Origin of the sequence: Scandinavium sp. M-37, assembly GCF_043558715.1 — a bacterium.
GTDB lineage: Bacteria > Pseudomonadota > Gammaproteobacteria > Enterobacterales > Enterobacteriaceae > Scandinavium > Scandinavium vulneris_A.
On the sequence record NZ_JBIGIN010000016.1, the window covers coordinates 1 to 57,503 of the forward strand.

The 57,503-nt window shown below is 56.1% G+C and carries 49 protein-coding genes and 2 pseudogenes (1 of these 51 running past the window's edge); 29 read left to right on the top strand and 22 right to left on the bottom strand.

Translation table 11 applies throughout. The annotated features are described in order from the left end of the window. Positions 1-209 (bottom strand): annotated as a pseudogene (locus ACG0Z5_RS12955) (glycerol-3-phosphate dehydrogenase C-terminal domain-containing protein); the annotation flags it as partial. Here ACG0Z5_RS12955 and ACG0Z5_RS12960 point away from each other — a divergent pair. Then, a pseudogene (locus ACG0Z5_RS12960) lies at positions 208-285 on the top strand (hypothetical protein); the annotation flags it as partial. The pseudogenes ACG0Z5_RS12955 and ACG0Z5_RS12960 sit on opposite strands and share 2 nt — an antisense overlap. A 140-nt stretch (positions 286-425) precedes the next feature. On the opposite strand, the gene glpD reads toward ACG0Z5_RS12960, so the two are convergent. After that, entirely contained in the window at positions 426-1,934 is a 1,509-nt protein-coding gene (gene glpD / locus ACG0Z5_RS12965) for a glycerol-3-phosphate dehydrogenase (RefSeq protein ID WP_394447940.1), read from the bottom strand. A 191-nt stretch (positions 1,935-2,125) separates the two neighbouring features. On the opposite strand from glpD, the gene glpE reads away from it, so the two are divergent. The 3 genes from glpE to ACG0Z5_RS12980 are packed head-to-tail and all read left to right on the top strand — an operon-like array spanning position 2,126 to position 4,104. Beyond that, positions 2,126-2,452, top strand: a complete 327-nt coding sequence (gene glpE / locus ACG0Z5_RS12970) for a thiosulfate sulfurtransferase GlpE (protein ID WP_394447942.1) — start codon at positions 2,126-2,128, stop codon at positions 2,450-2,452. A 44-nt stretch (positions 2,453-2,496) separates the two neighbouring features. Further along, positions 2,497-3,327, top strand: coding sequence for a rhomboid family intramembrane serine protease GlpG (glpG, locus tag ACG0Z5_RS12975; RefSeq protein ID WP_394447944.1), 831 nt, complete (start codon positions 2,497-2,499; stop codon positions 3,325-3,327). An 18-nt stretch (positions 3,328-3,345) separates the two neighbouring features. Next, positions 3,346-4,104, top strand: a complete 759-nt coding sequence (locus ACG0Z5_RS12980) for a DeoR/GlpR family transcriptional regulator (protein WP_319627038.1) — start codon at positions 3,346-3,348, stop codon at positions 4,102-4,104. A gap of 48 nt (positions 4,105-4,152) precedes the next feature. Here ACG0Z5_RS12980 and malT read toward each other — a convergent pair whose 3' ends face one another. Continuing rightward, positions 4,153-6,858: an HTH-type transcriptional regulator MalT gene (gene malT / locus ACG0Z5_RS12985; protein ID WP_394447946.1), complete on the bottom strand. Its 2,706-nt coding sequence runs from the start codon at positions 6,856-6,858 to the stop codon at positions 4,153-4,155. A 567-nt stretch (positions 6,859-7,425) separates the two neighbouring features. Here malT and malP point away from each other — a divergent pair. After that, entirely contained in the window at positions 7,426-9,816 is a 2,391-nt protein-coding gene (gene malP / locus ACG0Z5_RS12990; RefSeq protein WP_394447948.1) for a maltodextrin phosphorylase, read from the top strand. Positions 9,817-9,825: 9 nt separating this feature from the next. Further along, positions 9,826-11,907 carry a 4-alpha-glucanotransferase gene (malQ, locus tag ACG0Z5_RS12995; protein WP_394447950.1) on the top strand — a complete coding sequence of 694 codons (2,082 nt, stop codon included), beginning with the start codon at positions 9,826-9,828 and terminating at the stop codon, positions 11,905-11,907. A gap of 116 nt (positions 11,908-12,023) precedes the next feature. On the opposite strand, the gene nfuA is transcribed toward malQ, so the two are convergent. After that, positions 12,024-12,599 (bottom strand): Fe-S biogenesis protein NfuA, encoded by a 576-nt coding sequence (gene nfuA / locus ACG0Z5_RS13000; RefSeq protein ID WP_319785563.1) that lies wholly within the window; start codon positions 12,597-12,599, stop codon positions 12,024-12,026. 58 nt (positions 12,600-12,657) lie between these two features. Next, positions 12,658-13,329 carry a DNA utilization protein GntX gene (gene gntX, locus ACG0Z5_RS13005; protein WP_394447953.1) on the bottom strand — a complete coding sequence of 224 codons (672 nt, stop codon included), beginning with the start codon at positions 13,327-13,329 and terminating at the stop codon, positions 12,658-12,660. A 38-nt stretch (positions 13,330-13,367) separates the two neighbouring features. Here gntX and bioH point away from each other — a divergent pair, with 38 nt between their 5' ends. Together bioH and ACG0Z5_RS13015 are read left to right on the top strand one after the other, a co-directional pair. Further along, positions 13,368-14,141 carry a pimeloyl-ACP methyl ester esterase BioH gene (gene bioH, locus ACG0Z5_RS13010; protein ID WP_394447955.1) on the top strand — a complete coding sequence of 258 codons (774 nt, stop codon included), beginning with the start codon at positions 13,368-13,370 and terminating at the stop codon, positions 14,139-14,141. 118 nt (positions 14,142-14,259) lie between these two features. Beyond that, positions 14,260-14,529 (top strand): YdgH/BhsA/McbA-like domain containing protein, encoded by a 270-nt coding sequence (locus ACG0Z5_RS13015; RefSeq protein WP_319627031.1) that lies wholly within the window; start codon positions 14,260-14,262, stop codon positions 14,527-14,529. A 53-nt stretch (positions 14,530-14,582) separates the two neighbouring features. On the opposite strand, the gene feoC is transcribed toward ACG0Z5_RS13015, so the two are convergent. The 5 genes from feoC to greB all read right to left on the bottom strand — a co-directional run bounded on the left by feoC (position 14,583) and on the right by greB (position 20,575). After that, entirely contained in the window at positions 14,583-14,819 is a 237-nt protein-coding gene (feoC, locus tag ACG0Z5_RS13020) for a [Fe-S]-dependent transcriptional repressor FeoC (RefSeq protein ID WP_319627030.1), read from the bottom strand. 10 nt (positions 14,820-14,829) lie between these two features. Then, the gene (feoB, locus tag ACG0Z5_RS13025) at positions 14,830-17,151 is read right to left on the bottom strand and encodes a Fe(2+) transporter permease subunit FeoB (RefSeq protein WP_319785566.1); all 2,322 of its coding nucleotides are present in this window, start codon (positions 17,149-17,151) and stop codon (positions 14,830-14,832) included. A gap of 29 nt (positions 17,152-17,180) precedes the next feature. Continuing rightward, positions 17,181-17,408: a ferrous iron transporter A gene (gene feoA, locus ACG0Z5_RS13030; protein WP_159464868.1), complete on the bottom strand. Its 228-nt coding sequence runs from the start codon at positions 17,406-17,408 to the stop codon at positions 17,181-17,183. A 262-nt stretch (positions 17,409-17,670) separates the two neighbouring features. Continuing rightward, complete coding sequence (locus ACG0Z5_RS13035; protein WP_394447958.1) at positions 17,671-19,998, bottom strand: Tex family protein; 2,328 nt, start codon at positions 19,996-19,998, stop codon at positions 17,671-17,673. 103 nt (positions 19,999-20,101) lie between these two features. Continuing rightward, positions 20,102-20,575 carry a transcription elongation factor GreB gene (gene greB / locus ACG0Z5_RS13040; protein WP_319627026.1) on the bottom strand — a complete coding sequence of 158 codons (474 nt, stop codon included), beginning with the start codon at positions 20,573-20,575 and terminating at the stop codon, positions 20,102-20,104. Positions 20,576-20,803: 228 nt separating this feature from the next. Between greB and ompR the strand changes: the two genes are divergently transcribed. Next, on the top strand, positions 20,804-21,523 hold the full coding sequence (gene ompR, locus ACG0Z5_RS13045) for a two-component system response regulator OmpR (protein WP_001157751.1): 720 nt from the start codon (positions 20,804-20,806) through the stop codon (positions 21,521-21,523). Next, the gene (gene envZ / locus ACG0Z5_RS13050; protein ID WP_394447960.1) at positions 21,520-22,869 is read left to right on the top strand and encodes a two-component system sensor histidine kinase EnvZ; all 1,350 of its coding nucleotides are present in this window, start codon (positions 21,520-21,522) and stop codon (positions 22,867-22,869) included. The genes ompR and envZ overlap by 4 nt, the downstream gene beginning before the upstream one ends. 64 nt (positions 22,870-22,933) lie before the next feature. Here the strand turns inward: envZ and pckA are convergent, their stop codons facing one another. Next, positions 22,934-24,553: a phosphoenolpyruvate carboxykinase (ATP) gene (pckA, locus tag ACG0Z5_RS13055; protein ID WP_394447962.1), complete on the bottom strand. Its 1,620-nt coding sequence runs from the start codon at positions 24,551-24,553 to the stop codon at positions 22,934-22,936. Between the two features lie 525 nt (positions 24,554-25,078). On the opposite strand from pckA, the gene ACG0Z5_RS13060 reads away from it, so the two are divergent. Further along, on the top strand, positions 25,079-26,689 hold the full coding sequence (locus tag ACG0Z5_RS13060) for a DUF4153 domain-containing protein (RefSeq protein WP_394447964.1): 1,611 nt from the start codon (positions 25,079-25,081) through the stop codon (positions 26,687-26,689). 47 nt (positions 26,690-26,736) lie between these two features. On the opposite strand, the gene hslO is transcribed toward ACG0Z5_RS13060, so the two are convergent. From hslO to ACG0Z5_RS13080, 4 genes are all read right to left on the bottom strand, one after another. Then, the gene (gene hslO, locus ACG0Z5_RS13065; protein ID WP_394448096.1) at positions 26,737-27,615 is read right to left on the bottom strand and encodes an Hsp33 family molecular chaperone HslO; all 879 of its coding nucleotides are present in this window, start codon (positions 27,613-27,615) and stop codon (positions 26,737-26,739) included. A gap of 23 nt (positions 27,616-27,638) precedes the next feature. Then, the gene (gene hslR, locus ACG0Z5_RS13070) at positions 27,639-28,040 is read right to left on the bottom strand and encodes a ribosome-associated heat shock protein Hsp15 (protein ID WP_394447965.1); all 402 of its coding nucleotides are present in this window, start codon (positions 28,038-28,040) and stop codon (positions 27,639-27,641) included. Between the two features lie 10 nt (positions 28,041-28,050). Further along, positions 28,051-28,719, bottom strand: a complete 669-nt coding sequence (yrfG, locus tag ACG0Z5_RS13075; RefSeq protein ID WP_394447967.1) for a GMP/IMP nucleotidase — start codon at positions 28,717-28,719, stop codon at positions 28,051-28,053. A 69-nt stretch (positions 28,720-28,788) separates the two neighbouring features. Further along, positions 28,789-30,936 (bottom strand): intracellular growth attenuator family protein, encoded by a 2,148-nt coding sequence (locus ACG0Z5_RS13080; RefSeq protein WP_394447969.1) that lies wholly within the window; start codon positions 30,934-30,936, stop codon positions 28,789-28,791. Between the two features lie 318 nt (positions 30,937-31,254). Here ACG0Z5_RS13080 and nudE point away from each other — a divergent pair, with 318 nt between their 5' ends. Next, a complete protein-coding gene (gene nudE / locus ACG0Z5_RS13085) occupies positions 31,255-31,815 on the top strand; it encodes an ADP compounds hydrolase NudE (protein WP_394447971.1) in 561 nt (186 codons plus the stop codon). A 40-nt stretch (positions 31,816-31,855) separates the two neighbouring features. Here nudE and mrcA read toward each other — a convergent pair whose 3' ends face one another. Continuing rightward, on the bottom strand, positions 31,856-34,408 hold the full coding sequence (gene mrcA / locus ACG0Z5_RS13090) for a peptidoglycan glycosyltransferase/peptidoglycan DD-transpeptidase MrcA (RefSeq protein ID WP_394447973.1): 2,553 nt from the start codon (positions 34,406-34,408) through the stop codon (positions 31,856-31,858). 149 nt (positions 34,409-34,557) lie between these two features. On the opposite strand from mrcA, the gene ACG0Z5_RS13095 reads away from it, so the two are divergent. From ACG0Z5_RS13095 to trpS, 12 genes are all read left to right on the top strand, one after another. Further along, positions 34,558-35,280 (top strand): pilus assembly protein, encoded by a 723-nt coding sequence (locus tag ACG0Z5_RS13095; protein ID WP_394447975.1) that lies wholly within the window; start codon positions 34,558-34,560, stop codon positions 35,278-35,280. A 1-nt stretch (position 35,281) separates the two neighbouring features. Beyond that, a complete protein-coding gene (locus ACG0Z5_RS13100; RefSeq protein ID WP_394447977.1) occupies positions 35,282-35,821 on the top strand; it encodes a PilN domain-containing protein in 540 nt (179 codons plus the stop codon). Then, positions 35,805-36,236 (top strand): hypothetical protein, encoded by a 432-nt coding sequence (locus ACG0Z5_RS13105; protein ID WP_394447979.1) that lies wholly within the window; start codon positions 35,805-35,807, stop codon positions 36,234-36,236. The genes ACG0Z5_RS13100 and ACG0Z5_RS13105 overlap by 17 nt, the downstream gene beginning before the upstream one ends. Next, positions 36,229-36,627 carry a HofP DNA utilization family protein gene (locus ACG0Z5_RS13110; RefSeq protein WP_394447981.1) on the top strand — a complete coding sequence of 133 codons (399 nt, stop codon included), beginning with the start codon at positions 36,229-36,231 and terminating at the stop codon, positions 36,625-36,627. Before ACG0Z5_RS13105 ends, ACG0Z5_RS13110 begins: the two co-directional genes overlap by 8 nt. Further along, complete coding sequence (gene hofQ, locus ACG0Z5_RS13115; protein ID WP_394448098.1) at positions 36,545-37,777, top strand: DNA uptake porin HofQ; 1,233 nt, start codon at positions 36,545-36,547, stop codon at positions 37,775-37,777. Before ACG0Z5_RS13110 ends, hofQ begins: the two co-directional genes overlap by 83 nt. A gap of 269 nt (positions 37,778-38,046) precedes the next feature. Continuing rightward, a complete protein-coding gene (gene aroK, locus ACG0Z5_RS13120) occupies positions 38,047-38,568 on the top strand; it encodes a shikimate kinase AroK (RefSeq protein WP_312628434.1) in 522 nt (173 codons plus the stop codon). Between the two features lie 171 nt (positions 38,569-38,739). Beyond that, positions 38,740-39,828 (top strand): 3-dehydroquinate synthase, encoded by a 1,089-nt coding sequence (aroB, locus tag ACG0Z5_RS13125; protein ID WP_394447983.1) that lies wholly within the window; start codon positions 38,740-38,742, stop codon positions 39,826-39,828. Between the two features lie 89 nt (positions 39,829-39,917). Beyond that, complete coding sequence (gene damX / locus ACG0Z5_RS13130; protein ID WP_394447985.1) at positions 39,918-41,237, top strand: cell division protein DamX; 1,320 nt, start codon at positions 39,918-39,920, stop codon at positions 41,235-41,237. Between the two features lie 120 nt (positions 41,238-41,357). Further along, positions 41,358-42,179 (top strand): adenine-specific DNA-methyltransferase, encoded by an 822-nt coding sequence (gene dam / locus ACG0Z5_RS13135; RefSeq protein ID WP_394447987.1) that lies wholly within the window; start codon positions 41,358-41,360, stop codon positions 42,177-42,179. A gap of 20 nt (positions 42,180-42,199) precedes the next feature. Then, a complete protein-coding gene (gene rpe, locus ACG0Z5_RS13140) occupies positions 42,200-42,877 on the top strand; it encodes a ribulose-phosphate 3-epimerase (RefSeq protein WP_394447989.1) in 678 nt (225 codons plus the stop codon). Further along, positions 42,870-43,631: a phosphoglycolate phosphatase gene (gph, locus tag ACG0Z5_RS13145; RefSeq protein ID WP_319627009.1), complete on the top strand. Its 762-nt coding sequence runs from the start codon at positions 42,870-42,872 to the stop codon at positions 43,629-43,631. The genes rpe and gph overlap by 8 nt, the downstream gene beginning before the upstream one ends. Beyond that, complete coding sequence (trpS, locus tag ACG0Z5_RS13150; protein ID WP_319627008.1) at positions 43,624-44,628, top strand: tryptophan--tRNA ligase; 1,005 nt, start codon at positions 43,624-43,626, stop codon at positions 44,626-44,628. The genes gph and trpS overlap by 8 nt, the downstream gene beginning before the upstream one ends. 65 nt (positions 44,629-44,693) lie before the next feature. Here the strand turns inward: trpS and ACG0Z5_RS13155 are convergent, their stop codons facing one another. The 4 genes from ACG0Z5_RS13155 to nirB all read right to left on the bottom strand — a co-directional run bounded on the left by ACG0Z5_RS13155 (position 44,694) and on the right by nirB (position 49,396). Then, a complete protein-coding gene (locus ACG0Z5_RS13155; RefSeq protein WP_319627007.1) occupies positions 44,694-44,864 on the bottom strand; it encodes a YhfL family protein in 171 nt (56 codons plus the stop codon). A gap of 233 nt (positions 44,865-45,097) precedes the next feature. Then, the gene (gene cysG / locus ACG0Z5_RS13160) at positions 45,098-46,471 is read right to left on the bottom strand and encodes a siroheme synthase CysG (protein ID WP_394447992.1); all 1,374 of its coding nucleotides are present in this window, start codon (positions 46,469-46,471) and stop codon (positions 45,098-45,100) included. A gap of 61 nt (positions 46,472-46,532) precedes the next feature. Beyond that, positions 46,533-46,856 carry a nitrite reductase small subunit NirD gene (gene nirD, locus ACG0Z5_RS13165; RefSeq protein ID WP_319627005.1) on the bottom strand — a complete coding sequence of 108 codons (324 nt, stop codon included), beginning with the start codon at positions 46,854-46,856 and terminating at the stop codon, positions 46,533-46,535. Further along, positions 46,853-49,396 carry a nitrite reductase large subunit NirB gene (gene nirB / locus ACG0Z5_RS13170; RefSeq protein WP_394447994.1) on the bottom strand — a complete coding sequence of 848 codons (2,544 nt, stop codon included), beginning with the start codon at positions 49,394-49,396 and terminating at the stop codon, positions 46,853-46,855. The genes nirD and nirB overlap by 4 nt, the downstream gene beginning before the upstream one ends. Positions 49,397-49,586: 190 nt before the next feature. On the opposite strand from nirB, the gene ACG0Z5_RS13175 reads away from it, so the two are divergent. Further along, positions 49,587-50,903 carry a cytosine deaminase gene (locus ACG0Z5_RS13175; protein ID WP_394448100.1) on the top strand — a complete coding sequence of 439 codons (1,317 nt, stop codon included), beginning with the start codon at positions 49,587-49,589 and terminating at the stop codon, positions 50,901-50,903. Positions 50,904-50,911: 8 nt separating this feature from the next. Here the strand turns inward: ACG0Z5_RS13175 and tsgA are convergent, their stop codons facing one another. After that, positions 50,912-52,096, bottom strand: a complete 1,185-nt coding sequence (tsgA, locus tag ACG0Z5_RS13180; protein ID WP_394447996.1) for an MFS transporter TsgA — start codon at positions 52,094-52,096, stop codon at positions 50,912-50,914. Between the two features lie 280 nt (positions 52,097-52,376). On the opposite strand from tsgA, the gene ppiA reads away from it, so the two are divergent. From ppiA to ACG0Z5_RS13200, 4 genes are all read left to right on the top strand, one after another. Beyond that, positions 52,377-52,949 (top strand): peptidylprolyl isomerase A, encoded by a 573-nt coding sequence (gene ppiA, locus ACG0Z5_RS13185; protein ID WP_394447998.1) that lies wholly within the window; start codon positions 52,377-52,379, stop codon positions 52,947-52,949. An 83-nt stretch (positions 52,950-53,032) separates the two neighbouring features. Beyond that, positions 53,033-53,632: a putative adenosine monophosphate-protein transferase Fic gene (locus tag ACG0Z5_RS13190; protein ID WP_394447999.1), complete on the top strand. Its 600-nt coding sequence runs from the start codon at positions 53,033-53,035 to the stop codon at positions 53,630-53,632. A gap of 31 nt (positions 53,633-53,663) precedes the next feature. Further along, entirely contained in the window at positions 53,664-54,227 is a 564-nt protein-coding gene (pabA, locus tag ACG0Z5_RS13195) for an aminodeoxychorismate synthase component 2 (protein WP_394448000.1), read from the top strand. Positions 54,228-54,306: 79 nt separating this feature from the next. After that, on the top strand, positions 54,307-55,527 hold the full coding sequence (locus ACG0Z5_RS13200; protein ID WP_394448001.1) for an aspartate aminotransferase family protein: 1,221 nt from the start codon (positions 54,307-54,309) through the stop codon (positions 55,525-55,527). Here the strand turns inward: ACG0Z5_RS13200 and ACG0Z5_RS13205 are convergent. Further along, positions 55,524-57,503, bottom strand: the 3' portion of a protein-coding gene (locus ACG0Z5_RS13205; RefSeq protein ID WP_394448002.1) for a YccS/YhfK family putative transporter. 93 nt of this gene lie beyond the right edge of the window; 1,980 of the gene's 2,073 nt are visible here — the last part of the coding sequence; the start codon falls outside the window, past its right edge; its stop codon occupies positions 55,524-55,526. The genes ACG0Z5_RS13200 and ACG0Z5_RS13205 overlap by 4 nt on opposite strands.

Sequence of the window (57,503 nt, forward strand, 5' to 3'; positions counted from 1 at the left end):
TCACGCTTTCCCGCGTGTTGCACCAGCCATTGCGCCACGCGGGACTGTTCTTCCGCATTCAGCCACATGCCCTGTTTGGTACGACGCCACAGTGCATCGTCCATCCGCCGCACCCATTCGTGCTCGACCAGATAGCGCAGTTCGGCCTCGTAAAACTCATGCCCGAAATGTTCACCTAAATCCGCAATCTCTTTTGCTTCACCGAGGATGGGCTACTTCTCGTCAGACCGCACGATTCAGGAGTACGCGGAGACAATCTGGCATATCGATCCGGTGAAGTTGTAAAACAACCCTCACCCCGGCCCTCTCCCTAAAAGGGAGAGGGAGAAAACCGCTCCTCGTCTCTTTTGGGAGAAGGTTAGGGTGAGGGGGAACCGTCCCCTCGCCCCTTTGGGGAGAGGGTTAGGGTGAGGGGATGTCGTCGGCTAAGACGCCAACGACAGTTCACGCTTTCCCGCGTGTTGCACCAGCCATTGCGCCACGCGGGACTGTTCTTCCGCATTCAGCCACATGCCCTGTTTGGTACGACGCCACAGTGCATCGTCCATCCGCCGCACCCATTCGTGCTCGACCAGATAGCGCAGTTCGGCCTCGTAAAACTCATGCCCGAAATGTTCGCCTAAATCCGCAATCTCTTTCGCTTCACCGAGGATCAAGGCGGTGTTACTGCCGTAGGTACGTGCAAAATGACGCGCCATGCCTTCACTGATAAACGGATAGCGACGGCGCAGCTTCGCGGCGTAATCATCGCGGTCGCTGCCAATTTCGCCGCCCGGAAGCACTGCCTCTTTGGTCCATGCCTGACCGATACCTTTGTAGTAAGGCGTCAGTTTTTCCAGCGCGTGTTCGGCCAGCTTACGATAGGTGGTCAGCTTGCCGCCAAAGACCGACAGCAGTGGGGCCTGGCCGTTATCATCGTGAATATCGAGGGTGTAATCACGGGTGATCGCCTGCGGGGAGTCAGACTCATCGTCGCAGAGCGGACGCACGCCGGAGTAAGTCCAGACGATATCATCCCGACCGAGCTGTTTCTTGAAGTGTGCGTTATGCACCTTCAACAGATAGTTGATTTCACTCTCTTCGATTTCGACATTTTTCGGATCGCCTTTGTACTCCACATCGGTGGTGCCGATGATGGAAAACTCGTCCATCCACGGGATCACAAACACGATACGTTTATCTTCGTTTTGCAGGATGTAGGCCTGCTTCTGGGTATGCACGCGCGGCACCACAATGTGGCTGCCTTTGATCAGGCGAATGCCGTACGGCGATGGTAGATGCATCCCGTCATCAAAGAACTGTTTTACCCACGGGCCGGTGGCGTTCACCAGACCGCGCGCCTGCCAGCTGAATTTCTCGCCGGTATCGATATCTTCCGCTTCAACAATCCACAGGCCGTTTTCGCGACGTGCCGAGGTGGCACGGGTGCGGGTCAGCACCTCGCCGCCTTTCTTAACCACCATCTGCGCGTTGGCAAGCACCAGTCGCGCATCGTCGACCCAACAGTCGGAATATTCGAAACCGCGCACGATTTCAGGCTTCAGCACCGATTCTGCGCCAAAACGCAATCCGGTCGAACCTGGCAGGCTGGTGCGTTTACCCAAGTGGTCGTACATGAAAAGGCCGATGCGAATCATCCACGCCGGGCGCAGGTGCGGGCGATGTGGCAAACGAAAACGCATCGGGAAGGCGATATGTGGGGCCATTTTCAGCAGCACTTCACGCTCGGCCAGCGCTTCGCTCACCAGACGAAATTCATAGTGTTCCAGGTAACGCAGCCCGCCGTGAATAAGCTTGGAGCTGGCGCTTGAGGTGGCGCAGGCCAAATCCTGTGCTTCAAGCATCAGCACGGATAAACCCCGCCCTGCGGCGTCTGCCGCGATACCGGCACCGTTGATGCCACCGCCTATCACAATCAGATCTTTGGTTTCCATGCTGCGTCCTCGTGCACTTTCGTTAAAGTTCATTAATGTTCGTTATCGCTCATAATAGCAAACAAACGCGCAATTGGTAACATCAAAAAAACATTTCAGAGTGATGCGTGTAACAAATTAGCGTTTCCCTCCCGTCACGACGTACACTTGGCGGTAAACTTCTCCATCTGGAATGAATGAAAGAGAGCACCATGGATCAATTTGAATGTATCAACGTAGAAGAAGCGCACCAGAAGCTGCATCAGGGGCTGGCGGTGATGGTCGATATCCGCGATCCGCAGAGCTATGCGATGGGCCACACGCCGGGCGCGTTTCATCTGACCAACGACACGCTGGGCGCATTTATGCGTGATAACGATTTCGACACGTCGGTGATGGTGATGTGCTATCACGGCAACAGCAGCAAGGGTGCGGCGCAATATCTGCTGCAACAGGGTTTTGACCAGGTTTACAGCGTGGACGGCGGCTTTGATGCCTGGCATCGTCATTTTCCGGCGGAAGTGGCGCACGGTAGCTGAGAAGGTATACTGTCCCCTTTTGTGTGGAATAAGCGACGCTCAGTATGTTGATGATCACCTCTTTTACTAACCCGCGCGTCGCCCAGGCGTTTGTGGACTACATGGCAACCCAGGGCGTTGTCCTGACTATCCAGCAGCATGACCAAACCGATGTGTGGCTGGCCGACGAAAGTCAGGCGGCCCGTGTAGAGACAGAGCTGGCGCGTTTCCTGGAAAACCCGGCGGACCCGCGCTATCTGGCTGCCAGTTGGCAGTCGGGGCACACCAATAGTGGTCTGCATTACCGCCGTTTTCCGTTCATCGCTACCCTAAAAAGCAACGCCGGACCCTTGACCTGGCTCATTATGTGCGCCTGTATTCTGGTGTTTATTGTGATGAATGTGGTCGGCGATCAGGCGGTGATGATCGCCCTGGCGTGGCCTTACGACCCCTCCCAGCAGTTCGAGCTGTGGCGTTATTTCACCCACGCGTTCATGCACTTCTCGCTGATGCATATCCTCTTCAACCTGTTATGGTGGTGGTATCTCGGCGGCATGGTGGAAAAGCGCATTGGCAGCGGAAAGCTGCTGGTGATTACGGTGATCAGCGCGCTGTTAAGCGGCTTTATCCAGCATAAGTTTAGCGGCCCGTGGTTCGGCGGTTTGTCGGGCGTGGTGTACGCCCTGATGGGTTACGCCTGGCTGCGCGGCGAGCGCGACCCTGACAGTGGCATTCACCTCCCGCGTGGGCTGATTATCTTCTCGCTGCTGTGGCTGGTCGTCGGCTGGCTGGATCTTTTCGGGATGTCGATTGCCAACGGGGCTCACGTTACCGGGCTGGCAGTCGGACTGGCGATGGCGTTTGCTGATACGCAGAATGTGCGAAAACGAACATAATAATTCCAGGGATCTTGCATGAAACAAACACAACGTCATGATGCGATTATCGAGCTGGTAAAAAAGCAGGGTTATGTCAGTACTGAGGAGCTGGTGGAGCAGTTTGCCGTCAGCCCGCAAACCATTCGCCGCGATCTCAATGACCTGGCGGAGCAGAAGATGATCCTCCGCCACCATGGCGGGGCGGCGCTGCCGTCCAGCGCGGTCAATACCTCGTGGCAGGACCGTCGTGCAACGCAGGCCGCTGAAAAAGAGCGCATTGCGCGAAAAGTGGCGAGCCAAATTCCCAACGGCGCGGCGCTGTTTATTGACATCGGCACCACCCCGGAAGCGGTAGCGCATGCGTTGCTGGAACATTCTGATCTGCGTATCGTCACCAACAACCTTAATGTTGCCAATACCCTGATGGCGAAAGACGATTTTAGGGTGATCCTCGCGGGGGGCGAATTGCGCAGCCGCGACGGCGGTATCATCGGCGAAGCCACCCTGGATTTCATCTCCCAGTTCCGCCTCGATTACGGCATTCTCGGCATCAGCGGGATAGACAGCGACGGTTCATTGCTGGAGTTTGATTATCACGAAGTGCGCACCAAGCGGGCGATTATCGAGAACTCGCGCCATGTGATGCTGGTGGTGGATCACTCTAAGTTTGGTCGTAACGCGATGGTGAACATGGGCAGCATCAGTATGGTCGACGCGGTGTACACCGACGTGATGCCCCCGGCGGGGGTGTTGCAGGTGATTGCCGAGAATAATATTCAGTTAGAATTGTGCTGATGGCCTAACCCTCTCCCTTATGGGAGAGGGCATCAAGCTGCACTAACCCTAAACGCCGTACCCCATCATCTTCAGCAATTCCTGCGCATGCTGCACCGCATCCTGACGATGCGCCACGCCCAGCTTCTGATACAAATTACGAATGTGCGTTTTGATGGTAGTGGCCGCCACGTCCAGCTCGCCCGCTATCTGATCGTTGCTGTAGCCCGAATAAATCAGGCCTAACACCTGCCACTCGCGCTGGGTCAGCGGGCTGGTGCGGATCAATTCCGGAACTTCCGGATGGGTCAGTAAGCGTTCGACGAAGTTCTCGTCAAAATGGGCAAACTTATGCCGGTGATGCTGGTTAATTTCGCGCAAAATGCGCTGGGCGCGATGCTGCTCAAGTTCCGGCAAGGTATTGAGCTGCAACAGCTGACGCAGCTGCTGCGCCATCGCTTCGCCTTCAATCACGAAATGACTGATAAACCCGGTGCGGTTGGAGAGCGTCAGCGCCTCCATTAACACGCGCTGAGCATCATTTTTCCGGTTGGACTGCCAGTAAAGCTGGTTCAGCAGCAGCAGGTTACGGTTGAGATCGCTCATCAGACGTAAGGTGCGCGCGTTCTCGTTGAGTTCTTCCAGCACCATTTCCGCCGAATCGAACTCGCCGAGCAGGATTTGCGCCCGGGCGATGTTACGCCACTGGCTTTGCAGGAAATGGTTGTTGGCAAACTCAGGTTTCGGCGTCTGACGCAGCCAGTTGGCGGCGGATTTCTTGTCGCCAATCATCTGCCAGTAAATCACCCGCACTTTATCGGCATTCGACACCCAATCGCTGTGGTACTGCCCGTTGCCGAGCAGATTTTCCAGGCGATTCAGGTGATTGCGGGCGTTATCCAAATCTCCGCGCGCCAGCGAACTTTGCACCAGCAGGGCCAGGCACTGTAACTGTTGCTGCGGTTGATAGGTGGCGAGCACGTCCATACCGTGACGGGCGCTCATCTCGGCTTCATCCAGACGCGCCCAGGCCCACATCAGCTGCGCACGAATGCGCAGCAGGAATTCGTGCATCGGTAGTTGTTCGAGGTGCTGTTCACGGATCAGCTGGAACGCTTTTTCCTGCGTTTCCCATGCGGCCTGCAAAAAGCCCTGCGCGAACAGGATTTCACTTTGCTGAATGAGGCTCCACAGCCCGTAGTGCCAGATTTCGTGCCGACGCGCCATTTGTTCGGTTTGTTGCATTACCGCCAGCGATTTGCTGAGCTTGCCCTGGCAGTGCAGCACTTCTCCGTGGACCGACGTCGCCACAATGCGGCTGTAATAGCTGGCGAGCGGCAGCTCATCGAGTGCCACCATTGCCAGGCGTTCCGCTTCGTCCGGGTTGCCGTCATTAATGGCCACCTGCGCACGCAGCGCGTTAAAATCGGCATGCATCGTGGCATCCATTTCGCCGCGCATCTCTTCTTCCGCGCGGGCGAGCAGGGTGTTCACTTCACTGTAGCGATGCTGGCTTTGCATCAGCCACGCCTGCAACAGCACTAACCGCGGGTTCTCCAGCAGGCTGTCCCACGGCAGGGCGGCCAGGGATTCTTCCAGCAACGCCAGTTCGCTGTGATGGAACAGGCCCCAGGCGTGGTTGAGCAGGATATCGCGCAGCATTTTGGCATCGCCCGCCGACAGCGCATGGTGAATGGCTTCGCTCGGGAAGCCCTGCGCCATCCAGCTTTCAGCCGCCGCGCGGTGAATATCGGGCAGTTCGGTGGCCAGTTCCCACTGACAGCGCTGACGCAGGAAGCTGCCAAACAGCGGGTGGTAGCTGAACCATTCCCCGGTGTTGTCCATGCGTTGCAGGAACAGGCCCTGGCGTTCAATTTCTTCCAGCCGCATTTGGCCGTTTTCTTCCCCGGTTACCCGCACGATCAGCGCGTCATTCATTGAACGCAGCAGCGAGCTTTTCAGCAGAAAATGGCGGGTGGAGAGGTCGACGTTATCCAGCACTTCATCAACCAGATAATCGGAGAGGTGGCTGGCGTTGATGCCCGCCAGGCGGCGCGCGGAGTGATGCGCGGCGCTGTTATTCTGCCGTGCCGACAGGGCAATCAGCTGCAGCGCCGTCGCCCAACCGGCAACGTCATCGCACATCCGGCTGCTTTCATTGGCTTCAATCGGCGAGGTCAGGCGGCAGTCGAAAAACTGCTTCGCTTCCTGATGGTTAAACGCCAGTTGCTGGCTGCCAATCTCCAGCAGTTGCTCGCGCACGCGCAGGTTGGCGATGCCCAACTGAGGCAAATTGCGCGACAGCACCACGAGGGTCATGTTTTCCGGCTGATGGCGCAGGAAAAAACGCATCGCATCGTGGATAACCGGATTGGTTATCAGATGATAATCGTCAATCACCAGCAGCAGCGGACGCTGCCAGGCGTTGAGTTCAATAAAGAGCTGAGCGAACAACGAGGTCAGGCTCGCGTATTGCCGTTTCTGCACCATGGTTTCGCTGGCCGTGCAATGCCCGCCGGTGGCCTGCTGGATGGCGGCAATCAGATAGCTGGCAAAACGTTCCTGTTGGTTATCTCCGTCATCCAGAGAGAACCATCCCAATTCGCTTTTCCCTGCTGCCCACTGTGAAATGAGTGTGGTTTTCCCGTAACCTGCTGGGCTTGTTATCAGCGCAAGACGGTAATTGTTCGCGCCGGAAAGTTTCGCCAGTAACCTGTCGCGAACCACGGTGTGTTCAAGACGGACGGGACGACTTAATTTAGACGGAATCAACATAGGTATATCACTTCACTGTGAGAGTAAGAGTTCGTTTTTTTTCGCGCTTCGTAATTAATGTCTATTAAATTCGGACATATGGATAATTATTGCAAGTTATGTCCGAATCGGATGCTTGTGATTTTGCACTGTGTCACAAATCTCAATGATGAGTAAACGAACGGACTGAAACCGGTGCCAGTGCGCGTGGATACTGGATCCGTTTAATTGTTAAAAATAGCCAAAACGCATTTCTCCTGATGCGATATTTCTCAACGTGATTAAATAACGGGTTCTATTTCTGGAGGAATAACCATTCCGAATGAAAGGGAGTTGCACAATTATTATTACAGGTAAGTAATCATTTCCTTGCTTACACTTATTTTGCAAAACGTCTTTTCATTTTCTTAATCTGCGCTGTGAAATTGAGCACAATCCTCATTAATAGCTAACGTTATAGTGGCGAAGATCACATTTTTTCGCTCATCCCTGCTACTCCTCCCCGGTGAATGCCTGTCGGGATGAGGACGGTAAACAGGTAGCCAGGCACACTAGCGCCAACGTTTTAGCAAACAGGATTGGATCCTTATGTCACAGCCGACTTTCGATAAAGCACAATTTCAGGCTGCACTGACGCGTCAGTGGCAGCGATATGGCCTACAGGCCGCCAGCGAAATGACCCAGCATCAATGGTGGCAGGCGGTGAGCGGTGCGTTGGCCGAACTGCTGGCCGCACAACCGGTCGCGAAGCCGGAAAAAAATCAGCGCCATGTGAATTACATCTCGATGGAATTTCTGATTGGTCGTCTGACCGGCAACAACCTGCTGAACCTCGGCTGGTATCAGGACGTCAGCGAGGTGCTGAAAGCGCATGACATCACCCTGACCGACCTGCTGGAAGAAGAAACCGACCCGGCGCTCGGCAACGGTGGCCTGGGGCGTCTGGCTGCCTGTTTCCTCGATTCGATGGCGACCGTCGGTCAGTCTGCGATTGGCTACGGCCTGAACTATCAGTACGGACTGTTCCGTCAGTCGTTTGCCGACGGGCAGCAGATGGAGGCCCCGGACGACTGGCATCGCAGCAGCTATCCGTGGTTCCGTCACAACCAGGCTCTGGATGTGCAGGTCGGCATCGGCGGGAAAGTGGTGAAAGGTGACTGGCAGCCCGCGTTCACGATTGTCGGCCAGGCCTGGGATTTACCGGTGCTCGGCTATCGCAACGGCGTGGCGCAACCGCTGCGTCTGTGGCAGGCCACCCATGCACATCCATTTAATCTGACCAAATTCAACGACGGCGATTTCCTGCGGGCTGAACAGCAGGGCATCGATGCCGAAAAACTGACGAAAGTGCTGTACCCGAACGATAACCATCTGGCGGGCAAAAAGCTGCGCCTGATGCAGCAGTATTTCCAGTGTGCCTGTTCGGTGGCGGATATCCTGCGCCGTCATCATCTGGCAGGCCGCAAGCTCGCCGAGTTGCCGAAGTTTGAGGTCATTCAGCTCAACGATACGCACCCGACTATTGCCATTCCGGAACTGCTGCGCGTACTGATTGACGAGCACCAGCTGAGCTGGGACGACGCCTGGGCGATCACCAGCAAAACCTTTGCCTACACCAACCACACCCTGATGCCGGAAGCGCTCGAGTGCTGGGATGAGAAACTGGTGAAAGCGCTGCTGCCGCGTCACATGCAAATCATCAATGAAATCAACACCCGATTCAAAAAGCTGGTCGATAAAACCTGGCCGGGCGACAGCGCGGTGTGGGCCAAATTGGCGGTGGTGCACGACAAGCAGGTGCGGATGGCGAACATGTGCGTGGTGAGCGGCTTTGCCGTCAACGGCGTGGCGGCGCTGCACTCAGATTTGGTGGTCAAAGATCTGTTCCCGGAATATCACCAGCTGTGGCCGAACAAATTCCACAACGTCACCAACGGCATCACGCCTCGCCGCTGGATCAAACAGTGCAACCCGGCGCTGGCGGCCCTGTTTGATAAAACGCTGAAGAAAGAGTGGGCCAACGATCTCGACCAGTTGATCAAACTGGAAAAATACGCTGACGATGCGAAATTCCGCCAGACCTGGCGCGATATCAAGCTGGCGAACAAACAGCGTCTGGCCGAGTTTGTGAAGCACCGCACCGGGATTGAGATCAATCCAGAGGCGATTTTTGATATTCAGATCAAACGTCTGCACGAGTACAAACGTCAGCACCTGAACCTGCTGCACATTCTGGCGCTGTACAAAGAAATTCGCGAAAACCCACAGGCCGACCGCGTGCCGCGCGTGTTCCTGTTCGGTGCCAAAGCGGCTCCGGGCTACTACCTGGCGAAGAACATCATTTTCGCCATCAACAAAGTGGCGGAAGTGATCAACAACGATCCGACCGTCGGCGACAAGCTGAAAGTGGTGTTCCTGCCGGACTACTGCGTGTCGGCAGCGGAAGTGATGATCCCGGCGGCGGATGTGTCGGAACAAATTTCTACCGCGGGTAAAGAAGCCTCCGGCACCGGCAACATGAAGCTGGCGCTGAACGGGGCGCTGACGGTTGGCACCCTCGACGGGGCGAACGTTGAAATCGCCGAACAGGTGGGCGATGAAAACATCTTTATCTTCGGTAACACCGTGGAAGAAGTGAAAGCGCTGAAGGCCAAAGGCTACGATCCGCTGAAATGGCGTAAGAAAGACAAAGCGCTGGATGCGGTGCTCAAAGAGCTCGAAAGCGGTAAATACAGCGGCGGTGACAAGCATGCGTTCGACCAGATGCTGCACAGCATCGGCAAACAGGGCGGCGACCCGTATCTGGTCATGGCTGACTTCGCGACTTACGTTGACGCGCAGAAGCAGGTAGACGTGCTGTATCGCGACCAGGAAGCCTGGACCCGGGCGGCCATCCTGAACTCCGCCCGCTGCGGCATGTTCAGTTCGGACAGGTCCATCCGCGATTATCAGAGCCGTATCTGGCAGGCAAAACGCTAAGGGAGCGCTATGGAGAGCAAACGTCTGGACAATGCCGCGCAGGCGGCGGGCATCAGCCCAAGTTACATCAATGCCCACGGCAAACCGCAGTCTATTGGTGCAGAAACCAAGCGGCGTTTGCTCGACGCAATGCATCACGGTGTCGCGGCCACGAAAGTGGCGGTGACGCCGGTTCCCAACGTACAGGTGTTTACCCACGGCAAGAAAATGTCGCTGCCGGTAGAAGGCAGCGGCGACTTTAGCTGGCGGCTGACCACCGAAGACGGCACGCAGCACCAGGGCAAAGCCACGGCGGGTAAAGCGCTGAATTTACCGACGCGCCTGCCGGAGGGGTATCACACCCTGACCGTGACCCAGAGTGACCATCGCTGGCATTGCCGGGTAATTGTCGCCCCGGAGCGCTGCTATGAGCCGCAGGCGCTCAGGCAGGGCAAAAAACTGTGGGGCAGCTGCGTGCAGCTTTATACCCTGCGGTCTGAACATAACTGGGGCATCGGTGACTTTGGCGATTTAAAAGTCATGCTGCCGGAAATTGCCCGTCGCGGCGGGTCGTTCATCGGCCTCAACCCGATTCATGCGCTCTATCCGGCGAACCCGGAAAGCGCCAGTCCGTACAGCCCATCTTCACGCCGTTGGCTGAATGTGATTTACATTGACGTCAACGCCCTTGAGGATTTCAGGCACAGTAAAGAGGCGCAGGCGTGGTGGAAATTGCCGACCACTCAGCAGACGCTGAAGTCGGTGCGCGATGCCGAGTGGGTGGATTACGCCACCGTGACGGCGCTGAAAATCACTGCGCTGCGCATGACGTGGAAAGGTTTCTCCGCCCGTGACGATGAGCTGATGCGCGCGTTTCGTCAGTTCGTGCGTGACGAAGGGGAAAGCCTGTACTGGCAGGCCGCGTTCGACGCGCTGCATGCGTATCAGGTGAAAGAAGATGAGCTTCGCTGGGGCTGGCCTGCCTGGCCCGAAGCGTATCAAAATATCGACAGCCCGGAAGTGAAAGCCTTCTGTGAGAAGCACGCTGATGAAGTGGATTTCTTCCTCTGGCTGCAATGGCTGGCGTACACCCAATTTGCCGCCTGTTGGCAGGAAAGCCAGCGGCACGCGATGCCGATTGGTCTGTATCGTGACCTCGCGGTTGGCGTGGCGGAAGGCGGGGCGGAAACCTGGTGTGACCGCGAGCTGTACTGTCTGAAAGCGTCGGTCGGTGCGCCGCCGGATATCCTCGGCCCGCTGGGACAAAACTGGGGCCTGCCGCCGATGGACCCGCATATCATCACCGCTCGCGCCTATGAGCCGTTTATCGATTTGCTGCGCGCCAATATGCAAAACTGCGGCGCGCTGCGAATTGACCACGTGATGTCGGTCCTGCGTCTGTGGTGGATCCCCTACGGTGAAACGGCGGATCATGGGGCGTATGTGCATTACCCGGTGGACGATCTGCTCTCGATTCTGGCGCTGGAAAGTCAACGCCATCAGTGCATGGTGATTGGCGAAGATCTCGGCACGGTGCCGGTGGAGATCGTCGGCAAGCTGCGTAAGAGCGGGGTGTATTCGTACAAAGTGCTCTATTTCGAAAGCGACCACGAGAAGACGTTCCGGGCCCCGAAAGCGTATCCGGAACAGTCTATGGCGGTGGCGACCACCCACGATCTGCCGACGCTGCGTGGATACTGGGAAAGCGGAGATTTGACGCTCGGCAAAACGCTCGGCCTGTACCCGGATGAAGTCATTCTGCGCGGGCTGTATCAGGACCGTGAGCGGGCGAAGCAGGGGTTGTTAGATGCGTTGCATCAGTACGGCTGTCTGCCAAAACGTACCGGACATAAAGCGTCACTGATGAGCATGACCCACACCCTGAATCGCGGGATGCAGCGTTACATTGCCGACAGCAATAGCGCGTTACTGGGCCTGCAGCCGGAAGACTGGCTGGATATGGCCGGGCCGGTGAACATTCCTGGCACCAGTTATCAGTACAAAAACTGGCGTCGTAAGCTTGCCACCACCTTAGAAGCGATGTTTGCCGATGAGACGGTGAATAAGCTGATTAAGGATTTGGATAAGCGGCGGAAAGCGGCGGGGAAATAAAGCGTGTGCGGGCCACGAGATTCTCGTCGGCCCGTGCAAGCGAAGCGCCGCCGGGTGAACGTGCCTGATGGCGCTGCGCTTATCAGGCCTACTGGGTTGCAGGCCTGAATGTTCAATCAGTAGTAAGAGTGCTCACCACGCTGGTGTTCGGTCAAGTCACGAACGCCTTTCAGTTCCGGGAATTCGTTCAGCAGCTGCTTCTCGATCCCTTCCTTCAGCGTTACATCGACCATCGAACACCCGTTACAGCCGCCGCCAAACTGCAGAATGGCGAAGCCTTCGTCGGTGATTTCCATCAGCGATACGCGACCGCCGTGGCCTGCCAGCTGCGGGTTAACCGTCGCTTGCAGCATATATTCTACGCGCTCCATCAGCGGCGCATCGTCAGACACTTTACGCATTTTGGCGTTCGGTGCTTTCAGCGTCAGCTGGGAACCTAACTGATCGGTCACGAAATCAATATCCGCATCTTCCAGATACGGCGCGCTCAGCTCATCGACATACGCGGTCAGCAGGTCAAATTTGAGGGCAGTGTCACTCGCTTCCACCGCATCCGGCGGGCAGTAAGATACGCCACATTCAGCATTCGGGGTGCCTGGGTTAATCACAAATACGCGGATTTGTGTCCCTTCTTCCTGATTTGCCAGCAATTTGGCAAAGTGCGCTTGTGCAGCATCGGAAATACGGATCATAGCTTTGGCCTAATAGTTGACTACTTTAGTCGGTTATAATACGCCCATCACAGAGGGTCTACAAGGTGCGACACAGGCACCATACCTGAACTGACGCCGCGCCGTTTTGCAAAAGCAGGCGGGAAAGCTCGGCCACGGTACTGCCGGTGGTGACGACATCGTCCACAAGGGCGATATGGAGCCCGGTTACCGCAATTTCAAGACGAAACGCATTTTTCAGGTTCTGTTTCCGCCGCCTCGCCGACAGCTGATGCTGGGTTGCCGTGGGGCGGATACGACGCATTGCCTCGGGTTGATAGCGAAGGCCCAGCCAGCGCGCCAATGGGCGGCACAGTACATCCGCCTGATTATACCCGCGCCGCCAGTGACGACGCTGCCACAGCGGGACGGCAATCAGCATATCCGGCTTAGGCCACGGCGTGTTTTTCAGGTGCAGCACCATCAGCCTGCTCAGCGCCAATGCCAGCTCCGGTTTCCCGCTGAACTTCATATTCTGCACCAGCGTCGAAAGCGGCGCGGCGTAATCATTCACCGTCACCAGCCGATGCCATGGGGGGGCTTTTTGCAGACAGCGCCCGCAGGGGAAGGTGTCGCTACCGGCAGGTAATCCGCACTGCGGGCAACGCATAACATCCGTGCGCAACGCGCGGGTGCAGCGGGAGCAGATCCCCCAGTGGGCCAGCGCCAGCGGCATTTTGCATAGCCAGCACAAGCCATGGGCTGTTAGCATATTTCCCCTCCGAATTCGAAGAATGAGAACAGTAACTGATGAACGACATCTGGTGGCAAACCAAAGGCGAAGGAAATTGTCATCTTGTGCTGCTGCACGGATGGGGACTGAACGCGGAGGTCTGGGATTGCATCACCCCGGAATTGGGCTCGCATTTCACCCTGCATCTGGTAGACCTGCCGGGCTTCGGGCGCAGCGGTGATGTCGGGGCGCTGTCGCTGGAAGAGATGACCCGTCGGGTATTAGCGAAAGCCCCGGAAAAAGCGATTTGGCTCGGCTGGAGTCTCGGCGGGCTGGTCGCCAGCCAGGCGGCGATTGTGGCACCCGACCGCGTGCAGGCGCTGGTCACCGTCGCATCATCACCGTGCTTTACCGCTCACGGCGACTGGCCCGGCATCAAGCCTGAGGTTCTGTCAGGATTTCAGCACCAGCTGAGTGAAGATTTCCAGCGTACCGTCGAGCGTTTCCTCGCCTTGCAGACGCTGGGTACCGAAAGCGCGCGTCAGGATGCGCGATTGCTCAAAAGCGCGGTGCTGGCGCTGCCAATGCCGACGACAGAGGTGCTGAACGGCGGGCTGGAGATCCTCAAAACGGCCGATTTACGTGAACCGCTTGCTTCGCTTCCGATGACTGTCCTGCGCCTGTATGGCCGTCTCGACGGACTGGTGCCGCGCAAGATAGTGCCGCTGCTCGATGCGCAGTGGCCGAACAGCCAGTCTTACATTTTTGCCAAAGCGGCCCATGCCCCGTTCATCTCCCATCCGGCGGAGTTTTGTCAGCAGCTTCTGGCCCTTAAGTCGGTGATTGTCTGATATTTAAGGCAAACTGGCGAAATCCTTATTAGCGTCAATACTTAGAAGGTCGCTGCGATGGCCGATTGCCTTCGCGCCAGCAGCGCCCACATAAAATGGTCATAAGGAGAGTACGGCTATGAAATATGCTACTGGTATGGTTACCGCACTGGTGTTGGGTTCCCTGTCGTTTGGTGCCTTTGCGGCAAAAGAAATTCAGAAAGACGAAGTGGCGAAAATGAACCTGACCAAAGTGGGTTCAATTACCACGTCCCGTACTACTTCGCCGATGGATGCGAAAAGAGATCTGTCGAAAAAAGCGGATGAACTGGGCGGCAAATACTTTGTGGTGATTGCCGGTGAGAAGAACGAAAAAACCGTTCACGCTAACGCCGACGTTTACAAATAACGCTTATCAAGATGTCAAAAAGCGGGCTGACGCCCGCTTCTTTTTTATCATTTTTACTGAAGTACCCACCACTCGCGTGAGCAGGCTTTGCCTTCCGGGCAACTTTTGCAGCTCCCGCTCAGGCATGCCGATGCGTCCTCGGCGATGCGTTTCGCACGGCCCATTGCCTCCATGCGCATCAGCATGGCATCAATCATCGGGCGCGGCGTATGCAACGCCTGGCTGAGCTGCTGCGCATCCATTCTCCCCTGTAATGCCAGCATGTCCCGCAGTTCAATCAATGACGCCATCGTCTTCCCCTTAGTGACAGTCGCCCGCCGGGCTGCTGCAACAGCTGTCGACGGTTTTTCGCGTCGCCAGCAGATTCACGTTGACCCGGCTGCGGGCGCGGCGTAACAGACCGATAACCACCACGTTAAACAGCAGTACCGCCAGAATGCAGGTCAGGCTGTAGCGTGGATGCTGGTGGAAGCTGGACACCTGATAGAACAGCGTCGACAGCGAATAGGCGATATTCAGCCCCCACAGCACCGAGAAGCCCATCCAGCCGCGGCTCGATTCGCGGGCAATCGCGCCCATCACCGAGATGCAGGGAATATAGAGCAGAACGAAAATCAGGTAGCTGTAGGCGGCGGCTGCGCTGCCAAATTTGCTGCTCATCACGCCCATCGCCCCGGTAGCCATTTCCCCGTCACCTTTACTGGCTTCAATTGGGTTGGCCAGTACGCTCAGGCTGAACGTGTCTTTCAGGCTCTGCCAGGTCTCTTCTGCCGCACCGCCCAGCTCATCCAGAAGATTAAATTCCGCTGGGTTAAACGCTTCCTGCTGGATATCTTCGGCGGTGTAGAGCGTGTTCAACGTCCCGACGACCACTTCTTTCGCCATCGCGCCGGTGAACAGCCCGACGGTGGCCTGCCAGTTGTCTTCATGCACGCCAATTGGCTTGAACAGCGGGGTGATGACGCGGCTGACCGAGGCCAGGGCGGAATCGTTGATGTTGTCTGCCGCCTGGCCGCTGAGGGTAAAGCTGTTCAGCGCGCTGAGGAAAATACTGACAATCACAATGACTTTACCGGCGCGCAGTACGAAGCCTTTCAGGCGCTGCCAGGTCTGAATAATCAGGCTTTTCAGATGCGGAACGTGATAAACCGGCAGCTCCATCACGAACGGTGAGGCTTCCCCACGCATGATGGTGTGTTTGAGCATCAGCCCGGTGAGGACAGCCATCACAATACCGAGCACGTACAGCGAGAACACCGCCAGCGCGCCATCCTGGCCAAAGAAGGCCGCCGCAAACACTGCGAAAATCGCCAGGCGCGCACCGCAGGACATAAACGGCGCCATCATGATGGTCATCAGGCGTTCACGCGGGGCATCCAGAGTACGCGCCCCCATCACCGACGGGACGTTACAGCCGAAGCCCACAATCAGCGGCACGAATGATTTCCCAGGCAGGCCGAGGGACTGCATCAGGCGGTCCATCACAAAGGCCGCGCGGGCCATATAGCCGGAATCTTCGAGGAACGACAGGAACAGGTACATCATGCCAATCTGCGGCACCAGCGGCAGGACGGTGTTGATCCCGCCGCCTATCCCCTGAGCGAGGAAAATGGTTAGCCATTCAGGGAAGTGCAGGGTCGCACCCACCCACTGAATACCGTGAATAAAGATGGCAACCGAACCAGCGTCAAAAATCGGCTGCAGTGCGCCGCCGATGTTGATAGCCAGCAGGAACATCAGGTACATCACAAACAGGAATACCGGCAGGCCGAGGAAACGGTTGAGAATGATTTTATCGACGGCGGCGGTGAAACGGCTCGGTTCGGCGGTCAGGGTGTTGCTCACCACATCGCACACGGCGGCGATCGACTGATAACGGGCATCGGCAATGTGCAGCGCCGGGTCATCCATTTCTTCATGCAGGCGATGCGTCACGGCATCGAGCTGCTGCTGTGCGGCGTCTCCGGCGTACGCCAGGCTGTAGATATCGCCTTCAAGCATTTGTAGCCCCAGCCAGCGGCGCTGCTTGAGCGGCATCTCCTGTGGCATCACTTTCGCCAGACCCTCGGCCTCACGCAGCAACGGCTGCGCATAATGCACCAGCTCTAAATCATCATTAGCCTGGTGGCGGTCAAGGGTCATTTTCAGTGCTTCAATGCCACGCCCACGGGTGGATACCAGCGGGATAACCGGGCAACCGAGGCGTTTCGACAGCGCGTCGACTTCAATGCGGATTTGCTGTTTCTCTGCGATATCCAGCATGTTCAGCGCCACCACGCAGGGAATGCCGAGTTCCAGCAGCTGGAGCGTCAGATACAGATTGCGTTCGAGATTCGAGGCATCGACCACGTTGATCAGCAGGTCGGCGTCACCGCTCAGAATATAGTGACAGGCAATCTGCTCATCTAAAGAGGTTTGCGAAGAGATGGTGGTCAGAGAGTAGGTGCCCGGCAGGTCAACCAGCGTCACCTGACTGTCGGTGGTGTTGAACTGACCTTCTTTACGCTCAACCGTTACGCCTGACCAGTTGCCTACGCGCTGACGCGCCCCGGTCAATTGATTAAATAAGGTTGTCTTCCCGGAGTTAGGATTGCCAATCAGGCCAACGGTTAATTTCTTCATTTTCTAAAACTCGCTATGTCTGGCGGGAATTAACGGGTAAGCGCTTCAATCTCAATTAATGCCAGGTCTTTCTTACGTAATACCAGGCTGACGCGACGGGTTTCGATATGCACCGGATCGCCAAGCGGGGCGACGCGAACCACATGAAAAGACGAACCCGGCAACATGCCGAGCGAAAGTAATTTCTGCCGATAAGCCGGGCTGATGTCGCGTGAGAACCCGGTAATCTTCCACGTACTGTCAGGAGTGAATTGCATATGGCCTGCTTGGGTCGCTAATTTTGTAGAGTATAAAATATCAACAGCGACGATGATAATGAGAATGGTTTCCACCTTCAATCAATAAAATGTGAGCGGATGTTCAGTTTGTTGAATAATTCACGGGAAGTTGATGTGGCTCAATATTACCGCTGAGAGGTGTGTTTGCTAAAAAGCAGAGTTGTTATCAAAGTGAAAATAAATAGGCGGATAATTTAAGAGTAAAAGCCCTCTGAAAATAGAGGGCCTGAGAAGGACAAGCTTATTTTTTCTTCATTGCCGCAGCAAGCGCGTCCATCATTGCGCTGTTACCGGCAGGCTGCGCGTCACGACCGCGTGGTTTCGCCGCTTTGGCCGCCGGGCGGGCGTTCTGTTCACGACCGCCACCGCTGCCACGACGTGTGTTGCTGTCGCCAGGCTGCTCGTCCAGACGCATGGTCAGGGCGATACGCTTGCGCTGCAGATCGACTTCCATCACTTTGACCTTCACGATGTCGCCCGCTTTCACCACGGTGTGTGGATCTTCGACGAACTTGTCGGCCAGGGAAGAGATGTGAACCAGGCCATCCTGATGCACGCCGATATCCACAAACGCACCGAAGTTGGTCACGTTGGTGACTGCGCCTTCCAGCACCATGCCCGGCAGCAGATCGTTCATGGTTTCCACCCCGTCAGCAAACTGCGCGGTTTTGAACTCCGGACGCGGGTCACGGCCTGGTTTTTCCAGCTCTTTGATGATGTCGGTCACCGTCGGCAAACCAAAACGCTCGTCGGTAAAATCGACGGCTTTGACGTCGCGCAGCGCGCTACTGTTGCCCATCAGGTCACTCAGCGCCTGCTCGGTCGCCGCCAGAATGCGCTCGACTACCGGATAGGCTTCCGGGTGAACGGTGGAGGCATCGAGCGGATTATCGCCGTGGTTAATACGCAGGAAGCCCGCGCACTGTTCAAAGGCTTTTGGCCCCAGGCGGCTGACTTTCAGCAGCTGCTGACGGTTCTGGAACTGACCGTTCTCATCACGCCAGCTGACAATGTTCTGCGCCATCATTCGTGTCAGGCCCGCTACGCGGGTCAGCAGCGGCACGGAGGCAGTATTCAGGTCAACGCCTACGGCGTTCACACAGTCTTCGACCACCGCGTCCAGCTTACGCGCCAGCTGGCCCTGGCTGACGTCGTGCTGATACTGGCCGACCCCGATTGATTTCGGGTCGATTTTCACCAGCTCTGCCAGCGGATCCTGCAAGCGACGGGCGATAGACACCGCCCCACGGATAGAGACGTCGAGGTCCGGGAACTCCAGCGCCGCCAGTTCCGACGCGGAGTACACCGACGCCCCGGCTTCGCTGACAATCACTTTTTGCGCGGTCACTTTCGGGAACTGCTTCTGCACGTCGAGGAAGAAACGCTCGGTTTCACGCGACGCGGTGCCGTTGCCGATAGCCACCAGCTCCACGTTGTGTTTCTCGCACAGCGCGGCCACCGCGACAGCCGCTTTCGCCGCCTGACCGGTGTGTGGATAGATGGTGTCAGTAGCAACCAGCTTGCCAGTGCCGTCAACTACCGCCACTTTAACGCCGGTACGCAGGCCAGGATCGAGGCCCATTGTGGCGCGCAGGCCCGCTGGTGCGGCCATCAGCAGGTCGTGCAGGTTACGGGCAAAGACGTTAATCGCTTCGTCTTCTGCGCGTTCACGTACGGTGCCCATCAGTTCGGTTTCGAGGTGCATCAGCACCTTGATACGCCAGGTCCAGCTCACCACGCCTTTACGCCAGCTGTCTGCCGGGGCGTTGTTCAGACGTAGGCCGAGGTGATTAATGATAATGTGCTCGCCCTGGCTCTCTTTCGGCGGCTCGTCGAACTGCGGGTCGGCATTCAGCGACAGTTGCAGAATGCCTTCGTTACGGCCACGGAACATCGCCAGGGCGCGGTGAGACGGCACGGTCGCAATCGGTTCGTGATGGTCGAAGTAATCACGGAATTTCGCGCCTTCTTCCTCTTTGCCGCTGACCACAACGGCCACCAGATGGGCGTTCTTCCACAGATACTCACGCACTTTCGCCAGCAGCTGTGCGTCTTCGGCAAAGCGCTCCATCAGGATGTAGCGCGCCCCGTCGAGGGCGGCTTTGGTGTCGGCCACGCCGTTGTCAGCATTGATGTATTTGGCGGCTTCGTCTTCTGGCGTATGCGACGGCTCGTTCCACAGCAAATCGGCCAGCGGCTCAAGGCCTGCTTCAATCGCGATTTGTCCTCGGGTACGGCGCTTCGGTTTATACGGCAGGTAGAGATCTTCGAGCTCGGTTTTGCTCAGGGTGCCCTTGATGGCTTTGGCCAGCTCATCGCTCAGCTTGCCCTGTTCGTCGATGGACTTGAGGATCGACTGACGACGCTCTTCCAGCTCACGCAGATAGCCAAGACGCGTTTCCAGGTTACGCAACTGGGTGTCGTCCAGACCGCCGGTGACTTCCTTACGATAACGTGCAATAAACGGCACGGTGTTCCCTTCATCAAGCAGGCGAACGGCAGCGGCTACCTGTTCGTTTCTGGCCTGAAGTTCACCCGCAATAATGCGGCAGAGCGAATCATTCATCATGGCTTTATTTCATCTTTAGGGTCGAAAATCAGGGGATAGTTATACGGATCGAACGGCAAAATTGCCAGCCGTTCGGGTCCGTAATCAGAGAGTTCCAGGCGGGTCACTTCACATATTCAATCTCATTGACGTACCAGCTGGCTTCACCGCCCGGCGTCTGAACGACGGCCAGGTCGCCGACCTCTTTTTTCAGCAGCGCGCGGGCCATGGGTGAATCAATCGAGATGTAATCTTTGCGGCCAAAAATCTCGTCATAGCCGACGATGCGAAAGCGTTTGGTGTCGCCATCGTCATTTTCGATTTCCACCCACGCGCCAAAGAAGACTTTGCCTTCCTGCTGCGGTGAGTAATCGACAATTTTTAAATTTTCCAGGCACTTGGTCAGATAGCGAACCCGACGGTCGATTTCACGCAGCCGCTTTTTATTGTACTGATAATCAGCGTTTTCACTGCGATCGCCCAGGCTTGCCGCCCAGGTCACTTTTTTGGTGACCTCTGGGCGTTCTTCACGCCAGAGGTAATCCAGCTCTTTCTTTAATTTCTCGTACCCTTCACGGGTGATTAGCGGCGTTTTCATTGTAATGCTACCTTGTGACTACCTTGTGCTTGCGCACATTTTGCCTCAAAGAATTCGACAGATGGTTAAAAAATAGTTTTCTGTGATGAAATGTACAGATAAGCTGCTGTTAAATATGCTTTGTAACAATTTCGGTTAGAATTTATACCAGATTTAGCTGGAGCGTAGCGTACGCTTTTTTGAGAATACGCACTCATAATTGTTACGAACCTTCTGGGAGTACACACAATGCAAGAGAATTATAAGATTCTTGTTGTAGATGACGATATGCGCCTCCGCGCGCTGCTTGAACGTTATCTGACTGAACAAGGCTTCCAGGTTCGAAGCGTCGCCAACGCCGAACAGATGGACCGCCTGCTGACCCGTGAATCTTTCCACCTGATGGTGCTGGATTTAATGCTGCCTGGCGAAGATGGACTCTCTATCTGCCGCCGTCTGCGCAGCCAGAGTAACCCGATGCCGATTATTATGGTGACGGCGAAAGGGGAAGAAGTTGACCGTATCGTGGGCCTGGAAATTGGCGCCGACGATTACATTCCAAAGCCGTTTAACCCGCGTGAACTGCTGGCCCGTATCCGCGCCGTGCTGCGTCGTCAGGCTAACGAACTGCCGGGCGCGCCGTCTCAGGAAGAAGCGGTCATTGCCTTCGGTAAGTTTAAGCTGAACCTCGGCACCCGTGAGATGTTCCGTGAAGATGAGCCTATGCCATTGACCAGCGGTGAGTTTGCGGTGCTGAAAGCGCTGGTAAGCCATCCGCGTGAGCCGCTGTCTCGCGACAAGCTGATGAACCTGGCGCGTGGCCGGGAATACTCGGCGATGGAGCGTTCAATCGACGTACAGATTTCTCGCCTGCGTCGCATGGTTGAAGAAGACCCAGCGCATCCGCGCTACATTCAGACCGTGTGGGGTCTGGGCTACGTCTTCGTGCCGGACGGTTCTAAGGCATGAGGCGAATGCGCTTCTCACCACGAAGTTCATTTGCCCGCACGCTGCTTTTAATCGTCACCTTGCTGTTCGTCAGCCTGGTGACGACCTATCTGGTGGTCCTGAACTTCGCGATATTGCCGAGCCTGCAGCAGTTCAACAAGGTGCTGGCGTACGAAGTCCGTATGCTGATGACCGACAAACTGCAGCTCGAAGACGGCACCCAACTGGTGGTGCCGCCAGCATTTCGGCGTGAGATTTACCGCGAGCTTGGCATTTCGCTCTATTCCGATGAAGCGGCGGAAGATGCCGGGCTGCGCTGGGCGCAGCATTACGAATTCTTAAGCCAGCAGATGGCGCAGCAATTGGGTGGTCCAACGGAAGTGCGCGTTGAGGTCAACAAAAGCTCGCCAGTGGTGTGGCTGAAAACCTGGCTGTCGCCCAACATTTGGGTGCGCGTGCCGCTGACTGAAATCCATCAGGGCGACTTTTCGCCGCTGTTCCGCTACACCCTGGCGATTATGCTGCTGGCCATTGGGGGGGCGTGGCTGTTTATCCGTATTCAGAACCGACCCCTTGTCGATCTCGAACATGCTGCTTTGCAGGTAGGGAAAGGGATTATTCCGCCGCCGCTACGTGAATACGGCGCGTCGGAAGTACGTTCAGTGACCCGTGCCTTTAACCATATGGCAGCAGGCGTGAAGCAGCTGGCGGACGACCGCACGCTGTTGATGGCAGGCGTTAGCCATGATTTGCGTACGCCGCTAACCCGTATTCGTCTGGCGACGGAGATGATGGGCGAACAGGACGGTTATCTCGCCGAATCCATCAACAAGGATATCGAAGAGTGTAACGCCATCATTGAGCAGTTTATCGATTACCTGCGCACCGGCCAGGAAATGCCGATGGAGCTGGGCGATTTAAACTCGGTGCTGGGTGAAGTGGTGGCGGCGGAAAGCGGCTACGAGCGTGAAATTGAAACCGAGATGCAGCCCGGAGAAATCCCGGTGCGTATGCATCCGCTGTCAATTAAACGTGCGCTGGCAAACATGGTGGTCAACGCCGCGCGTTACGGCAACGGTTGGATCAAAGTCAGCAGCGGGAGTGAACCTAACCGCGTCTGGTTCCAGGTCGAAGATGATGGTCCGGGCATCCAGCCGGAGCAGCGGAAGCATCTGTTCCAGCCATTTGTTCGCGGGGATAGCGCTCGCAGTACCAGCGGAACGGGTCTCGGTCTGGCCATTGTGCAGCGTATTATCGACAACCATAACGGTCTGCTGGAAATTGACACCAGCAAACGGGGCGGGTTGTTGATTCGCGCCTGGTTACCGGTGCCGGTGATGCGGTCGTCTGGCAGCAAAGAGAGTTAAAAAAACGTTAAAAAAAGCCCGGCAGCGCGAAACGCGTGCCGGGTTTTTTATTGCTAGCCGCGGCTTACCGCTTCGGGCCCGCCTCTACCAGTGCGGCGCCTGCTGGCGTATCGGTGTACTTCTCAAAGTTTTCGACGAACAGCTTCGCCAGCGCGTTGGCTTTTTCCTGCCACTGTTCCGGTGACGCGTAGGTGTTACGCGGGTCCAGAATATGGGTGTCCACGCCCGGCAGTTCGGTCGGGATTTGCAGGTCAAACATCGGCAGAGTAAAGGTTTCGGCGTTATCCAGCGTACCGTCGAGAATGGCGTCGATAATCGCACGCGTATCTTTAATCGAGATACGTTTGCCGGTGCCGTTCCAGCCGGTGTTCACCAGGTAGGCCTGTGCCCCGGATGCCTGCATACGTTTCACCAGCACTTCAGCGTACTGCGTCGGGTGCAGCGACAGGAACGCAGCGCCAAAGCAGGCGGAGAAGGTAGGCGTTGGCTCGGTGACGCCGCGTTCGGTACCGGCCAGTTTGGCGGTAAAGCCAGACAGGAAGTGGTACTGCGTCTGGTTGGCCGTCAGGCGCGAAACCGGGGGCAGCACGCCAAAGGCGTCGGCGGTGAGGAAAATGACTTTAGTCGCATGACCCGCTTTCGACACCGGCTTCACAATGTTGTCGATGTGGTAAATCGGGTAGGAGACGCGGGTGTTTTCAGTTTTCGAGGCATCGTCGAAATCGATGGTGCCGTCGGCCAGGACGCTGACGTTTTCCAGCAGCGCATCGCGGCGGATCGCGTGATAGATATCCGGCTCCGCTTCTTCGGACAGGCGGATCGTTTTCGCGTAGCAGCCGCCTTCGAAGTTGAACACGCCGTCATCATCCCAACCGTGTTCGTCATCGCCAATCAGGCGGCGTTTCGGGTCGGTGGAGAGGGTGGTTTTGCCGGTACCGGAGAGGCCAAAGAACACCGCGACATCGCCTTTTTCGCCGACGTTTGCCGAGCAGTGCATCGAAGCGATGCCTTTCAGCGGCAGCAGGTAGTTCATGATAGAGAACATACCCTTCTTCATTTCACCGCCGTACCAGGTGCCGCCAATCAGCTGTACGCGTTCGGTCAGGTTGAAGGCCACGAAGTTTTCGGAGTTCAGGCCCTGCTGCTGCCAGTTCGGGTTAGTGCATTTCGCGCCATTCATCACCGTGAAATCTGGCTTGAAGGTTGCCAGCTCTTCGTCGGTTGGGCGAATGAACATGTTTTTGACGAAGTGTGCCTGCCAGGCCACTTCCGTAATAAAGCGCACGCACAGACGGGTGTCGGCGTTTGCGCCACAGTAAGCATCGACAATAAACAGGCGCTTACCTGAGAGTTGTTGGGTGACGAGTCCTTTTAGTTGCTGCCAGGTTTCCGGGGAGAGTGGTTTGTTGTCGTTCTTGCCTTTGCCTTTATCAGCCCACCACACGGTATCGCGGGTGGTGTCATCACGGACAATATACTTATCTTTCGGCGAACGGCCGGTAAAAATACCGGTGTCGACAGCGATAGCACCGAGATTCGTCAGAACGCCGCGCTCGTACCCTTCCAGATTGGGGTTGAGCTCTTCCTTAAATAAGGTGTCGTAATCGGGGTTGTAGACGATTTCCTGGACGTCGTTGATACCATAAGCCTTGAGATCCTGCGGGGTTATACCTTTAACACGCATGTCACTGCTCCTTAGCCAAGATGTACTGCCAATGATTGTAGGGTTGTTTAGGGGTTTTAGACCGCGACCAGGCTCATAGATTTGCGTATCCGGACTCTCGTCAAACTAACGGAAAACACGGTGACTCCTGTCACGAGGCGAGACAGATTATGGCAGGAAACGTTTTTGAGTGGGGGGAAATGTTCTTAAACGGTTAATAAATGGTTTAATGAACTGGTGGAATGTGAATGTAATCGCATTCCTGAAAGAAAGTTACGGAAGAGTTACAGCGAGAATCGATTCATGTCTCGGTCATTAATCTGAAACCGGACGAAAGGGTGTGCGTATTCCTCGGCTCTGTACGAAAATGCAGCTTTAATTAACAGGGCAGCTGCGATGAATAATGAAAGTGGATATTCCCCCGCGAGCCGGGCAGCGGTTTTGCTCGTTGGCACGGTACTGGGCATCCTTTGCTACCTGCTGGCACGGCATCATCAGCTTACGGCAGATACCGATACTAATTTTTGGTCATTTGCGGTCATTATAATGGCAGTACCTGCCACCGTGATGACCACCACCGCGTTTACCTCTTCGCGAAAACCGCTCCTTCTGAGACTTTCCACCCTGGTGGGCCTCTGGGGATTGTTGGCGCTGTTTGGCATCGCTGCCGGTTATCAGGATGCGCTCGCCAGCCTTGAGCGGTGGGATAGTCAGGGATGGTTTCTGACGTTTAGCGCGCAGCTGATGCTGATAGGCCTGCTGATACTCCCCTGGTTGCAATGGCGTTTTGAACCGGCTGAAGGCCAATCGTTTTACACGGTGTTCTATCACCGTAATGGGGTTAACGCCTTAACGCTGCTGGCGGTGGTTATTGCCAACGGCCTCTTCTGGTTGATTTTGCTTTTGTGGGCAAAATTGTTCGAGATGGTCGATATCACGCTGTTTAACAAAATCTTCTTTGATTCCGGATGGTTCTTTGCAGTGGTAACGGGGGCGATATCTGCGCTGACGGTTATCCTGACGCAGCATCAGGCAAAGCGGATGGCGGCTATCCAAAACCTGTTGACGCTGCTTGCCAGCTGGCTGTTACCTTTACTGTCTCTGCTCACGCTGTCGTTCATTGTGGTACTACCGTTTGTGGGGCTGGAGAGGCTTTCTCACCAACTTTCTGCCGCAGGGTTACTGAACTGTCTGGCGCTAATGTCACTCTTTTTGGTCGTCATCGTTTTCGGCCCGGAACGCAATGTTCAGCGCTATCCTTCAGGGCTGCGCTATCTCATTTACGTATCTATTCTGGTGCTGCCGTTGTATGCCCTTTTGGCGTCATGGGCACTTTGGCTACGCGTCGATCAGTACGGATGGACACCTGAACGCCTGTACGCGGTGCTGATCACCTGCATTACGCTCGTCTGGACAATCGGCTACTGCGTGAGCCTGCTGTTTAACCGACATGACCCTTTTAGATTGCAGGATAAAGTGGTGCCTGGCGTCTTTCTTCTGATGCTGATTTTTCTCATTTTGCTTCGTACCCCGCTGCTGGATGTGTGGAAAATTAGCGTAAACGACCAGATGTCTCGCTATCAGTCAGGAAAGATAACGGCGGAGCAGGTCAGCCTCTACCTGTTCAGCCAGGCGGGTAAGCGTGGTCAGCAGGCGCTGCAAACGCTACAACAGGACGAGAAATTTATGGCCACGCCTCAGCGCAGACAAGAGTTGAACATGTTATTGGCGCCACGCGGAAAGATGGACAGCGCGGTGACTCAGGCGCAGCTAAAGGACAACGTTGACGTGATGCCTGCGGATGTACACCCGGACGCGCAACTGTGGGTTGCCATCGGAAAAGAACAATATCTCTCTATGGCCTGCCTGCGGAGTAAGGAGGAGTGCCTGCTGGTCAGTCAGGATCTCAATCACGACGGGCAGCCTGAGTGGGTGCTGTATCAATTTACTCAGGGAACAGCCGTTATCTACAGGCATACGGCGCAGGGATGGACAATGGCGGGGGAATCCCGGAAATTCCCGAAATCGTTAACCAAGGATGAACTGCTCAATGCGTTGGGTCAGAACAAGGTGCTCACAGTGAAAAAGGAGTGGGACGATCTCTCCATTTTTGGCGAGCGGTTGAAGGTTGATTATTACGATACCGGTGAACGGTAGTGTTCAAAAGCTCCCTCACCGGGAGCTTTTGCTTTTCTGATCTCTGATCAATGTACCTGCGGATCCGCCGGGGAAGCGTTGTTACGGATCTCGGCGATATCCATCGCGTTGAACACGTAATGGCTGCCGCAGTAGTCGCAGTTCATGTCGATTTCGCCGTCGTCGGCCAGAATGCTGTCCACTTCTTCATCCGGCAGCGTTCGCAGCGCATCGGCGCAGCGTTCACGGGAGCAGGTGCACTTGAATTCGACCGTCTGAGGATCGTAAACCGTCACTTCTTCTTCATGATACAGACGCCACAGCACGTCGTTGGCTGGCAGGCCAAAAAGCTCTTCGGCTTTGATGGTGTCGGTCAGGGTTGCCAGGTGCTCAAAGTCCGCCGCCTGCGCATTCTGCGCGGGCATCACCTGCAGCAGAATTCCGCCCGCCGCCATTTTGCCTTCGTGCTCGCCGGTACGAATGATCAGACGCGTCGGCAGCTGTTCTGAACGCAGGAAGTAATCTTCCAGGCACGCCGCCAGCGTATCGCCTTCCAGACCGACTACGCCCTGGTAGCGCTCGCCTTCTTCCGGCGCAATGGTGATAACCAGATAGCCGTTACCGACCAGCGCTTTCAGATCCGCATTTTCCGGGATATCGCCCTGAACACGCGCCACACCGCGAAGCTGTTGATTGTTGTTGCCGTTGATCACCGCCAGCGACATTGGGCCATCGCCCTGCAACTGCACGGTGATGTCACCGGCAAACTTCAGGGTTGCGGTTAGCAGGCTGGTGGCCACCAGCAGCTCGGCCAGCACGTTTTTAACCGGCTGCGGATAGGTGTGGTTGGCGAGCACCTGCTCCAGCGTTTCGGAGACGGTGACCAGTTCGCCGCGTACGGCCACGTTTTCAAACAGATAGCGGTGCAATTGATCGTGTTGAATCATCATTTTCTCTCTTAAGGGAACGGTTACTCACTGTTCCCATGTTTAAATCTCATCAGGTCGCGGCGCTCTTTTTTATCAGGGCGACGGTCCGGGTGCGGCATGGTCAGCGCGTTCAGCTTGCGGACCACGGCCATTTTTTCCCGTTTTTCGATACTTTCGGCGGTCTCTTCATACAGCAACACGGCTTCGGTCGCCGGGCGTCGCTGTTCGGTGATGGCCTTAACAATCACCGTTCGCTCATCGTTGCCCTGACGCAGCGTCAGCGTGGCGTTCATTTCCACCACTTTGCTGGGCTTGCTACGCTGTCCGTTGTAATGCACCTTACCGCCTTCCACCATCTCACGTGCAACCGCACGGGTTTTGTAAAAGCGGGCCGCCCAGAGCCACTTATCGAGCCGGACGGCATCAGTGGGCTTCTCTTGCATGGCTTCTCCTTCACCGGATCGCAGGGATCAGGCGACGATAATCATTCAATGCCGGGTGACGCTGATACTGCTTTTCCGCGATACCAGAATCGGGATTGGTGACGCCGAGACAGTAACGGATCCCGAATAACGCCGCGGCATCAAGAATTGGTTCGCTGTCGTCAATAAACAGCGTTCTGTGCGCTTCCAGCGTTGTTTCTTCGGCCACAGCCTGCCACAAGCGCTGATCTTCTTTCGGATAACCAAATGTGTGGGTCGAAAGTAATAAATCAAGGTGTGATGCCAGACCGGTATGTTCCAGCTTCACCGCCAGGTTGTGCGGATGTGCGTTGGTTAGCAAAATGCGGCGTTTACCACAGGCATTCAGCGCATCAAGAAACGGCACGGTGTCATCACGCAGCACGGCCCGTGGCCCTTGCTCGGTGGTCATGGCGCAAATATCCAGCCCCAGACGCTCGCTCCAGTAATCCAGACAGTACCAGTTTAGCGTATGCTGCACGGCGTGATATTCCTGACTGATGCGCGTGCGCGCGTCCTGCAGGCTGATGCCGTTTTGCGCGCCGTAGGTTTCAGGCACCAGCTGCTGCCAGAAATAGTTGTCGAAGGCGAGATCGAGAAGAGTGCCGTCCATATCCAGCAGAACGGTGTCGACCTCCTGCCAGGCAATGTCAAAATGCATAGTGCGTCTCCAGCCGGAAGAATGCGCGACAGGGTATCACACCGGTCGCGCGAGCGGGAGCAGGGCGGTTTAGCGGTCTGTGGGATCCTGATGCAGCAGATCCGTGGTGGTTAACAGCACCGGATTGAGGCTCTCCTCGTAGTATTTATGAATATCCGCCATGCGCATACGGTGGCGCTGATAGCGGCGAATGGCCTGAATGCCATTCCAGGCAAAGCATGCCAGCATCGCCAGCATCAACAGCGTAATGCTAATGTAGCGCCACAGCCCGGAACTGTCCGGCATGCGGTGCAGATTGATGTGTTTGGTACCGTTGGCATCGGTGTATAAGTTGGTGACAATCCCTTCGGCGGTAAACGGCGTATGCATCAGCATTCCCGCGAGGCGCTGAAATTCGCTCCACTGCTCATGCGCCGGATAGTCATACAGGCTAACCGACGGCCAAGGCTGTGACACCAAATCGCTGCCTTCATCGCTGGCAATCAGGAAGCCGCCCGGTGCCGGGCTGTTCAGAGCCTGCGCCGCGCGTGCCGTTTCGCGCATGACGAACGGCGCGGTCGAAGTGGTGACCAGATTATCCAGGGACTCGGCGCTGACCGGGCGCAGCAGTACGTTCACCCCGTCCAGTTTCCCGGCGCTGGCGCGTTTGGTCAGCGTGTCCCAATCGCGGGTGTTCCCAAGGTTGACCAGCGCATTTTTCAGGCGTGCGCAGTCGTCTTCGGCAGAGCACAGATCTTGTGTTTTCAGTACGATATCAGCGAAATCATCCAGCAGTACCATCCCCGATTTTTGGATCGCAGAACGCAGCGCCGGGCTGACGCGAGAGCTGTCATCCGGGCTTGGGTGCAGCTGACGATTCACCGCCTGCATCAGGGCCGTGGCTTTGGTCACAATATCCGATTCCGGCAGCGGCAACGGCGGCGCGTCGTTCCAGATAATCTGCGAGCAATCAAACGGCATATACGGCGAGTTTTGCTGCGCGGTCCAGGTCCCCTGCGAGTGGATATTACACATCCCGGTTCCGGAAAGGTGCAGCGTATCACCGACACGAACGCCCGCTTGCTCAAGCTGATTGACCGTTGTCGCCTCAATGGTTTGGGCGCCTTTCAGCCACGAAAGGGTAAATTTGAACGGCATCCCTAACGGCACGCTCATCCACAGCATCACCACAATCAGCAGTGCCCCGCTGGCGATAATGGCGCTGCGCAGCCAGTGCTGGAGAGGGAAATGCTTCACTTCGTTATGCAGCGACAGGAAGCGGCCCTGGCGCACTACGTGGCGGTCGAGATAAATGTCGATATCCGTCTGCTGGCCGAGGTCCTGGGCGATAAAAGGCTGCCAGTGACGCGGGTAAATCAGGTCGATAATGCCGAGCGAGATATTGTTGAGGTGCTCCTGGTCATTTTCGCCAAACAGGCCCCAGCGTTTCGGCGTGCCGCGCAGGCAGTGGATTTCACGCAGTGCAGTTTTAGACGGGGGCGCAAACAGGCCCCACAGGCCGAACACCAACAGCAAAATCGCGCCGCCGGTGACCCACGGGACAAACACTTCCGGCACCATCAGGGCGCAGAAAAAGAGCAGGAACGCGCCGACGACCAGCAGCGCTTCACGCAGGCCGTCCGGGCGACTCAGGGCATACTCTTCATGGGTTTCCTGGCGAATGTTCAGCAGTTCAATCTGCTCGCTTTCTTCACCGCGAATGGATGCCTGGGTCGACGGGCGTTGCTCCAGCGCAAAGCCTTTGGCTTCCTGCTTATGGTCGTGCAGGGTATGGCCGTTGAGGGAAATAACCAGCGGCAAAGAATCGGTATAGATAAGTTCGACCGCGTTTTCGTCGTTGATGTACTGTTCCCAGAAGGGGGGCAGATGAATTTCAACGGAGTCGAGGAAGTAGCGCCACTTATTCGGGTCTTCGGTGGTTATCCCGTAGCGGGTAATGGACTGGGTGACGCTATAGACCGTGTTACTTTGGGCATTGAGGGTCAGAACAGCGGGTGCCACAGTGGCACCGGAAGCGGGCACTTCCAGCGTACGGCTCAGACTTTCGAGATAGCTTTCAACGGCAGCGCATTCATCGCTGGTCAGTTTGCGCGTAGTAGCGCCAGTAAACGCATGCAGTCGGGGAAGACGCCGTTGCTGCGAGCGCTGTCGATAAAACCACCCTGCAAGCAATGCGCAGGCCAGCATAGCAGCGAGAAGAATCAAAAAGGTGCCCATGCTTTTCCCATCAAACTTATTCTTACAGGTTTCATCGGTTGCCCATTAACACAGAACGTGAGCCCGTAGTTAGCTATCGGCACGCATCACGCAGAACTTTAAAGACTTATTACGTTCTGACGCAACTTTTGAGCATAACAAAGGTCAATGCAAGCGAATATCAGCAAATTCTCAAAACCTTTGCAAGGGCTTGACTTTTTATCTAAAAAAGGACTGATGCTGAAAGTTACATAGATGTAAATACACGACGACAGGAATTGCCTAAACTGTGCGGCATGTCGCACAATTACCCTGTTATCACAGCAAGCACAGGTCATCATGGATAAACCATTAACAAAACCCATCCTCCATCACGTTGAAACGGTCGCCCGTTCCCGACTGTTTACCGTAGAAAGTGTGGATCTGGAATTCAGCAATGGCGAGCGCCGGGTGTATGAACGGATGCGTCCTTCTACCCGCGAAGCGGTGATGATCGTCCCGATTGTTGATGACCATCTTATTCTGATCCGCGAATATGCGGTCGGCACCGAATCGTACGAGCTTGGTTTTTCGAAGGGGCTGATCGACCCCGGTGAAAGCGTATTCGAAGCCGCGAACCGCGAGCTGAAAGAAGAAGTCGGCTTTGGGGCCAATAACCTGACGTTTCTGAAGAAACTGAGCATGGCGCCGTCCTATTTCTCCAGCAAAATGAATATCGTGGTGGCGGAGAATCTTTACCCGGAATCGCTGCCTGGCGATGAACCTGAGCCGCTGCCGCAGGTGCGCTGGCCGCTGGCAGAGTTGTTAACCCTGCTGGATGATCCGGATTTCAATGAAGCCCGTAACGTGAGCGCGCTGTTTCTGGTCCGCGAATGGCTGAAAGAGCAGGGCCGGTTGTAATCATCGGGAAATAACAAAGGCGCCAGAGGCGCCTTTTTTGTCAGAACAGTTCGTGGGTTTCACCGTTGTCTATCAGGGTGGTTCCTACTTCACGCACCGACTGTTGGGTCGGCTGCGTGCCTTCGATAAAGTACTCTGCGCGACTGTTCCCGCCGTTCGCCAACTGCCCGGTGTAGCGGTCGATATTGACCGTCACCACGCCCGCTGGTGGCGTAAGTGGTTGTTCCGGTACGCCTTCCAGCGCTGCCTTCATGAACAAATCCCACGCCGGCTGAGCACTCTTCGCCCCGCCTTCGTAACCGGAAATCTGATCTTTAATCGCGCCTGACGCCGAGGTACGGCCCAGATTGCGGCGATGATCGTCAAAGCCAATCCACACCGACGTTACCACGCCCGGACCATAACCCGAGAACCAGGCATCTTTCGAGCTGTTGGTGGTGCCGGTTTTGCCGCCAATGTCATGACGCTGCAGATCACGACCTGCGCGCCAGCCGGTTCCCTGCCAGCCCGGTTCGCCGAAGACGTTGGTATTCAGAGCGCTCTTGATCAGGAAGGACAGCGGGGTGCTGATCACGTGCGGGGCATACTCCTGCCCGCCGCTCCGGGCGACCAGCGCCTGGTTGGCCTGCTCGAGGCTTGGCATCGGTACAGTAGAATTCTGTGGCGTCTGAGAGGTGGCTACATCTTCTACATCTTTGTTTTCCAGCACGTCAGATTTCGGCGTATCACCGTAGATCACCGGAATATCGCAATCCGCACAGGCGATTTTCGGTCTGGCTTCAAAGATAACGCCACCCGCGTCGTTTTCGATTTTAGTGATGAAGTAGGGGTCAATCAGGAAACCGCCGTTTGCCATCACCGAATAACCGCGTGCCACCTGCAGCGGGGTAAATGATGCGGAGCCCAGCGCCAGCGATTCGGTACGCACGATGTTGTTGGCCGGGAAGCCGAAGCGCTGCAGGTATTCTGCCGCGTAATCCACACCCATCGCACGCATGGCGCGCACCATCACCACGTTTTTCGACTGGCCGAGACCCTGACGCAGGCGAATCGGACCGGCGTATTGCGGCGGGGAGTTCTTCGGACTCCAGTCAGAACCGGCACCCGCATCCCAGCGTGAGATAGGCACGTCGTTCAGAATACTCGCCAGGGTCAGACCTTTGTCCATCGCTGCGGTATAGAGGAACGGTTTGATGTTCGAGCCGACCTGGCGCAGTGCCTGGGTGGCGCGGTTGAATTTACTCTGGTTGAAGTCAAACCCGCCAACCAGCGCAATGATCGCGCCGTTTTGTGGGTTAATCGACACCAGCGCCGAGTTGACGTCCGGCACCTGTGCCAGCCACCAGCCATCATTCACCTGACGGACCCAGATTTGCTGACCGGTCTGTACCACGTCGGTCACTTTACGCGGGGTTGGACCCTGCTGCGTATCCGAGCGGTACGGGCGTGCCCAGCGCATACCATCCATATTCAGTGAAACCGAGGTGCCATCAGCCATCATCACCGTGGCATCCTGAGGGTTCGCAGCGGTCACCACCGCGGGTAAAAGCGGTCCGTATGTCGGCAAGCTTTTCAGGCTATCGGTGATTTTTTGGCTGTCCCACGGGGTTTCGCCCACCTTCCACAGCACGTTAGACGGACCGCGATAGCCGTGACGCATATCGTAATCCATGACGTTGGTGCGCAGGGCATGCTGCGCCGCCAGCTGATCTTTGCGGGTGATGGTGGTGTAAACGCGATAGCCGTCTTCGTAGGCCTTGTCACCGTAGCGACTCACCATTTCCTGGCGCACCATTTCGGTCAGGTACGGGGCGGAGAAGGCAATTTCCGGCGCATGGTATCGGGCGTGGATCGGCTCGCGGATGGCCTCATCATATTGCGCCTGAGTGATGTAGTTCTCGCTTAACATTCGCGACAACACCACGTTACGACGGGCGGTTGCCCGATCCATCGAATACAGCGGGTTAAAGGTGGACGGGGCTTTTGGCAGGCCAGCAATCACCGCCATTTCGCTCAGCGTCAGCTGATCGATGGATTTACCGAAATAGACCTGTGCGGCAGACCCGACGCCATAGGCCCGGTAACCGAGGTAAATCTTATTCAGGTACAGCTCAAGAATTTCATCCTTGCTGAGCATCTGCTCAATGCGGATAGCCAGGAACACTTCTTTAATTTTACGCGTCAGCGTTTTTTCCGGGCTCAGGAAGAAGTTACGCGCCAGCTGCTGGGTGATGGTACTGGCACCCTGTGTGGCGCGACCAGAAAACAGCGCCACGCTGGCTGCACGGAAAATACCGACCGGATCGATCCCGTGATGCTCGTAGAAACGGCTGTCTTCTGTGGCAATAAAGGCTTTCGTCAGCTCTGGCGGCATTTGGCTCAGCGTGACAGGAATACGACGTTTTTCCCCGTACTGAGCAATCAGCTCGCCTTCGGCGCTATAGATTTGCATGGGGATCTGCAGGCGCACATCCCTGAGTGTGGCTACGTCGGGTAGCTGGGGCTCAATAAATTTGTAGAGGCCAATTATCGAGCCTGCTCCCAGCAGAATGCAACAGACTGCAAGGATGAATAAATACTTTACGAACTTCACCGGAGATTTCCCATTTAGTGGTCATTGGGCAGTTTATAAACAAACGCGCGGTAGTATAAAGGCAACCCATAAGCATTGATATACCCGTCATATTTCAAACTGTACGGGCGTTGGCAGGTGCGTGGTTTAAAGGATAAGGAGATCTCAGAATGGCTTACAGTCAGTGGCAGGCAGGATTGCACTTTCAGCAGGACAGTATCGTCTGCGTCGCGGTACAGAAAACCCGTTCCGGGCGAGCGTTAAGGCGCTGGTGGCAACTGCCTGTGGAAACCGATGCCAGCGAACAACATCTTATTGCGGCCCTGCGCCGAATTCAGCGTGAAATGCCGCGCTTTCATCGGCTTGTCGCCGCCATTCCCGCAGCCGACACGCTGCAAAGACAGCTTCCGACGCCGCAGATGATTCTGCGCGAAAGTGAAACCGCGCAATGGGTGGCCAGCACGGTGGCGAAGCAGCTTGAAATGCCAAGTGAAACCCTCGCGTTTGATTACCAAACCGCTGACACAAAGAGTTACAGCGTGACCGCCGTTCGACGACGTGATGTGGAGGTGCTGCAACAGCGTCTTCGCGCCGCCGGTTTGAACCTGTGCGCTATCGCGCCGGATGCCAGCGCGCTGCAAAACTTTCTCCCGTGGATAGCGAAAGATGTGCCCGGTGTGTGCTGGCAGGACAGACAGCAGTGGCTGTGGGCGACGCGTGAGGCCTGGGGCTGTAGCGCCGACGCCCCCGCCGATCTGCTGGTGTGCACCACCCAGCCTGAAAGCGGGCTGAGTTTTAATCCCTGGTTTCCGCTCAATCAGCTTCAACCGCCTTTACCACAACACGGGGATGCCTTTGCCATCGCGTTGGCCCTCGCCTTAGGGGTGGCGTGACATGGCGCGGCCATTGAATTTGCTGCGCTGGCGTGAACGGCGTCGGCGGGAGTGTGTGCGTTTTTGGGGACTGCTGTTCGTCGGTGCCTGGCTAATCGCGTTAATGCTGATTTTCGCCGGACGGGCCGGGCAGATGCATCAGCAGAAAGAGCAGGCGCTGCGCCAGCAAAACGATAGGGCACTGCTTCAGGCATTTATTCAGCGGGAACAGCAACTGCATGCTGAGCTCGAACGGCGGGAAAACGTCGAGACCCACCGTCGGGAGCGGGCGCTCACCCGTCGCTGGCAATCCACGCTGCAGCGTTTAGCTGAATATCTCCCTGAACAGGCGTGGCTGACGGCGGTGACATGGCAGGGCAACGCTTTCAGCTTTACGGGGCTCGCTAACCGCTTTCCCGCGCTGTCGCAGGTTGATACGGCGGTACGCAGCCTGCCAGGGTTTCGCGCCGTGAGCCCGGGAGCCATGCTTCGGGATGCGCAGGGACACTGGCAGTTTAGCTATCAGCTACAGGCGGAGGGCGGCGATGGGAAATCTCGCTGAACGCTGGTGTGATTTCTCACCCCGGATTCGCCTCGGCGCAGGGCTACTGATGGTCGGGCTGTTAATGGCGCCAGGGGTTTACTGCCATCGCGAGGTCATCAGCGACGAGATGCCGGTCCCGCTCAGCTCACAGTGGCAGAAAATGATGCCGCTGCGGGGGGATTATCCTGTTGAGCCAGCCTCACCTGCCAAACCCTTTTCGGCTCTCGATTTCGATACCGAAGACAGCCATCTCGTGAGTTGGCAACCAGTAGGCGCAGGCGGTGAGCTGGCTCTGGAGGCTAACTGGCAGAGTATTCCCCCGCTATTTATCCGGCTGGCGGAACGTGGCCAGTCGGTACGGGGATTCAGTATTGTGCCGGAACGAAAGCGGCTGAAAGTGACGCTCCAGCTTGAGGCCCTCGACGATGACTGACTGGCGTGTACCGATGGTGCTTACACTGCCGCTGTTGTTGGGGATGCGTGACCCGTTTCTGCCGCCGCAAGACCGCTGTGCCGTTTCGCAGATGATGCTTTGGCATTACCAGGGCATGGTTAGCCACGGTGAACAGCGTACGGGGATCGTACGCGATGCCAGCGGAAAATGGCGACGCCTGATAAAAGGGCAGCGGCTGGATAACGGTTGGGTTGTGTCTGGCATTCAGCCAGAGCAGATGGACATGACTGCCGACGCAGACTGCGAAACCTCGCAGTGGCGCTGGCTGAAAGAGGGAACGAAAGATGATGCGAAGGATACTGTTGGGGATCCTGCTGATGGCGACGGCGGCCCCGGCAAAGGAAAAAACGGTGTCGCTGGCGGTGGATGATGTACCGGTCAGCCAGGTACTTCAGGCTATTGCGGCGCTCGGCGAGCGGAATATCGTTATCGCCCCGGACGTTAACGGGCAGATCTCGTTGCAGCTGATTAATGTGCCGTGGAAAGTGGCATTGCAGACGGTCACCGGTAGCGCGGGGTTAGGGTTCGAGACGCAGGGCAACGTGTTGTTCGTGCACACCAAAGCCTGGCTGGCGGAGAAAAAGGCGCAGCACGACGCCGACAGCCAGAAGCGCTTACAAACGTTACCGCTGCAAGGGCAAAGCGTTTCTCTGCAATACGCTGATGCGACGGAACTGGCGAAAGCCGGAGAAAAAATGCTCAGTGCCAGAGGCACGATGACGGTCGATAAGCGCACCAATCGTCTGCTGGTTCGTGATGATCAACCGCACCTGACGGACCTGCTCGCCTGGGTCAGTGAGATGGATTTGCCGGTCGGGCAGGTCGAGTTGACCGCGCATATCGTAACAATTAATGAAAAGAGCCTGCGTGAGTTGGGCGTGAAATGGAACCTGGCCGATGCAGAAGGCAGCGTCGGTTCCGGGCAGATGACCACGCTTAACAGCGATCTTTCGGTGGCGAATGCGACCACCCACGCGGGTTTTAACATCGGCAAAATTGGCGGCAGGCTGCTGGAGCTCGAGCTCTCGGCGCTGGAACAACAGCAGCAACTGGAGATTATCGCCAGCCCGCATTTGCTGACCTCTCACTTACAACCCGCCAGCATCAAGCAGGGGACGGAAATTCCGTATCAGGTATCGAGTGGGGAAAGCGGGGCAACCTCGGTGGAATTTAAGGAAGCGGTTCTCGGGATGGAAGTCACGCCCACCGTGCTGCAGAAAAACCGTATACGCCTTAAACTGAAGATAACCGAAGATATGCCGGGGCAGGTATTGCAGCAGGCAGATGGCGAAGTGCTGGCCATTGATACCCAGGAAATCGAGACGCAGGTAGAGGTTAAAAGTGGTGAAACGCTGGCATTGGGCGGCATCTTCTCGCAAAAGAAAAAGTCCGGGCGAGACAGCGTTCCACTCCTGGGCGATATCCCCTGGCTGGGGCAGTTGTTCCGTCATGACGGAAAAGATAGCGAGCGCCGCGAGCTGGTGGTGTTCATTACCCCGCGTATTATTTCTGCGCAATAAGCCTTTTATTGGCGCTCTTTTTCACAGTGAACACGTTTCAGGTGTTTGACGTGAGGCCGGATTTAGCATACAAGGAGTACCGATTTGAGAGTCGGTCCCCTAAAAAATCCGGTAATGATTAGAGTTGCCAAACCTGCCGGAGTATTGAGATAATTTTCGGTCTGACTCTCGCACTATCGCATATGAGGTTTCAGTTCATGCCTGGCGTCGCCGTGTGGTTCGCGTCGCGGGTTTATTATTAACGAAATAGTCTTAGTAGTACCGAAAAAATGGCAGAGAAACGCAATATCTTTCTGGTTGGGCCTATGGGTGCCGGCAAAAGCACTATTGGGCGCCAGTTAGCCCAACAGCTCAATATGGAATTCTACGATTCTGATCAAGAAATCGAGAAACGCACCGGCGCTGACGTAGGCTGGGTCTTCGACGTAGAAGGCGAAGAAGGTTTCCGTGACCGCGAAGAGAAGATCATCAACGAGTTGACGGAAAAACAGGGTATTGTGCTGGCTACTGGCGGCGGCTCTGTGAAATCCCGTGAAACGCGTAATCGTCTGTCCGCTCGCGGCGTCGTGGTGTATCTGGAAACCACGATCGAAAAACAGCTCGCTCGTACGCAACGTGACAAAAAACGTCCGCTGCTGCAGGTTGAAACGCCTCCGCGTGAAGTTCTGGAAGCGCTGGCTGGCGAACGCAATCCTTTGTACGAAGAAATTGCCGATGTCACTATCCGCACTGACGATCAGAGCGCGAAAGTGGTGGCAAACCAGATCATTAACATGCTGGAAAGTAACTGATTCTGGTCAACGCTATACGAAATCGTTCAAGCTGCATCCTGGCGGCAACGGCGTGAACTCTTGCTGACATCTGTCAGCAAACGGGGCGCGAAAGCTACCGACCAGCAAGCAGCCTGAAGGATTGCGTGCACATTGCCAGTGAATGTAAGTAACCAAGGTGGACGTCGCGTTATGGAGAGGCTTACAGTAACTCTCGGGGAACGTAGTTACCCGATTACCATCGCGGCTGGTTTGTTTAACGATCCAGCTTCTTTCCTGCCACTGAAATCGGGCGACCAGGTTATGTTGGTCACCAACGAAACGCTGGCACCTGTCTATCTGGACAAGGTGCGTTCAGTGCTCGAACAGGCTGGCGTTAACGTCGACAGCGTAATCATTCCTGACGGTGAGCAGTACAAGACGCTGGCAGTGATGGATACCGTCTTCACGGCGTTACTGAAAAAACCTCACGGTCGTGATACCACGCTGATTGCCCTCGGTGGCGGTGTGGTAGGCGATCTCACCGGATTTGCGGCTGCCAGCTATCAGCGCGGCGTGCGCTTTATCCAGGTGCCAACCACCCTGTTGTCACAGGTTGATTCCTCCGTTGGCGGCAAAACGGCCGTTAACCATCCCCTCGGTAAAAACATGATTGGCGCCTTCTGGCAGCCGGTGAATGTGGTTATCGATCTTGATTGCCTAAAAACGCTCCCTGCGCGTGAACTCTCCTCCGGCCTGGCCGAGGTGATTAAGTACGGCATCATTCTGGATGCAGAATTTTTCTCCTGGCTCGAAAACAACATTGATGCGCTGATGGCGCTCGATGAAAAGGCGATGGCGTACTGTATTCGTCGCTGTTGTGAGCTGAAAGCCGAAGTTGTTGCCGCAGACGAGCGGGAAACGGGCTTACGTGCTTTACTGAATCTGGGGCACACCTTTGGTCACGCTATCGAAGCTGAAATGGGCTACGGTAACTGGCTTCACGGAGAAGCGGTCGCGGCCGGAATGGTCATGGCGGCTCGTGCTTCGGAGCGCCTCGGTCAGTTTGAGGCACAAGACACGCAGCGGATTATCGCTCTGCTCGAACGGGCGAAACTGCCAGTTTGTGGCCCGCGTGAAATGTCTCCCGATGCGTACCTGCCGCACATGCTGCGGGATAAAAAGGTGCTCGCCGGTGAGATGCGTTTAGTTTTGCCGCTTTCGATTGGCAAAAGTGAAGTGCGTGGTGGTGTTGCGCACGATGTGGTTCTTGGCGCTATTGCTGACTGTCAGCAGGCGTAACTAATAAGAAAGGTCATGCCGCCGTTGCGGTGTTTAACTTCAGGTGATGTGCAAGTGTGGTTGGCATAAGCCTTTTAGTGGGGTGTTAAATGGATGAATTTAAACCAGAAGACGATCTGAAACCCGATCCCAGCGATCGTCGTGCTGGTCGTTCCCGTCAGTCTTCCGATCGTGAAAACGATCAGCAGATCAACTTCGATGACGTCGATCTCGATGCCGATGAGCGTCGCCCGGCGCGTACCCGTAAAGCACGCGATGAGCGTGAAGAACGCGCGGAACGTTTAGAAGAAGAAGAGTATTACGATCCTGAAGAAGACGCTGAGGCGGAAGAGCAAGTCGAGCGCCGTCCGCGTAAACGTAAAAAAATGCCTGCCAGTAAGCCTGCCTCCCGCCAGTACATCATGATGGGCGTGGGGATTCTGGTTTTGCTGCTGCTGATTGTTGGGATTGGCTCTGCGCTGAAAGCCCCATCGACGTCTAACGAGCAGGCTTCAAGCGATGCGAAGAGCATCGATCTTGCCGCTAACGGCGGAACGTCAGCCGATCAGGCCAATGGCGCACAGCCTGCGCCGGGTGCAGCCCCTGCCAATCAGACCGCCACCAATCCGCAGCAGGATGTTTCGCTGCCGCCGATTTCCTCTACCCCTACTCAGGGTCAGGATACTGCCGCGCCGCAAGGCCAGCAGCGTGTCGAAGTGCAGGGTGACCTGAACAACGCGCTGACTCAGCAACAGGGGCAGCTTGACGGCGCGGTAGCGAATTCGACGCTGCCGACCGAGCCAGCTACCGTTGCACCGGTGCGTAACGGTAGCACGCCGCGTCAGGCAACCAGCACCGCCGCAACAACGGCACCGGCTGCCACGACCCGTCCAGAGCGTAAGCATGCGGTGATTGAGCCGAAGCCGCAGAGCAAACCGCAGGCGACGGCGAAAGCCACCGCGCCTAAACCGGTCGCCCAACAGCCTAAGCGTACTGAAACTGCTGCTACCAGCACTCCGGCGAAAACCACAGTGCCAGCGACAGAACCGGCGAAACCTGCCGCGACTAAACCGGCGGCAACCACTGCGGCACCAACCGCAACAGCTACGGCACCAGCCGCTACGACTGCGGGTAAAGCAAGTGGTGATGTGGCGTCGTTGAAAGGTGCACCAGGGAATCACTACACCCTGCAGCTCAGCAGCTCGTCAAACTATGACAACCTGAACAACTGGGCAAGAAAAGAGAACATCCAGAAATACGTGGTTTATCAGACCACCCGTAACGGTCAGCCATGGTATGTACTGGTCAGCGGTACCTATGCGACGAAAGATGAAGCGAAACGCGCCGTTGCTGCGCTGCCAGCTGATGTCCAGGCGAAAAACCCATGGGCTAAGCCGCTGCATCAGGTGCAGTCCGATCTGAAACAATAGCAGTACATGACACAGCGCCTTCAGTCTGCTTGTGCGGGCTGAAGGCGAATGTGTTTTTAAGCGCAGAATGCTGCAGGAGCTTTTCTCCTCAGCCTGAGAAAGTGTAAGTAGCCAGACAGCATGAAAAAAAATCGCGCTTTTTTGAAATGGGCAGGGGGAAAATATCCTCTGCTGAACGATATTGAAAAACATCTGCCTGACGGCGAATGTCTGATCGAGCCCTTTGTTGGTGCGGGTTCTGTGTTTCTGAACACCCGCTATTCCCGTTATATCCTCGCGGATATCAACAGCGACCTGATTGATCTCTACAACATCGTCAAAACGCGTACCGCCGAGTATGTCGAAGCCGCACGTTTGATGTTCGTTCCTGCCAATAACAACGCCGAAATCTATTACCAGTTGCGCAGCGAGTTCAATCAGTGCCGGGAACCGCTGCGTCGCGCGGTGCTGTTCCTGTATCTGAACCGTCATGGTTATAACGGTCTGTGCCGCTATAACCTCAAAGGCGAGTTTAACGTGCCGTTTGGCCGTTACAAAAAGCCGTATTTTCCCGAAGCCGAGCTAAACCATTTTGCCCTTAAGGCGCAGAACGCTGAGTTTCACTGCATGTCCTACGAGGAATGCATGGCGATGGCCAGCAAAGACTCGGTGGTGTACTGCGATCCGCCGTATGCGCCGCTGTCGGCAACCGCGAATTTTACCGCTTATCACACCAACAGCTTTACGCCCGACCAGCAGAAGCACCTGGCCGAAATGGCAGAAAAACTGGTCAGCAACCAAATTCCAGTGTTAATTTCGAACCATGACACGCCGGATACGCGTGAGTGGTACAAAGAAGCAACACATTTTCAGGTCAAGGTCCGTCGCAGCATCAGCAGCAACGGCGGGACGCGCAAAAAGGTGGATGAACTGTTGGCGCTGTATCGCCCGACCACCCCATAATCGTTTTCAAGGAGATGCGGATGAAACAGTATTTGATTGCCCCTTCGATTCTGTCGGCAGACTTTGCCCGTCTGGGTGAAGACACCGCCAAAGCCCTGGCGGCAGGTGGCGATGTCGTCCACTTCGACGTAATGGACAACCATTATGTGCCCAATCTGACGATGGGACCGATGGTGCTCAAAGCACTGCGTAATTACGGCATCACCGCTCCGATTGACGTCCACCTGATGGTCAAACCCGTAGACCGCATCATTCCTGATTTTGCCGCCGCAGGCGCCAGCATCATCACCTTCCATCCAGAAGCCTCCGACCATGTCGATCGCTCTTTGCAGCTGATTAAAGAACACGGCTGCAAGGCTGGCCTGGTGCTGAACCCGGCGACGCCGCTGAGCTATCTGGATCACGTGATGGACAAGCTGGACGTCATCCTGCTGATGTCCGTGAACCCGGGTTTCGGCGGCCAGTCCTTTATTCCACACACTCTCGATAAGCTGCGTGAAGTGCGTCGTCGGATTGATCTCTCCGGATTTGACATTCGCCTGGAAGTCGACGGCGGTGTGAAGGCCAATAACATTGGCGAGATTGCTGCCGCGGGTGCCGATATGTTTGTTGCCGGTTCGGCCATTTTTGACCAACCGGACTACAAAAAAGTGATTGATGACATGCGCAGTGAACTGGCAAAGGTAAGTCATGAGTAAATTAGAAGCGATTCGGGGCGTAGCGTTTGACCTCGATGGAACGCTGGTCGACAGCGCGCCGGGCTTAACCGCAGCGGTAGACAGCGCCCTGTATGCGCTGGAGCTGCCGACCGCAGGCGAAGAGCGCGTCATTACCTGGATTGGCAACGGGGCTGACGTGCTGATGGAGCGGGCGCTGAATTGGGCTCGTCAAGAGCGCGCCACCCAGCGTAAGGCGCAGGGTAAGCCGTCGGTTGACCATAACGATATCCCGCAGGACGAACAGCTGCGCGTGCTGCGTAAGCTCTTTGACCGCTACTACGCGGAATTTGCCGAAGAAGGGAGCTATCTGTTCCCGGCGGTGGCAGAAACCCTGGACGCGCTGCATGCCAAAGGCCTGCCGCTGGGTCTGGTTACCAACAAACCGTCGCCTTTCGTCGCCCCTCTGCTTGAGGCGCTGGATATCGCCAAATACTTCTCCGTGGTGATCGGCGGGGATGATGTGCAGAACAAAAAGCCGCATCCGGAACCCTTGCTGCTACTGGCTGATAAACTGGGTCTGACGCCTGGCGCACTGCTGTTTGTCGGTGATTCCCGCAATGATATTCAGGCGGCGTCCGCCGCGGGTTGCTGTTCCGTGGGTCTGACCTATGGCTACAACTACGGCGAAGCGATTGCCGACAGCCATCCCGACTTTGTTTTTGACCATTTTAACGATTTGTTGCCCGCTCTCGGGCTCCCGCACAGTGAAATTCAGGAAGTGAAAAATGACTAAGCCCATCGTATTTAGTGGCGCACAGCCGTCTGGCGAATTGACCATTGGCAACTATATGGGTGCGCTGCGTCAATGGGTGAACATGCAGGACGATTACCATTGCATCTACTGCATCGTTGACCTGCATGCCATTACCGCCCGTCAGGATCCCGAGAAACTGCGTAAAGCGACGCTGGATACGCTGGCGTTGTATCTGGCCTGCGGTATCGATCCTGAGAAGAGCACCATCTTCGTCCAGTCGCACGTGCCAGAGCACGCCCAGCTTGGTTGGGCGCTGAACTGCTACACCTACTTCGGCGAGCTGAGCCGCATGACGCAGTTTAAAGACAAGTCTGCTCGCTATGCCGAGAACATCAACGCTGGTCTGTTCGACTATCCGGTGCTGATGGCGGCCGACATTCTGCTGTACCAGACCAATCAGGTCCCGGTCGGTGAAGATCAGAAACAGCATCTGGAACTGAGTCGCGATATCGCCCAGCGTTTTAACGCGCTGTACGGTGAGGTGTTCAAAGTGCCTGAGCCGTTCATTCCGAAATCTGGCGCACGCGTGATGTCGCTGCTGGAACCGACCAAGAAGATGTCCAAATCTGACGATAACCGTAACAACGTGATCGGCCTGCTGGAAGATCCGAAATCCGTGGTGAAGAAAATCAAACGCGCGATGACGGATTCCGAAGAGCCGCCGGTGATTCGTTATGACGTGCAGAACAAAGCGGGGGTTTCCAACCTGCTGGATATTCTGTCTGGCGTGACTGGGCAGAGCATTCCAGAGCTGGAGCAGCACTTTGAAGGCAAAATGTATGGTCATCTGAAAGGCGAAGTGGCCGAAGCCGTTTCCGGTATGTTGACCGAGCTGCAGGAGCGTTATAACCGCTTCCGTAATGACGATGAGTTGTTGCAGAAGATTATGCGTGAAGGTGCGCAGAAGGCGAGCGCGCAGGCGGCTGAAACATTAAAAGCGGTGTACGAAGCAATTGGTTTTGTCGCCAGACCGTAAGCGTCAGTAGAAATAATAAAAAACCGGGACACGTTTCCCGGTTTTTTATTTGTGCAGAAAATTAATTATTTTTCGTCTGCCGGGCCACAACCGCCGATAATACGGGAAATAGAAATGGCAGGATGCAGTAAGTAATCATAACCACAGCTTTTGCTTCTGTTTTCTACATGACCAGTACAGGCAGTCAGAGTGCTGAGCGCCGCCAGTAAAGCGATCATTTTGATAGTGTGTTTCATTCGATAATCCCTTAAATATTGAAAATAAATTCCGTCGTAACGATGGTTTAACGAGGCACGTTAATCATCAGCGGCGTGTGAATTTAAAGAATTATGAATGGCGCGACAACGACTATTGCTATTTATCCGTGTCCGGATGTGGATATAACATTGACGTGAATATATAGAGGGGAAATATCATTTTAAATAGAGTGATTCTGATGCCGACATATTGCCGGCATCAGGCTGGGTATTTAATGATGTGAAAACCAGTTTAATTTATTACGCAGTTCAACGACCCTGCCTACGATAATCAGCGCCGGGCTGGCAACCTGCTGCGCCAGAACGCTTAACTGTGCCAGTTCGCCACTGACCACCCGTTGGCTGACGGCGGTGCCGTTTTCCACCAGTGCGACAGGCATATCGAGCGGCATGCCGTGTTCGGCGAGCTTAGCTTGTATGGTCGCCGCCTGATTGAGCCCCATATAGAACACCAGCGTTTGCTTCTCCGCTGCCAGGTTATGCCAGTCGAGTTCGCTCCCGGTTTTGAGATGACCCGTAACCAGTCGTACGCTCTGCGCGTAATCGCGATGAGTCAGGGGAATGCCAGCGTAAGCTGAACAGCCCGACGCCGCGGTGATGCCGGGCACGACCGAGAACGGGATCCCGGCCTGGCACAGCGTTTCCAGTTCTTCCCCGCCGCGACCGAAAATAAACGGATCGCCACCTTTGAGGCGCACCACGCGTTTGCCTTTCTGCGCTTCCCGCAGCAGGATTTGGTTAATCTCTTCCTGCGGCACACAGTGATAGCCCGCGCGTTTGCCGACGAATACCCGGTCCGCATCGCGGCGCACCAGATTCATGATTTCATCCGATACCAGACGATCATAAACCACAATGTCCGCCTGCTGGATCTGCTGTAAGCCTTTTAGGGTCAGCAGCCCGGCATCGCCCGGCCCGGCACCCACCAGCACCACTTCACCGCGGTTATCCAGCGGTGCGTCGAGCAACTGTTCAGTGATATCGGCCACCGCTTTGACGTCCTGATTCGCCAGCGATTGTGCCAGGCGATCGTTTACAAACAGTTTTTCCCAGAAGCGGCGACGGTCGCCTATGTTGGCAAAGTGTTGTTTGACCCTGCTGCGTAACTGTCCGGCAAAGTGTGCCACCTGACCCAGATGCTGCGGCAGTATCGCTTCGAGCTTTTCCCGCAGCAGGCGCGCCAGAACCGGAGATGTTCCACCGGAAGAGACGGCCACCATCAACGGGGAACGGTCGATAATCGACGGCATGATGAAGCTGGCCTGTTTCGGGGCATCGACCACGTTACAGAAAATTCGGCGTTGCTCTGCTTCCGCGCTGACGCGGGCATTCACCGCATCGTCATCGGTGGCGGCGATTGCCAGCCAACAGCAGTCGAGCAGCGCGCTGTCAAACTCACCTTCCACCAGCGTGAGCCTTCCGTTATCGGCCCAGACGTGAAACTGCGGCACGAAGTCTTTCGCGTTAACGGTCAGGCGAGCGCCCGCCTCGAGCAGCAGACGGGCTTTGCGCTCCGCCACGTCGCCGCCGCCGACTAACAGGCAGTCACGGTCGTGCAGCTGACAGAAAATGGGTAAGTGATCCATGGTGTCTCGCAGATACAGGAGGAAAACAACTCCGGCGGCAGAACGCCGCCGGAAGGGGTTATCAGGCTTTCAATTGTACCTGACCGTCTTTCACGCGCACCTCAAAATGTGCAATGGAGTGACTTTCATCTTCCATGCACAGCCCGTCGCTGAGACGGAAACGCTGTTTTTTCAACGGACTGGCGACCCACAGCTCGCCGTTGTGCTCGGCGATCAGGCCGCGAGACAGCACGCTGGACTCGAAGAACGGGTCGATGTTGCTGATGGCGAAAAGCTGTTGGTCATGATGCGGGCGGAAAATGGCCACCTGTTCCTGACCCAGCAGTGCGCAAACGCCGGTTGCGGGCAGAATAGCGTCGATATTACAGATAGTTACCCAGCTCATACGTTTTCCTCCACCAGAGTGACCGGGATGCGCTCGTACGGCGTGGCCGGGCGATGCTGTTGACGTTCAGGCACAATCTGCACGTTCGGGTCGCGCTGCGCGCTGTTCACGAAGTGTTTGAAGCGACCCTGCGCCGCTGGATCGTTGACGGTCTCGGTCCATTCGCAGGCGAACAGGCCGCGCAGGCGCGCCAGCTCTTCTTCCAGATGATCGTTCAGACCGAGCTTATCGTCGATGATAACGGCTTTCAGGTAGTCGATACCGCCTTCCAGGTTATCGAGCCACGGCGCGGTACGGGTCAGTTTGTCTGCGGTGCGGATGTAGAACATCATGAACCGGTCGAGATATTTGATCAGCGTTTCTTTATCGAGATCGGCGGCCAGCAGGTCCGCGTGACGCGGCTTCATGCCGCCGTTACCACAGACGTACAGGTTCCAGCCTTTTTCGGTGGCGATGATGCCGACATCTTTGCCCTGCGCTTCCGCACATTCGCGGGTACAGCCGGACACGCCGAATTTCATTTTGTGCGGGGTACGGATGCCCTTGTAGCGATTTTCCAGCTCGACGCCGAAGCCCACGCTGTCGCCTACCCCGTAGCGGCACCAGGTGCTGCCGACGCAGGTTTTCGCCATTCGCAGCGCTTTGGCATAGGCATGACCGGTTTCAAACCCGGCTTCAATCAGCTGACGCCAGATTTCCGGCAGGTCATCTTTCTGCGCGCCGAACAGGCCGATACGCTGGGAACCGGTGATTTTGGTGTAAAGGTTAAACGCCTGGGCGATGCGACCGACCGCCATCAGGCCGTCCGGGGTGATTTCGCCCCCGGCAGAACGCGGGATAACCGAATAGGTACCGTCTTTCTGAATGTTGGCGAGGAAGTTGTCGTTGGTATCCTGCAACGGCGTGTGCTGTGGCTTGAGTACGTACTCATTCCAGCAGGAGGCCAGCAGGGAACCGACGGTTGGCTTACACACTTCACAGCCATAGCCTTTGCCGTACTTTTTCAGCAGGTCGTCGAAGGTTTTGATGCCTTCCACGCGAATCAGGTGATACAGCTCCTGGCGGGAGAAGGCGAAGTGTTCGCAAAGGTTGTGGTTGACCTCAATGCCCTGTTTCGCCAGTTCGGCATTCAGCACCTGCGTAACCAGTGGAATGCAGCCGCCGCAGCCGGTCCCGGCTTTGGTTTCGGCTTTCAGCGCCGCCACGGTGTGGCAACCGTTGTTGATGGCGCTGACGAGATCACCTTTGGTGACGTCGAAGCAGGAACAAATCTGCGCGCTGTCCGGCAGTTTATCGACGCCGATCGCCGGTTTGCCGCCCGCTGCATGAGCAGGCAGGATCAGGGCATCCGGATTTTCTGGCAGCTCAATGGCGTTTAATACCAGCTGCAGCAGGTTGCCGAAGTCGCTGGTATCGCCGACCAGCACCGCACCGAGCAGGGTTTTGTTATCCGGGCTGACGATCAGACGTTTGTAGACTTCTTTGCTTTCGTCGAGGTACACGTAGCTGCGTGCGCCTGGGGTGCGACCGTGCGCATCGCCAATCCCGCCGACGTCGACGCCGAGCAGTTTCAGCTTAGCGCTGAGATCTGCGCCTTCAAACACGTTGTCTTTGCCGAGAATATGATCGACCGCCACCTGCGCCATTTTGTAGCCCGGCGCGACCAGGCCATACACGCGGTTGTTCCAGCTGGCGCATTCGCCGATGGCGTAGATATCCGGGTCGGAGGTCTGGCAGGTGTCATTCACCATGATACCGCCGCGCTGGCCGGTTGCCAGGCCGCACTGGGTTGCCAGTTTGTCGCGAGGACGAATGCCGGTAGAGAAGACGATAAAGTCGATTTCGAGCTCGCTGCCATCGGCAAAGCGCATGGTTTTACGCGCTTCGGTGCCTTCCTGGACGATCTCTTTGGTGTTCTTGCTGGTGTGAACTTTCACGCCGAGGCTTTCGATTTTGCGCTTCAGCTGGTCGCCGCCCATTGGATCGAGCTGTTCTGCCATCAGCATTGGGGCAAATTCGATAACGTGGGTTTCGACGCCGAGGTTCTTCAGGGCGCCAGCCGCTTCGAGACCGAGCAGACCACCGCCCACCACCGCGCCACGTTTGCTGCGACGGGCGCAGGCTTCAATGGCGTTTAAATCTTCGATGGTGCGGTAAACAAAGCAATCCTGGGTATCAGAGCCTTTGATCGGCGGGATCCACGGATAGGAACCGGTCGCCATGATCAGTTTGTCGTAAAACACCGACCGACCCGCACTTGAGTGAATCACCTTTTCCTGACGGTTAATGGTGATAGCGCGTTCGCCAATCAGTACCTTAACGCCATGCTTCTCATAGAACCCTTCGCGCACCAGCGAAAGTTCTTCCGCCGTGTGGTGAGAGAAGTAAGATGAGAGATGGACGCGGTCGTAGGCGATACGGGGTTCTTCACAGAAGACGGTAATCTCAAACTGATCCGCCGGGGCTTTATCGAGAAGATCCTCAATAAAGCGATGGCCGACCATGCCGTTACCGATAATAGCGAGTCTGACTTTGCTCATTTTTGCCTCGATTTCTTTTCTATTACCGCCTACCTTAACGATTCAGCCCCGTTACTTATTGATGTGAATCAAATACGCCTTTACCTACTCCTTAATGGGTAGATAATTGATTTGTCAGGATTTTTATAAGTTACGGAAATGCCAGAAGTTTCTCTGTCGCTGAAAAAATGCACAAAATGTGGGGGTAATGATGAGCACGACACCGTTATGGATTATCGAGAATGTGCGTTTGCCGGGGCGCGAGGGACTATGGCAACTGGGGATTGAAAACGGGCGTTTCCAGTCCATCACACCGATGGCGCAAACCCGACATGAAAGTTTAGAAGTGCTCAATGCGCGCGGCGGGCTGGCGATCCCTCCGTTTATCGAACCGCATATTCATCTGGATACCACCCAAACCGCCGGGGAGCCTAACTGGAATCAGTCTGGCACACTGTTTGAAGGTATTGAGCGCTGGGCCGAGCGCAAGGCAATGCTTACCCATGAAGACGTAAAAGCCCGGGCGTGGAAAACGCTAAAATGGCAAATTGCCAACGGCATTCAGTTCGTGCGTACCCACGTGGACGTATCCGACCCGACCCTGACCGCGTTGAAAGCCATGCTGGAAGTGAAGCAGGAAGTGGCCCCGTGGGTTGAGTTGCAGATTGTCGCCTTTCCACAGGAGGGGATCCTCTCATACCCTGACGGCGCGGCATTACTGGAGCAAGCGCTGCAGCTCGGTGCGGATGTGGTTGGTGCTATCCCGCATTTCGAATTTACCCGCGAGTATGGCGTGGAGTCGCTGCACATCGCCTTTGCGCTGGCGAAGAAATATGACCGGCCGCTGGATATTCACTGCGATGAAATCGACGATGAACAGTCGCGGTTTGTTGAGACCGTCGCGGCGCTGGCGCTCAAAGAGGGTATTGGCCCGCGCGTGACCGCCAGCCATACCACCGCCATGCACTCCTATAACGGGGCGTATACCTCGCGACTGTTCCGCTTGCTCAAACTGTCGGGGATTAACTTTGTCGCCAACCCGCTGGTGAATATTCATCTGCAAGGGCGGTTCGATGATTACCCGAAACGCCGGGGTATCACCCGGGTGAAAGAGTTGTTGGGCGCCGGGATTAACGTCTGCTTTGGCCATGATGATGTGTTTGACCCGTGGTATCCGTTGGGCACCGGCAATATGCTGCAGGTGCTACATATGGGGCTGCACGTGTGTCAGATGATGGGTTATCAGCAAATTAATGACGGCCTGAACCTGATTACCCATCACAGCGCCAGAACCTTTGGCCTGACGGATTATGGGATTGCGGTCGGTAACACGGCGAACCTGATTATCCTGCCTGCTGAAAATGGTTTTGAAGCGGTGCGCTGTCAGGTGCCGGTTCGCTGGTCGATTCGTCAGGGGCGGGTGATTGCGAGCACGCAGCTGGCGCAAACCTGGGTGCAAATGGATAACGGCGGGGAAGAGGTGTTCTTTACGCGGAACAGCCCCTTTACCGGCGGTAAAGGGGCGTAGGGCAAAACTTAGTGGTTCGCTGCCGCCGCATTATGCTGGCGGTGACGGCTCACAAAGCCCAGCACCAGACACATCACGAACACCACCGCGTACAGAACGTTGGCGGTATGCAGCGCCGCCAGCGGGCCGCTGTGAGCCACAATCGGGCCGGTGACCACGAAGGTCAGCATGGTGCCGATGGTGCCGCAGGTCAGGACGAAGTTCACCAGCTTCGGCGAGGCGACTTTCGTCTGCAAGGAGCCGAGGGTGATGATCGAGGTGTAGATAGCGCTGGAGAAAAAGCCCAGGGTCAGAATGAACCACGGCATGTGCTCCGGCGAACCGTTGATGAACAGATACATCAGCACCGTTGCCAGGCCTGCCAGCACGGTCAGAATGCGCTGTAAATCGAAGAAGCGCAGGATGAAGCTGAACGCCCACATGCCGAACATGTACGACATCCAGAAGTCACTCACCAACTGCCCGGCATCACCAAGACTCATGCCCAGACCTTTGGCATATTCCGGCACCCAGGAGATAAAGCCCAGCTGGCCGAGGATGTAGCACAGCGCCGCCACCGACAGGAACAGCACGCCGATACCCCATTTCTCTTTTGCCACCGGCTGCGCGATGGTCTCGGCTTTCTTACCCAGAACCGGGAAGTCACAGCCGAAGGTCAGCCCGAAAATCGCGACATACACCAGCCCGATGCAGGCATACACCCAGTACCATTCGATGCTACGCGCCAGCAGCCAGGCGGCAACCATCGGGAAAATCATCCCGGCCATGCTGAAGAAGGAGTCGGTAAACAGCAGGCGTGCGCCGCGCTGACGGCCTTCATACATGTGAGTAATCAGGAACGTACCGATCGACATGGTTATCCCGCTGACCAGCCCGAGCACGAACATCGAGGCGGAGAACAGGGCAAGGCTGTGGCTGGTCATCAGACCGGCGACGGCAAGTACCATCAAAATAAAGCCGAAACGCAGTTGGGTTTTCAGCGGCACGATTTCCATCAGCCAGGCGTTGAGGAAGATAGAAATCAAAATCCCGGCGTTCAGGAAGGTAAAGGTATTGCTCATGCTGGAGACCGGCAGATGGAAATAATCGGCGATATTTCCCATCACCATGCCGGTGACAATAACCAATGCCCCGGTCAGGGCGTAGGAGAAAAAGCTGATCCATGTGAGCTTGGTGCGGTTGCTGTTAGTCATGACTGGCCTGTGTACAGAACGGTAAAACGCATTGACAATGCGCGGGGTGGGCAGATTTTATGCATTACAGTGACGGAGGCAAAGGTTTATTCTGAAAACGATGAAATAATTCCTAATCTATCGTGATATTAATCACGATTTCTTGCCATCGTCCTGCCTGCTGACGAAGTAATAAATGTCACAAATACGTAAACTTTAGTAAAAGGCTGGTCTGCGCGTCGAGAGCCTTTTAGAATCAAGCGATTCGCAGGCTCTCTCGTTCCCGTTTTAAGGAATTCACATGCTCAAATCTACTCTGGCTGCCGTGGCGGCTGTACTTGCAATGTCGGCTATCTCTCCCGTTGCTCTGGCTGCTCAAGCCTCCCCGCACGTCCTGCTGACGACCTCCGCCGGTAATATCGAGCTGGAGCTGAACAGCCAGAAAGCGCCGGTTTCCGTCGAGAACTTCGTGAGCTATGTGAACAGTGGTTTTTATAACAACACCACCTTCCACCGCGTTATCCCAGGCTTCATGATTCAGGGTGGCGGTTTCACCGAGCAGATGCAGCAGAAGCAGCCGAACCCGCCGATTAAAAACGAGGCTGACAATGGCCTGCGTAATACTCGCGGCACCATTTCTATGGCGCGTACTGCGGATAAAGACAGCGCCACCAGCCAGTTCTTTATCAACGTAGCGGATAACGCCTTCCTCGACCATGGTCAGCGTGATTTTGGCTACGCGGTATTTGGTAAAGTGGTGAAAGGGATGGACGTGGCGGACAAGATTTCTCAGGTCGCCTCCCATGACGTCGGCCCTTACCAGAATGTGCCGACCAAACCGGTGGTTATCCTGTCTGCGAAAGTCCTGCCGTAAACCTTCCCGGTCCGGGCCTTCCTGCGTAATCCGAAATTGCTGCTTATACTTGTGGCAAAAGCGGAACCGTCAGGGAGGTCCAGATGAAAAAGCTCACCGAAAAGCAAAAAATCCGTCTGTGGGAACAGCGGCGTAGCCGTTCGTTTGAGGCCAGCTGTCGGCTGGATGTGCCTGAACCTCACGCCCAGGATGCGCTTTTTGCCCAACGCGTCGATACCCTTGAGCTTGGCCCACTGCATCGCGGTTTACCGTGGCTGTGTGCTATTCACCAGCAAATTTTCCAGGATGCCTACGACTGGGCCGGAGAACTGCGTGAGGTGGATATCTCCCGGGGCGATATCCAATTCTGCCATTTCGAGTACATCGAAAACGAAGGCAACGACCTGATGCAGGCGCTGGAAGACGAGCATTACCTCGTCGGCCTGCCCAAAGCGGAGTTCATCCAACGGCTGGCGCACTATTACTGCGAAATTAACGTTCTGCATCCGTTCTTTGTCGGCAGCGGTCGGGCGCAACGGGTGTTCTTCGAACAGCTGGCCATTCACGCGGGCTATGTGCTGGACTGGCGCGTCATTGACCCACAGGCGTGGAGTCAGGCGAACGAGAGCGGGGCGCTGGGCGATTTAGCGCCGCTGATTACCCTGTTCACTAAAGTGGTAAGCGAAGCGCAGGAAACTGAGTAGAATAGCGCGGTTTGCTGTCACCGGAGCCGCCATGATCCTGCTTATTGATAACTACGATTCGTTTACCTGGAACCTGTACCAGTATTTTTGTGAACTCGGTGCCGAGGTGCAGGTCAGACGCAACGATGACATCACGCTGGATGAGATAGCCCGGCTTTCCCCGGCTAAAATCGTAATTTCTCCCGGCCCCTGCACCCCGGATGAATCGGGCGTATCGCTCGAGGTGATTCGTCACTACGCCGGTAAAACGCCGATTCTGGGCGTGTGCCTGGGCCATCAGGCGATTGCCCAGGTATTTGGTGCCACCATTGTCCGTGCGGCAAAGGTGATGCACGGTAAAACCTCACCAATAACGCATAACGGCCAGGGCGTGTTCGCCGGACTGAATAATCCGCTGACCGTCACCCGCTACCATTCTCTGCTGATTGACCCGCCCACGCTGCCTGCAAATTTTGAAATAACCGCCCAGAGTGAAAGTGGCGAGATCATGGGCATTCGCCACCGCCAGTGGGACCTCGAAGGGGTGCAGTTCCACCCGGAGAGTATCCTTAGCGAGCAGGGTCATCAGCTGCTGGATAACTTCCTGAAACGATAATTCACCTTGCCATGATGTGATTTATTATGCATATTTCGTGATTATTATTTCATAATCATTGCTGCATAAGAGGAATGTCATGGCGACTGAACAGGCTGCAATTACCCGTGCCACGTTTGATGAAGTGATCCTGCCCATCTATGCCCCGGCGGAGTTTATCCCGGTGAAGGGAAAGGGCAGCCGGGTGTGGGATCAGCAGGGCAACGAGTACGTTGATTTCGCGGGGGGAATTGCAGTCACGGCGCTGGGGCATTGCCATCCGGCGCTGGTAGAGGCGCTGAAAAGCCAGGGCGAAACGCTATGGCATACCAGCAATGTGTTCACCAATGAACCGGCACTGCGCCTGGGTCGTAAGCTGGTGGCCGCCACGTTTGCCGAGCGCGTGGTGTTTATGAATTCCGGTACGGAAGCCAACGAAACGGCATTTAAACTGGCGCGCTACTATGCCTCGACGCGCCACAGCCCGTACAAAACCAAAATCATCGCGTTCCACAACGCCTTCCACGGCCGTTCGCTGTTTACCGTTTCGGTCGGTGGACAGCCGAAGTACTCCGACGGCTTCGGGCCGAAACCGGCCGATATCATCCACGTTCCCTTTAACGACCTGCATGCGGTGCAAGCGGTGATGGACGATCACACCTGCGCAGTGGTGGTTGAGCCGATTCAGGGTGAGGGCGGAGTGATGGCGGCCACGCCTGAATTCCTCAAAGGGCTGCGCGAGTTGTGCGACCAGCATCAGGCGTTGTTAGTATTTGATGAGGTGCAGAGCGGCATGGGGCGTACCGGGTCGCTGTTTGCGTATCAGCATTACGGCGTGACGCCGGATATTCTCACCAGTGCCAAAGCGTTAGGCGGCGGTTTCCCGGTGAGCGCCGTGCTGACCACCGAAGAGATTGCCAGCGCGTTTCACGTCGGTTCGCACGGGTCGACCTATGGCGGTAATCCGCTGGCCTGCGCGGTGGCTGGGGCGGCGTTTGACATTATTAACACGCCAGAAGTGCTGGACGGCGTAAATGCAAAGCGCGAGTGTTTTGTGAAGCATCTGCAACAGATCGACGCCGAGCTGGATGTTTTCAGCGATGTACGCGGCATGGGCTTGCTGATTGGCGCTGAGCTGAAGCCGCAGTACAAAGGTCGCGCACGCGATTTCCTGCACGCTGCCGCGCATGAAGGTGTGATGGTGCTTAACGCCGGGCCGGACGTGATGCGCTTTGCGCCGTCGCTGGTGGTGGAAGAGACGGACATTGACGAAGGGATGGCGCGTTTTGCCGCTGCGGTGAAGAAGGTAGTGAAAAGCTAAGCGCGCTTCTTCAACCAAATCCCATGATGCGGGCGCTGACGCCATGCCACTGAAGAGATGGTGTGCATGGTGTTCAGATGCCCCAGAATACGCTGTAGATGCTGTTCCATAGTGCTGAGCGGCCCATGCGCCAGCGTCTCCGCCGACTCCATGATATTCGCATCCCCGCTGCCTCCCGCCTCGTCATACTCTAGCCGCTGCTGGCAGCGCTGCAAGGCAATTTCGCAGGACTGCAAATAACGCTGGGCCAAATCTTCGGTCAGCATGTTGTGCTCGCGCGCCAGCGTGGTCATGGCATTGATATGCTCGACGATAAACTGGCTGTGCGTTACCCACAGCTTCATATCCGCCAGATAATGCGAGTTAAAGCCCGGTTCCTGCATCGCCTGATTCAGCGAGTTGAACAGCGCGTTGTGCGCCTGATTCACGCGCATCCGCTGATATGCCAGGGTGGGTGCCTGCGGGTCGTTACTGAGGATCAGCCGCAGGGCATCCTGGTCGGCCTCCAGCGCCTGCTGGGCATTTTTACGCAGTAGCCCGCTTTGCCACTGCGGCCACAGCCAGACCATTCCGCCGAAGGCTATCAGACAGCCAATCACCGTGTCGACAAAACGAGCCAGAATGAAATGTTCGCCGTTGAGCGTCAGCAGCTGAATGGTGTATACCGCGGTGACCGTAAAGCCCACGGTGGCCCAGCCGTAGCTCTTGCGAATGATCAGATAGCTCGCCAGGGTAATCAATAACATCGACGCCAGGGTGTAGCCTTCCGGTACGTGGAAGTGCAGGGTGCCTGCGGCAATCACCAGCCCGGCCAGCGTGCCCGCGGCCCGGTGGAAAATTCGCACGCGCGTTGCGCCGTAGCCGTTTTGCGTCACCAGCAGGACGGTCATCAGGATCCAGTACGGCTTCGGCAGATTCAGCGCCGCCCCCATCAGGCTGGCGATGCTCAGCATCACGCTGATTCGCGCCGCGTTTCGCAGCGCCGGAGATTTAAACGACAGGTAGCTTTTCAGCGCGGCGAAAACCGGCAGACGGCGTTCGTTATCGGCCATCAGATTGCGCGGGTACAGCGGGCGCTGCATCCGCAAGACGCGGGCGATACGGCTGAAATGCCAGGCGCAGAACTGGCCGACGGGATTATCCGGGTGCTGATGGGCGATTTTTTCCAGAGCGCCAATCTGTTTATCCATGTTAAAGCGCTGCGGAAAACGGTGATAAAGAATGTCATCGGCCATCACCCGCAGCCGGGCGGCGATGGTTTGTGCATTCCAGCGGATCACCGCTTCAGCGTGGCTGCGTTCCACCAGTTTTTGCACTTCCGCTGGCTGATGCAGGCTGACTGAAATATGTTCTTGCAGGTCGAGGCCCATCTGGAAGGCGCGCAGCAGGCGCTTGTATTCGTGATTCTGGTTGGCTGCGAGCATATGCATTTGCTGGTAACACTGGGTAATCAGGTCGACTGCCTTCTGCTGACGGTTGAGTAGCGGTGGCAGCGCTTTTTCAGGATCGGTGTGCTGAGTCAGGAGGCTGTATTTGGCTTCACAATAATCCGCTAGCTGGCGATAGAGCAGGCTCAGGGATTCGCGCAGCGGCTGTTCGCGCCACATCCAGAACCAGAACCAGTTAAACAGGCCGTACCACAGAGTGCCGAGAGCGTAAATCAGCAGCGGCTGCCACACCGGCATATTGCCTGCGAGGCTGAGGGTGAAGATCGAGGCAATCAGCGAGGCGGGCAGCAGGCGCGCGTGCAGAGAACTGATTTCGGCGGTAACGCCGAGTAGCATCGCCAGCCCGCTCAGAATAATGGGCAGCGGCACGTCACGCGCCAGCAGCAGCTGTACCGCGAGGCTACAGCCCGCAAACAGCGAGCCGCCAATAATCAGGCGCTTGAAGAAACGTTTGTGGGGCGTGTCCAGCCCGGCAATGTTGCAGCAGGCGGGAACCAATGAAAACAGCAGACCGTACTTGAGATAACC

Coding starts and splice junctions, on each gene's coding strand:
- yrfG (WP_394447967.1), bottom strand. CDS start 28,719: ATGCATTTTGACATTGCCTGGCAGGAGGTCGACACCGTTCTGCTGGAT.
- ppiA (WP_394447998.1), top strand. CDS start 52,377: ATGCTCAAATCTACTCTGGCTGCCGTGGCGGCTGTACTTGCAATGTCG.
- ACG0Z5_RS13110 (WP_394447981.1), top strand. CDS start 36,229: ATGACTGACTGGCGTGTACCGATGGTGCTTACACTGCCGCTGTTGTTG.
- malT (WP_394447946.1), bottom strand. CDS start 6,858: ATGTTGATTCCGTCTAAATTAAGTCGTCCCGTCCGTCTTGAACACACC.
- gph (WP_319627009.1), top strand. CDS start 42,870: ATGAGTAAATTAGAAGCGATTCGGGGCGTAGCGTTTGACCTCGATGGA.
- nudE (WP_394447971.1), top strand. CDS start 31,255: ATGGATAAACCATTAACAAAACCCATCCTCCATCACGTTGAAACGGTC.
- nirB (WP_394447994.1), bottom strand. CDS start 49,396: ATGAGCAAAGTCAGACTCGCTATTATCGGTAACGGCATGGTCGGCCAT.
- trpS (WP_319627008.1), top strand. CDS start 43,624: ATGACTAAGCCCATCGTATTTAGTGGCGCACAGCCGTCTGGCGAATTG.
- cysG (WP_394447992.1), bottom strand. CDS start 46,471: ATGGATCACTTACCCATTTTCTGTCAGCTGCACGACCGTGACTGCCTG.
- ACG0Z5_RS13105 (WP_394447979.1), top strand. CDS start 35,805: ATGGGAAATCTCGCTGAACGCTGGTGTGATTTCTCACCCCGGATTCGC.
- envZ (WP_394447960.1), top strand. CDS start 21,520: ATGAGGCGAATGCGCTTCTCACCACGAAGTTCATTTGCCCGCACGCTG.
- malQ (WP_394447950.1), top strand. CDS start 9,826: ATGGAGAGCAAACGTCTGGACAATGCCGCGCAGGCGGCGGGCATCAGC.
- nfuA (WP_319785563.1), bottom strand. CDS start 12,599: ATGATCCGTATTTCCGATGCTGCACAAGCGCACTTTGCCAAATTGCTG.
- pckA (WP_394447962.1), bottom strand. CDS start 24,553: ATGCGTGTTAAAGGTATAACCCCGCAGGATCTCAAGGCTTATGGTATC.
- bioH (WP_394447955.1), top strand. CDS start 13,368: ATGAACGACATCTGGTGGCAAACCAAAGGCGAAGGAAATTGTCATCTT.
- ACG0Z5_RS13175 (WP_394448100.1), top strand. CDS start 49,587: ATGAGCACGACACCGTTATGGATTATCGAGAATGTGCGTTTGCCGGGG.
- dam (WP_394447987.1), top strand. CDS start 41,358: ATGAAAAAAAATCGCGCTTTTTTGAAATGGGCAGGGGGAAAATATCCT.
- ACG0Z5_RS12980 (WP_319627038.1), top strand. CDS start 3,346: ATGAAACAAACACAACGTCATGATGCGATTATCGAGCTGGTAAAAAAG.
- pabA (WP_394448000.1), top strand. CDS start 53,664: ATGATCCTGCTTATTGATAACTACGATTCGTTTACCTGGAACCTGTAC.
- ACG0Z5_RS13095 (WP_394447975.1), top strand. CDS start 34,558: ATGGCTTACAGTCAGTGGCAGGCAGGATTGCACTTTCAGCAGGACAGT.
- aroB (WP_394447983.1), top strand. CDS start 38,740: ATGGAGAGGCTTACAGTAACTCTCGGGGAACGTAGTTACCCGATTACC.
- feoC (WP_319627030.1), bottom strand. CDS start 14,819: ATGGCGTCATTGATTGAACTGCGGGACATGCTGGCATTACAGGGGAGA.
- nirD (WP_319627005.1), bottom strand. CDS start 46,856: ATGAGCTGGGTAACTATCTGTAATATCGACGCTATTCTGCCCGCAACC.
- malP (WP_394447948.1), top strand. CDS start 7,426: ATGTCACAGCCGACTTTCGATAAAGCACAATTTCAGGCTGCACTGACG.
- hslR (WP_394447965.1), bottom strand. CDS start 28,040: ATGCAAGAGAAGCCCACTGATGCCGTCCGGCTCGATAAGTGGCTCTGG.
- hofQ (WP_394448098.1), top strand. CDS start 36,545: ATGCGAAGGATACTGTTGGGGATCCTGCTGATGGCGACGGCGGCCCCG.
- glpD (WP_394447940.1), bottom strand. CDS start 1,934: ATGGAAACCAAAGATCTGATTGTGATAGGCGGTGGCATCAACGGTGCC.
- gntX (WP_394447953.1), bottom strand. CDS start 13,329: ATGCTAACAGCCCATGGCTTGTGCTGGCTATGCAAAATGCCGCTGGCG.
- feoB (WP_319785566.1), bottom strand. CDS start 17,151: ATGAAGAAATTAACCGTTGGCCTGATTGGCAATCCTAACTCCGGGAAG.
- ACG0Z5_RS13035 (WP_394447958.1), bottom strand. CDS start 19,998: ATGATGAATGATTCGCTCTGCCGCATTATTGCGGGTGAACTTCAGGCC.
- glpG (WP_394447944.1), top strand. CDS start 2,497: ATGTTGATGATCACCTCTTTTACTAACCCGCGCGTCGCCCAGGCGTTT.
- hslO (WP_394448096.1), bottom strand. CDS start 27,615: ATGATTCAACACGATCAATTGCACCGCTATCTGTTTGAAAACGTGGCC.
- feoA (WP_159464868.1), bottom strand. CDS start 17,408: ATGCAATTCACTCCTGACAGTACGTGGAAGATTACCGGGTTCTCACGC.
- ACG0Z5_RS13100 (WP_394447977.1), top strand. CDS start 35,282: ATGGCGCGGCCATTGAATTTGCTGCGCTGGCGTGAACGGCGTCGGCGG.
- ACG0Z5_RS13015 (WP_319627031.1), top strand. CDS start 14,260: ATGAAATATGCTACTGGTATGGTTACCGCACTGGTGTTGGGTTCCCTG.
- rpe (WP_394447989.1), top strand. CDS start 42,200: ATGAAACAGTATTTGATTGCCCCTTCGATTCTGTCGGCAGACTTTGCC.
- aroK (WP_312628434.1), top strand. CDS start 38,047: ATGGCAGAGAAACGCAATATCTTTCTGGTTGGGCCTATGGGTGCCGGC.
- glpE (WP_394447942.1), top strand. CDS start 2,126: ATGGATCAATTTGAATGTATCAACGTAGAAGAAGCGCACCAGAAGCTG.
- tsgA (WP_394447996.1), bottom strand. CDS start 52,096: ATGACTAACAGCAACCGCACCAAGCTCACATGGATCAGCTTTTTCTCC.
- ACG0Z5_RS13190 (WP_394447999.1), top strand. CDS start 53,033: ATGAAAAAGCTCACCGAAAAGCAAAAAATCCGTCTGTGGGAACAGCGG.
- damX (WP_394447985.1), top strand. CDS start 39,918: ATGGATGAATTTAAACCAGAAGACGATCTGAAACCCGATCCCAGCGAT.
- ACG0Z5_RS13060 (WP_394447964.1), top strand. CDS start 25,079: ATGGCAGTACCTGCCACCGTGATGACCACCACCGCGTTTACCTCTTCG.
- ACG0Z5_RS13155 (WP_319627007.1), bottom strand. CDS start 44,864: ATGAAACACACTATCAAAATGATCGCTTTACTGGCGGCGCTCAGCACT.
- ACG0Z5_RS13200 (WP_394448001.1), top strand. CDS start 54,307: ATGGCGACTGAACAGGCTGCAATTACCCGTGCCACGTTTGATGAAGTG.
- ompR (WP_001157751.1), top strand. CDS start 20,804: ATGCAAGAGAATTATAAGATTCTTGTTGTAGATGACGATATGCGCCTC.
- greB (WP_319627026.1), bottom strand. CDS start 20,575: ATGAAAACGCCGCTAATCACCCGTGAAGGGTACGAGAAATTAAAGAAA.
- ACG0Z5_RS13080 (WP_394447969.1), bottom strand. CDS start 30,936: ATGGGCACCTTTTTGATTCTTCTCGCTGCTATGCTGGCCTGCGCATTG.